The sequence below is a fragment of the Aeromonas sp. 600886 genome, from assembly GCF_049174935.1.
GTDB lineage: Bacteria > Pseudomonadota > Gammaproteobacteria > Enterobacterales > Aeromonadaceae > Aeromonas > Aeromonas veronii_A.
In genome coordinates this window covers 1-56879 of record NZ_JAAKUB010000016.1, presented here as the reverse complement: position 1 = coordinate 56879, position 56879 = coordinate 1, and the positions used below count along the sequence as shown (strand labels likewise).

The 56879-nt window shown below is 59.6% G+C and carries 53 protein-coding genes and 1 riboswitch (1 of these 54 running past the window's edge); of the genes, 27 read left to right on the top strand and 26 right to left on the bottom strand.

Features of this window, described 5'->3' with window-relative positions; all coding sequences use genetic code 11:
* From G5179_RS13385 to arcB, 4 genes are all read right to left on the bottom strand, one after another.
* A protein-coding gene (locus G5179_RS13385; RefSeq protein ID WP_216952919.1) for an ATP-binding protein crosses the window boundary here: on the bottom strand, positions 1 to 3289 show its 5' portion. 962 nt of this gene lie to the left of the window's left edge; the window shows 3289 of its 4251 coding nt (coding positions 1-3289); it begins with the start codon at positions 3287 to 3289; its stop codon lies beyond the left edge, outside the window.
* Positions 3290 to 3510: 221 nt separating this feature from the next.
* Complete coding sequence (locus G5179_RS13380; protein WP_216952918.1) at positions 3511 to 3714, bottom strand: hypothetical protein; 204 nt, start codon at positions 3712 to 3714, stop codon at positions 3511 to 3513.
* Between the two features lie 319 nt (positions 3715 to 4033).
* Positions 4034 to 5398 (bottom strand): dGTPase, encoded by a 1365-nt coding sequence (dgt, locus tag G5179_RS13375; protein ID WP_421258529.1) that lies wholly within the window; start codon positions 5396 to 5398, stop codon positions 4034 to 4036.
* Positions 5399 to 5449: 51 nt separating this feature from the next.
* On the bottom strand, positions 5450 to 7759 hold the full coding sequence (arcB, locus tag G5179_RS13370) for an aerobic respiration two-component sensor histidine kinase ArcB (RefSeq protein WP_421258528.1): 2310 nt from the start codon (positions 7757 to 7759) through the stop codon (positions 5450 to 5452).
* Between the two features lie 204 nt (positions 7760 to 7963).
* Here arcB and G5179_RS13365 point away from each other — a divergent pair, with 204 nt between their 5' ends.
* Entirely contained in the window at positions 7964 to 8959 is a 996-nt protein-coding gene (locus G5179_RS13365; protein WP_216952915.1) for a DUF2860 family protein, read from the top strand.
* 67 nt (positions 8960 to 9026) lie between these two features.
* On the opposite strand, the gene G5179_RS13360 is transcribed toward G5179_RS13365, so the two are convergent.
* The 4 genes from G5179_RS13360 to G5179_RS13345 all read right to left on the bottom strand — a co-directional run bounded on the left by G5179_RS13360 (position 9027) and on the right by G5179_RS13345 (position 11951).
* Positions 9027 to 9728 (bottom strand): DUF3334 family protein, encoded by a 702-nt coding sequence (locus tag G5179_RS13360; protein WP_227341980.1) that lies wholly within the window; start codon positions 9726 to 9728, stop codon positions 9027 to 9029.
* 89 nt (positions 9729 to 9817) lie between these two features.
* A complete protein-coding gene (locus tag G5179_RS13355; RefSeq protein WP_227341979.1) occupies positions 9818 to 10264 on the bottom strand; it encodes an HIT domain-containing protein in 447 nt (148 codons plus the stop codon).
* Between the two features lie 74 nt (positions 10265 to 10338).
* Positions 10339 to 10980 (bottom strand): DUF2057 domain-containing protein, encoded by a 642-nt coding sequence (locus tag G5179_RS13350; RefSeq protein ID WP_421258527.1) that lies wholly within the window; start codon positions 10978 to 10980, stop codon positions 10339 to 10341.
* A 71-nt stretch (positions 10981 to 11051) separates the two neighbouring features.
* Positions 11052 to 11951, bottom strand: coding sequence for a LysR family transcriptional regulator (locus G5179_RS13345; RefSeq protein ID WP_421258546.1), 900 nt, complete (start codon positions 11949 to 11951; stop codon positions 11052 to 11054).
* 97 nt (positions 11952 to 12048) lie between these two features.
* Between G5179_RS13345 and G5179_RS13340 the strand changes: the two genes are divergently transcribed.
* Positions 12049 to 12651, top strand: coding sequence for a short chain dehydrogenase (locus tag G5179_RS13340; RefSeq protein ID WP_064338734.1), 603 nt, complete (start codon positions 12049 to 12051; stop codon positions 12649 to 12651).
* Positions 12652 to 12779: 128 nt separating this feature from the next.
* On the opposite strand, the gene G5179_RS13335 is transcribed toward G5179_RS13340, so the two are convergent.
* From G5179_RS13335 to dapA, 3 genes are all read right to left on the bottom strand, one after another.
* Entirely contained in the window at positions 12780 to 13883 is a 1104-nt protein-coding gene (locus tag G5179_RS13335) for a phosphoribosylaminoimidazolesuccinocarboxamide synthase (RefSeq protein ID WP_216952911.1), read from the bottom strand.
* Between the two features lie 168 nt (positions 13884 to 14051).
* A complete protein-coding gene (gene bamC / locus G5179_RS13330) occupies positions 14052 to 15179 on the bottom strand; it encodes an outer membrane protein assembly factor BamC (RefSeq protein WP_005349235.1) in 1128 nt (375 codons plus the stop codon).
* Positions 15172 to 16059, bottom strand: coding sequence for a 4-hydroxy-tetrahydrodipicolinate synthase (gene dapA / locus G5179_RS13325; RefSeq protein ID WP_227341977.1), 888 nt, complete (start codon positions 16057 to 16059; stop codon positions 15172 to 15174). Before dapA ends, bamC begins: the two co-directional genes overlap by 8 nt.
* Positions 16060 to 16264: 205 nt before the next feature.
* Here dapA and G5179_RS13320 point away from each other — a divergent pair, with 205 nt between their 5' ends.
* From G5179_RS13320 to G5179_RS13310, 3 genes are all read left to right on the top strand, one after another.
* Complete coding sequence (locus G5179_RS13320) at positions 16265 to 16798, top strand: glycine cleavage system protein R (RefSeq protein ID WP_005349229.1); 534 nt, start codon at positions 16265 to 16267, stop codon at positions 16796 to 16798.
* Positions 16799 to 16822: 24 nt separating this feature from the next.
* Positions 16823 to 17287 (top strand): thioredoxin-dependent thiol peroxidase, encoded by a 465-nt coding sequence (gene bcp / locus G5179_RS13315; protein ID WP_421244823.1) that lies wholly within the window; start codon positions 16823 to 16825, stop codon positions 17285 to 17287.
* Positions 17288 to 17451: 164 nt separating this feature from the next.
* Positions 17452 to 17952 carry a YfbU family protein gene (locus G5179_RS13310; RefSeq protein ID WP_019446223.1) on the top strand — a complete coding sequence of 167 codons (501 nt, stop codon included), beginning with the start codon at positions 17452 to 17454 and terminating at the stop codon, positions 17950 to 17952.
* 59 nt (positions 17953 to 18011) lie between these two features.
* Here G5179_RS13310 and yfbV read toward each other — a convergent pair whose 3' ends face one another.
* Positions 18012 to 18452, bottom strand: coding sequence for a terminus macrodomain insulation protein YfbV (gene yfbV / locus G5179_RS13305; protein WP_268843996.1), 441 nt, complete (start codon positions 18450 to 18452; stop codon positions 18012 to 18014).
* 304 nt (positions 18453 to 18756) lie between these two features.
* Here yfbV and G5179_RS13300 point away from each other — a divergent pair, with 304 nt between their 5' ends.
* The 5 genes from G5179_RS13300 to G5179_RS13280 all read left to right on the top strand — a co-directional run bounded on the left by G5179_RS13300 (position 18757) and on the right by G5179_RS13280 (position 25514).
* Positions 18757 to 19959, top strand: a complete 1203-nt coding sequence (locus G5179_RS13300; protein WP_040065015.1) for an acetate kinase — start codon at positions 18757 to 18759, stop codon at positions 19957 to 19959.
* A 54-nt stretch (positions 19960 to 20013) separates the two neighbouring features.
* The gene (pta, locus tag G5179_RS13295) at positions 20014 to 22194 is read left to right on the top strand and encodes a phosphate acetyltransferase (RefSeq protein WP_005339119.1); all 2181 of its coding nucleotides are present in this window, start codon (positions 20014 to 20016) and stop codon (positions 22192 to 22194) included.
* A 380-nt stretch (positions 22195 to 22574) separates the two neighbouring features.
* The gene (locus G5179_RS13290; RefSeq protein ID WP_021231962.1) at positions 22575 to 22895 is read left to right on the top strand and encodes a ComEA family DNA-binding protein; all 321 of its coding nucleotides are present in this window, start codon (positions 22575 to 22577) and stop codon (positions 22893 to 22895) included.
* Positions 22896 to 22991: 96 nt separating this feature from the next.
* Complete coding sequence (gene galU / locus G5179_RS13285) at positions 22992 to 23903, top strand: UTP--glucose-1-phosphate uridylyltransferase GalU (RefSeq protein WP_227341976.1); 912 nt, start codon at positions 22992 to 22994, stop codon at positions 23901 to 23903.
* A gap of 213 nt (positions 23904 to 24116) precedes the next feature.
* Complete coding sequence (locus tag G5179_RS13280; protein WP_227341975.1) at positions 24117 to 25514, top strand: peptide MFS transporter; 1398 nt, start codon at positions 24117 to 24119, stop codon at positions 25512 to 25514.
* A gap of 74 nt (positions 25515 to 25588) precedes the next feature.
* On the opposite strand, the gene G5179_RS13275 is transcribed toward G5179_RS13280, so the two are convergent.
* Complete coding sequence (locus G5179_RS13275) at positions 25589 to 26560, bottom strand: response regulator (protein WP_421206036.1); 972 nt, start codon at positions 26558 to 26560, stop codon at positions 25589 to 25591.
* Positions 26561 to 26849: 289 nt separating this feature from the next.
* Between G5179_RS13275 and G5179_RS13270 the strand changes: the two genes are divergently transcribed.
* The 3 genes from G5179_RS13270 to G5179_RS13260 all read left to right on the top strand — a co-directional run bounded on the left by G5179_RS13270 (position 26850) and on the right by G5179_RS13260 (position 29243).
* A complete protein-coding gene (locus tag G5179_RS13270; RefSeq protein ID WP_139399048.1) occupies positions 26850 to 27548 on the top strand; it encodes a DnaT-like ssDNA-binding domain-containing protein in 699 nt (232 codons plus the stop codon).
* A gap of 71 nt (positions 27549 to 27619) precedes the next feature.
* Positions 27620 to 28474, top strand: coding sequence for a DnaA ATPase domain-containing protein (locus G5179_RS13265; protein WP_019445022.1), 855 nt, complete (start codon positions 27620 to 27622; stop codon positions 28472 to 28474).
* 133 nt (positions 28475 to 28607) lie between these two features.
* Complete coding sequence (locus tag G5179_RS13260; RefSeq protein ID WP_216952908.1) at positions 28608 to 29243, top strand: SDR family oxidoreductase; 636 nt, start codon at positions 28608 to 28610, stop codon at positions 29241 to 29243.
* 110 nt (positions 29244 to 29353) lie between these two features.
* Here G5179_RS13260 and G5179_RS13255 read toward each other — a convergent pair whose 3' ends face one another.
* The 4 genes from G5179_RS13255 to G5179_RS13240 all read right to left on the bottom strand — a co-directional run bounded on the left by G5179_RS13255 (position 29354) and on the right by G5179_RS13240 (position 34179).
* A complete protein-coding gene (locus tag G5179_RS13255) occupies positions 29354 to 30550 on the bottom strand; it encodes an ABC transporter permease (protein WP_216952907.1) in 1197 nt (398 codons plus the stop codon).
* The gene (locus tag G5179_RS13250) at positions 30550 to 31704 is read right to left on the bottom strand and encodes an ABC transporter permease (protein ID WP_421258526.1); all 1155 of its coding nucleotides are present in this window, start codon (positions 31702 to 31704) and stop codon (positions 30550 to 30552) included. The genes G5179_RS13255 and G5179_RS13250 overlap by 1 nt, the downstream gene beginning before the upstream one ends.
* Positions 31704 to 32708 carry an HlyD family secretion protein gene (locus G5179_RS13245; RefSeq protein ID WP_201994583.1) on the bottom strand — a complete coding sequence of 335 codons (1005 nt, stop codon included), beginning with the start codon at positions 32706 to 32708 and terminating at the stop codon, positions 31704 to 31706. The genes G5179_RS13250 and G5179_RS13245 overlap by 1 nt, the downstream gene beginning before the upstream one ends.
* Positions 32709 to 32781: 73 nt before the next feature.
* A complete protein-coding gene (locus G5179_RS13240) occupies positions 32782 to 34179 on the bottom strand; it encodes a TolC family protein (RefSeq protein WP_421258525.1) in 1398 nt (465 codons plus the stop codon).
* Between the two features lie 292 nt (positions 34180 to 34471).
* Between G5179_RS13240 and dusB the strand changes: the two genes are divergently transcribed.
* From dusB to G5179_RS13210, 6 genes are all read left to right on the top strand, one after another.
* Complete coding sequence (dusB, locus tag G5179_RS13235; RefSeq protein WP_019445016.1) at positions 34472 to 35437, top strand: tRNA dihydrouridine synthase DusB; 966 nt, start codon at positions 34472 to 34474, stop codon at positions 35435 to 35437.
* A gap of 26 nt (positions 35438 to 35463) precedes the next feature.
* Positions 35464 to 35760: a DNA-binding transcriptional regulator Fis gene (gene fis / locus G5179_RS13230; RefSeq protein WP_005309538.1), complete on the top strand. Its 297-nt coding sequence runs from the start codon at positions 35464 to 35466 to the stop codon at positions 35758 to 35760.
* Positions 35761 to 35872: 112 nt separating this feature from the next.
* Positions 35873 to 36754 (top strand): DMT family transporter, encoded by an 882-nt coding sequence (locus G5179_RS13225; protein WP_421258524.1) that lies wholly within the window; start codon positions 35873 to 35875, stop codon positions 36752 to 36754.
* A 258-nt stretch (positions 36755 to 37012) separates the two neighbouring features.
* Entirely contained in the window at positions 37013 to 37831 is an 819-nt protein-coding gene (locus tag G5179_RS13220) for a DUF3100 domain-containing protein (RefSeq protein WP_005358215.1), read from the top strand.
* Positions 37828 to 38277, top strand: coding sequence for a hypothetical protein (locus G5179_RS13215; protein ID WP_033114935.1), 450 nt, complete (start codon positions 37828 to 37830; stop codon positions 38275 to 38277). The genes G5179_RS13220 and G5179_RS13215 overlap by 4 nt, the downstream gene beginning before the upstream one ends.
* Positions 38277 to 39458: a M20 metallopeptidase family protein gene (locus G5179_RS13210; RefSeq protein ID WP_005341171.1), complete on the top strand. Its 1182-nt coding sequence runs from the start codon at positions 38277 to 38279 to the stop codon at positions 39456 to 39458. The genes G5179_RS13215 and G5179_RS13210 overlap by 1 nt, the downstream gene beginning before the upstream one ends.
* 90 nt (positions 39459 to 39548) lie before the next feature.
* Here the strand turns inward: G5179_RS13210 and G5179_RS13205 are convergent, their stop codons facing one another.
* From G5179_RS13205 to G5179_RS13170, 8 genes are all read right to left on the bottom strand, one after another.
* Positions 39549 to 40508 (bottom strand): LysR substrate-binding domain-containing protein, encoded by a 960-nt coding sequence (locus G5179_RS13205; protein ID WP_421258523.1) that lies wholly within the window; start codon positions 40506 to 40508, stop codon positions 39549 to 39551.
* 135 nt (positions 40509 to 40643) lie between these two features.
* Positions 40644 to 41270 carry a LysE family translocator gene (locus G5179_RS13200; protein ID WP_421258545.1) on the bottom strand — a complete coding sequence of 209 codons (627 nt, stop codon included), beginning with the start codon at positions 41268 to 41270 and terminating at the stop codon, positions 40644 to 40646.
* 104 nt (positions 41271 to 41374) lie between these two features.
* Entirely contained in the window at positions 41375 to 41869 is a 495-nt protein-coding gene (ilvN, locus tag G5179_RS13195; RefSeq protein WP_005311605.1) for an acetolactate synthase small subunit, read from the bottom strand.
* Positions 41869 to 43587 (bottom strand): acetolactate synthase 3 large subunit, encoded by a 1719-nt coding sequence (locus tag G5179_RS13190; protein ID WP_005339146.1) that lies wholly within the window; start codon positions 43585 to 43587, stop codon positions 41869 to 41871. The genes ilvN and G5179_RS13190 overlap by 1 nt, the downstream gene beginning before the upstream one ends.
* Positions 43588 to 43977: 390 nt before the next feature.
* Positions 43978 to 44130 (bottom strand): hypothetical protein, encoded by a 153-nt coding sequence (locus G5179_RS13185; protein ID WP_005341188.1) that lies wholly within the window; start codon positions 44128 to 44130, stop codon positions 43978 to 43980.
* Positions 44131 to 44167: 37 nt separating this feature from the next.
* The gene (locus G5179_RS13180; protein WP_201906612.1) at positions 44168 to 45277 is read right to left on the bottom strand and encodes an MJ1255/VC2487 family glycosyltransferase; all 1110 of its coding nucleotides are present in this window, start codon (positions 45275 to 45277) and stop codon (positions 44168 to 44170) included.
* Positions 45274 to 45777 carry a phosphatase PAP2 family protein gene (locus tag G5179_RS13175; protein ID WP_005339149.1) on the bottom strand — a complete coding sequence of 168 codons (504 nt, stop codon included), beginning with the start codon at positions 45775 to 45777 and terminating at the stop codon, positions 45274 to 45276. Before G5179_RS13175 ends, G5179_RS13180 begins: the two co-directional genes overlap by 4 nt.
* A gap of 126 nt (positions 45778 to 45903) precedes the next feature.
* A complete protein-coding gene (locus tag G5179_RS13170; RefSeq protein WP_005349170.1) occupies positions 45904 to 46524 on the bottom strand; it encodes a TetR/AcrR family transcriptional regulator in 621 nt (206 codons plus the stop codon).
* Between the two features lie 408 nt (positions 46525 to 46932).
* On the opposite strand from G5179_RS13170, the gene leuA reads away from it, so the two are divergent.
* The 5 genes from leuA (at position 46933) to G5179_RS13145 (ending at position 52802) form a co-directional block, all read left to right on the top strand.
* Positions 46933 to 48495 (top strand): 2-isopropylmalate synthase, encoded by a 1563-nt coding sequence (gene leuA / locus G5179_RS13165; protein ID WP_058057212.1) that lies wholly within the window; start codon positions 46933 to 46935, stop codon positions 48493 to 48495.
* Between the two features lie 132 nt (positions 48496 to 48627).
* Positions 48628 to 49713 (top strand): 3-isopropylmalate dehydrogenase, encoded by a 1086-nt coding sequence (leuB, locus tag G5179_RS13160; protein WP_421258522.1) that lies wholly within the window; start codon positions 48628 to 48630, stop codon positions 49711 to 49713.
* Positions 49714 to 49746: 33 nt separating this feature from the next.
* Positions 49747 to 51144 carry a 3-isopropylmalate dehydratase large subunit gene (gene leuC / locus G5179_RS13155; RefSeq protein WP_128836506.1) on the top strand — a complete coding sequence of 466 codons (1398 nt, stop codon included), beginning with the start codon at positions 49747 to 49749 and terminating at the stop codon, positions 51142 to 51144.
* Between the two features lie 12 nt (positions 51145 to 51156).
* The gene (gene leuD / locus G5179_RS13150) at positions 51157 to 51756 is read left to right on the top strand and encodes a 3-isopropylmalate dehydratase small subunit (protein WP_201989577.1); all 600 of its coding nucleotides are present in this window, start codon (positions 51157 to 51159) and stop codon (positions 51754 to 51756) included.
* A gap of 116 nt (positions 51757 to 51872) precedes the next feature.
* On the top strand, positions 51873 to 52802 hold the full coding sequence (locus tag G5179_RS13145) for a transglutaminase domain-containing protein (protein WP_319919829.1): 930 nt from the start codon (positions 51873 to 51875) through the stop codon (positions 52800 to 52802).
* Positions 52803 to 52832: 30 nt separating this feature from the next.
* Here the strand turns inward: G5179_RS13145 and G5179_RS13140 are convergent, their stop codons facing one another.
* A complete protein-coding gene (locus G5179_RS13140) occupies positions 52833 to 53123 on the bottom strand; it encodes a PilZ domain-containing protein (protein ID WP_005339160.1) in 291 nt (96 codons plus the stop codon).
* 89 nt (positions 53124 to 53212) lie between these two features.
* Positions 53213 to 53303, top strand: a riboswitch (TPP riboswitch).
* A 60-nt stretch (positions 53304 to 53363) separates the two neighbouring features.
* On the opposite strand from G5179_RS13140, the gene thiB reads away from it, so the two are divergent.
* Genes thiB through thiQ form a run of 3 tightly spaced genes read left to right on the top strand, consistent with a single transcriptional unit; the run spans position 53364 to position 56642 of the window.
* A complete protein-coding gene (thiB, locus tag G5179_RS13135; RefSeq protein ID WP_421258521.1) occupies positions 53364 to 54344 on the top strand; it encodes a thiamine ABC transporter substrate binding subunit in 981 nt (326 codons plus the stop codon).
* On the top strand, positions 54341 to 55960 hold the full coding sequence (gene thiP / locus G5179_RS13130) for a thiamine/thiamine pyrophosphate ABC transporter permease (RefSeq protein ID WP_421258544.1): 1620 nt from the start codon (positions 54341 to 54343) through the stop codon (positions 55958 to 55960). Before thiB ends, thiP begins: the two co-directional genes overlap by 4 nt.
* The gene (thiQ, locus tag G5179_RS13125) at positions 55947 to 56642 is read left to right on the top strand and encodes a thiamine ABC transporter ATP-binding protein (RefSeq protein WP_421258520.1); all 696 of its coding nucleotides are present in this window, start codon (positions 55947 to 55949) and stop codon (positions 56640 to 56642) included. The genes thiP and thiQ overlap by 14 nt, the downstream gene beginning before the upstream one ends.
* Positions 56643 to 56879 lie beyond the last annotated feature (237 nt).

Sequence of the window (56879 nt, the reverse complement as noted above, 5' to 3'; positions counted from 1 at the left end):
GCTCCAACCACAGCTGATCAGCCAGCAGCAACCCTTCCAGTGAGCGGTTGAGCTGGCTGGCATCCAGATGCCTTAGCTTGGCGCCCAACCGCCGCATGGCCGCCTCGAGGCTGGCATCGGCGCTGAAAAACCACCATTCGGTGCCAGCCAGCGGGGGCGCATCCCATTGAGGGTTGGTCAGCGGCACGGTAAAGCGGAAACGGGATCCCTCTCCCGCCTTGCTGGTCAGGGTGAGTTCGCCCCCCATTTTGCGCACCAGCTGATCACAGATTGCCAGCCCCAGCCCGGTACCACCAAAGCGGCGATTGATGTCGGACTCCACCTGCTCAAACGGAGTGAACAACAATGCCTGTTTCTCCTCGGCAATCCCGATACCGGTATCGCGGATACTGATAGCAAGCTGATCGCGCAGGTAGCTGACCCGGATGGAGACCTCCCCCTGTTCGGTGAACTTTACCGCATTGTTGAGCAGATTGGAGATCACCTGACCGACCCGTACCCCGTCGATATCGGCCCAATCAGGTACATGCTGGCCCCACTCCAGCGTCACGTTGAGCCCCTTGCTATGGGCCAGGGTAGCGTGGCCACGGATCGCATCGCAGATCACCGTCTGCAACCGGCTGACCTGACAATGCAGTTGCAACTGACCCGCCTCGATCTTGGAGAAATCGAGTATGTCGTTGACCAGATAGAGCAGGTTGTTGGTCGAGGTGACCACATTACGCACCATGTAACGTTGATCGTCGTTGAGCTCGCTCATTTGCAACAACTCGAGCATGCCGTGCATGCCGGAGATGGGGGTGCGTAACTCGTGGCTCATGGTGGCCAGAAAGCGGCTGCGCGCCTGCATCGCCTGCTCGGCATAAGCACGTGCCTCGCGCAGCTCATGCTCCTGCTGCTTGAGGGCCGTGATGTCCTGAATCACCCCGTTGAGGATCAGCGCCTGCTGCTCCTGACGGACAAAATTGCCGCGTACCTGCAGATAGCGATCCCCGTCAGGGCGCTCCACCTTGACCTCCAGATCGAGGGGGGCCAGGGTCTCGGCATGGTTGGCCACCTTGCTGACAAACTCCTGCAGGGCCTGTTCGGTAAAGCCAAATACCTCACCACCCGATTCAGCGTTAAATAAATCCTGATGAGATACCCCCAGGATCTCGTTGGCCCCCTGAGAGGCATAAAGAAAGCGTCCCTTGCCCGGCCCCAGCCACAGATACTGGTAGACTACGCCGGGCATGCTGTCGGTGATCTGGGTCAGGCGAGTTTCAGCCTGACGAGCACGCTCCTCGGCTTCCTTGATACGGCTGACATCGGTCAGCACTGTCAGCACACCCCGCATGTTGCCATCGGGGTCCCGGTAAGGGCGCTTGGCATAGATAACATGAAAAGGGGTGCCATCGGCACGCAAGCTATTGCCGGCCCCCTCCAGCTCCTGGCCGCTTTGCCATATCCTGCGCTCCTCTTCCAGCACGCTCGCACGCAGGGGCTCGGGGATGCTTTGCAGGTCGTCAAGCGCCTCGCCATTGACATCAACGAGAAAGGCATCGCGATAAGCCCGGTTGCAGAGGGTTATACGCTGCTCGCTGTCGCGCAATGCCACCATGGTCGGCAATGAGTTGAGCAGGGTCTGTACAAACAGCAACTGTTCGTTGAGTTTGCTCTCTGCGATTTTCCGCTGCGCAATCTGGCGACGCAGGCTGCGGGCCCAGAACATCACCAGCAGACCGCAGGTCAACAAGGCCACTCCGCCCAGCGCCAGCCACTTGTAGAACTGGCTGTAATCGGATTCGACATTTACCGAAACATTGAGCCAGCGCCGCTCCAGCAGTTGCCACTCCTCATCCGTGATGGTCAGCAACAGCTTGTCCATGATCCGCAGCAGCTCGGGCTGCCTGATATCAACGGCCATGCTGATGGGCACGGAAAACTCGGGGGAGCTCAGCACCACCTGATACTTTTCGTTGAAGCCCTTCATGGCCTGCTGCCCCAGATTGGTCATGGTCAACAGCACATACTCGGCTTTCCCCGTATCAAGCAGGGTAAGCAGCTCGGTATCCTTGCCCACTTCAATGACGTTGCCACCATGGGCGCTGATAAGAGAAGCCTCATAAGAACCGGTCACGCCACCAATCAGGCGCCCTTTCAGCTCCGCCAGCGACTTCAACGGGCGTGCGCCGCGCCGGGATACCACATAGCTGTCGAATTTAAGGTAGGAGGAGCTGAAGGAGGCAAATGCCTCGCGATCCCTGAGCGGTGTCATCAGGGGGATCAGATCCACCTTGTGCTGTTTCAGCAGAGCCAGAGACTCTTGCCAGGTGCTGGTCGGCTCAAGTTCAAAGCGGATCCCCGAGCGCAGACTCAACAACTTCATCAAATCTGCCGCATAGCCGTGCAACACCCCTTCGTCATCAATCTCGCTGATACCGGCAAACGACGGCGCAACGGCAAACCTGACCACCTTGCTCTTCTTCTTTAACCAGGCTACCTCGTCTGGTTCCAGCAACAAACCCGCCTTGAAACGGCTGTCTTCCTGATTCAGCCGCAACCGGGCATCAGCCACCGGGATCCGCTGGTAGGCCTGCCAGATGCGATCCGTCAGCGCCGGGTCATGGGTACTGGTTGCAATGGTCAATGCACTACCGGGGATCCAGTCCGGGATCACAATCCCCATCGACTCAGGCAACCGCTCCATCTCCATGGCAATGATCGGCCCCAGAGCCAGATAAGCATCGGCCGCCCCCAGTTTGACCATATAGGTCGCCTCGTCACGGCTCTCCAGCTCGGTCACATGAGGCATCCCCAGTCGCGCTAGCTCATTGCAACTGCCAAAACCGCGAATACAGACCCAGCGAAGCTTGCGCGCCTGTTCCAGGGTCAAACGTTGATCCGGATGGCGCATCAAGATGGCGCGGGCGTAGGAGCCCAGATAGCCAATATGATTCATCCCCTCCAGCTCGAGCGCATCGAGCTCGACCCCGATCAAGGCATCAACTTGGCGTCTGTTCAGCGCACCACGGGCATCCACATAGGAGTTGTAGGAGACATAGCGCAGGGAGACCCCCATTTCTGCCGCAATACGCGAGGCCAGCTCCTTGAGCGGACCGGCATAGCGCTGATTGGGCAGTTCATAGAGGAACGGAGGATAACCACCACGGGGCACCCCGACCACCAACTCTTCATCAGCCGCACTCTGGTGGTCCGCCACTGCCTTTTCCAACTGGGGAACAGCAACAGCAGGCAGGCCGGAAAACAGCAGCAACAGGGGGAGAAAAAGCTGACGAAAGAGTGACATGAAGTCTTGTCCTGATGAGTAAAACAGATAGGCCACCATATCTAATCTTGCCGATCCTGGCGGAACAAGGCGAGAAAACATACGCATCTGTCACAAACGGGGCAGAGAGGATAGTGCCGGGGCACAGAAAAGTGAATAAAAAATCAACCTGCAAACACAAAAATGGCAGGCATTACGCCTGCCACATCACCACGGGGAGAGCGTTTACCCTCCCCTATGGATCAGGTTATTCGATTCCCGAGCCGAAAGCCGGTTTGATACTCGCTTTCGCGGATATGGGCGATCTGTCCCTCAAACCCTTCCAGACCAATATCTTTCAGCAGGGCAGGTGACAGACTGACCACGGCGAGGCGACGCTCAACCCGGGCGATCCGTTTTTGAACCAAAGACTCGACACCACGCAGTAAAATCAGTTCGATAGACATGACATTCTCCAGTTGAACATGCGGTTCTCCCGGAGAAAGTGGATATCACCCTGCGGGACGAACCGCGGGTGATAAAAAGACAGGGGTTACCTGTTTACGCCACGCGGTAAAAGAGCACGAGATTTCACGCCGCACGCAGTGCCGCGAGAGAATGCAAAATTGAGCATCAGATGTTGCATTTTCATCTCCTTACCGAGTAAAAGTTGAACAGGTTGCAGAAGTCTAAAAAATATCCGAATTTAAAACAAGCCTCTTGCGGCTCCTTTTTAAACGTTTTTACGGCATTTTATGCTGTCCGTCTGGCAACGATGCCAGCACATCAGATCCCCGAGAGTAGCCTGTACTCTTCCAGTACATAGGTATCCGTCATGCCGCTGACATAATCGAGCAGCAACCGCACCCGGTAATACCACTCCTGCTCGTTCTGGCAGGCAAAACGCTGATCCGGGGTGGCGATCGCCAATCGATAGGCCTTGAGATGGCGGGCCGAGAGGCGGTGATAGAGACGGCGCGCAAAGAACAGCGCCTGACTCCCCTCCCCGGCCAGCAGGCGAGCAAACTGTGGCGCTGGCAGCGCCAATAGACAGGCATAACTGGTCAGCACCCCGCGCAGCGCCGCATACCCCTCCAGCTCAAGCGCTTCCACTTCGGGGCGCATAAAGACCAGCTCGCGGGCCACCTGCTTGAGGATATCGAGCACCCGCGCCGCCGGCGCCTGACCATGCAGCAGTGCTTGCGGATAGGAGCCCTGCAAAATGGCATGATGTTCGCTGACATAGCTCTGCGCCGCCAGCGCAACCAGATCCCGGGTAAGTTGCTGGCGAAAATGGGGGAAAAAGCCCCGACCACTGGCAAGCGCGTCATCCAGCAAGGTGCCCATGTAGTCACTCTGGTCAGCAGCTCGCAGTGCCGCCAGCAGTTCACCCAGAGTCAGGATCCTCCGATCTACCGCATCTTCCAGATCGGCGATGCAGTAGGAGATATCATCGGCCGCCTCCATGATGTAGACCAGCGGATGACGGCATCCTGGGGCCAATCCCAGACTCTGGCCGAGGGCACGGTAGAGCGGCTGCTCGCTAAAGAAGATGCCCCGTTTGCTGCTCCAGCCATGATGTTGGCCATAGCTCACCCCGGGTTGAGGCTGCTGCGGGTATTTGCAGAGCGCCGCCAGTTGCCCGAGCGTCAGATTGAGCTCGTGCAGACTGTGCACCAGCCGCAAGCTCTGGGCGTTGCCATCAAACAGTTGCAGATCCTGACGCAGCTCAGCCCACTGGGTCGAGGGGGGCTGCGCCAGCGCCTGCTGATAGAGGGGATCGAGCATCTCGCCGAGCCACTGGCTCATCACCTGCTCGCCAAAGTGGCCAAACGGCGGGTTGCCCACGTCATGAAGCAGGCAGGACATCTCCACCAGATTGATAAAGGCCCCTTCGCAGACCATCCCGGCTGGCAAGGCGGCCAGAATACGGCGGCTGATCTGGCGACCGGTCTCCTGCACCTCCAGCGAGTGGGTGAGGCGACTGCGCACCGAGGCCTTCACATCGAGCGGAAAGACCTGGGTCTTCTGCTGCAACCGGCGCACTGGCGCCGCCTGCACGATACGGGCGCGATCCTGCTCGGTCGCCTCCAGCAAATCCTCGTCCCCCCAAGGGTGGATGCGCGCAGGGGTAATCAAACGGCTATACATCTTGCAGCTCCTTGCCAGCCACTTCCATCAGACTCAAGACAACCTCCAGCCTCAAGACAGCAACCAGCGCCGCAGCCGGGCGATATCGCCCGGATATTCCCGGCGCAGCGTCTCAATCCAGTCTTCCACGTTCTCCCACCAGGCGGGATGATCCGGGCTCTGGATCAGCTGAGCCGTCTGCTGCAAACGACGCAGGCCAATGGAGCCTGCCGCCCCTTTTATCTTGTGCGCCTCCTCCACCACCCCCGCCTGATCCCGGGCGATCATGTTGGAGTCGAGCACCGCCATGTAGTCCGGCATCATCTTCTCGAACAGCTCGACGCTGGAGAGCAGCACCGGCTTGCCCACCGTATCGGCGTAATCAGTGAGGAAGGGAATATCCAGCAGGGCATCCTGATTGCCCGCATCAGCTTGCTCGTCCGCTTCATCCTCGTCCAGACCGGCAAACAGATGGCCAATCACCTCCCGCACAGCCTTCGAGCCAAGCGGTTTGTTGATCACATCCCGCATCCCGCGCTCCAGATAGTACTGGCGATCGCCGGTAGAGTTGGCCGTTAGTGCCACCATGGGCGGCAGGCTGTCGCCATAACGCTCCAGCAGGGTTTTCGCCACATCGAAGCCGGTCATGTCCGGCAGCTGGATATCGAGCAGAATGAGGTCGAAATCATCCGGATTGGCCATCGCCAGCGCCTGGGTGCCATCCCGTGCCACCTGCACCTGATGACCCAACTTGCCCAGCAGGGCGCAGGCCACCGTCACGTTGAGCTCCACATCTTCCACCAGCAGGATATCGAGGGAGGGCATCTCCTCCTGCTCCTGCGGCACTGGCTCGGCGCAAGCTACCTCCAGCTCGGCGGTGAAGCAGGAGCCTTCGCCCGGCTCACTGTCCACATAGAGCAGGCCGCCCATCGCCTGCACCAGCTGACGGGAGACCGCGAGGCCAATACCGGTGCCGGTGGCGTGTTTCTTGCCCTGCACCTGATAGTACATGGCGAAGATCTTCTCCTGCTGGGCGCGCGGGATGCCGATGCCGGTATCCTCCACCTCGAAGTGCAGGGCCAGCTTGCCCGGCTCGTCGGCAGGATGAGAGAGGCAGCGCACGGTGACGCCCCCCTCGTCGGTAAACTTGACCGCATTGCCCACCAGATTCCACAACACCTGACGCAGACGGGTACCGTCGGCTATCACGAATTGCGGCATGTCGCCATCGCGATCGAAATGCAGATATAGCCCCTTCTGCTCCGCCTGAATGCGCGACAGGGTCTCCAGCTCGTCGAGGAAGGCAGGCAGATCGATGCGGGTCGGCGCAATTTCGAGGCGACGCCGATCGAGTTTGTCCAAATCGATGATGTCGTTGAAGATATTGCCAAGGGTCACCGCACTCAGGTGAATGGTCTTGAGCTGCTGGTGCTGCTTGGGATCGAGGGGGGTATCCATCAGCATCCGGCTTAAGCCCACGATGCCGTTGAGCGGGGTGCGCAGCTCGTGGCTGATGGTGGAGATAAAGGTAGTCTTGTCGCGGCTCGCCTTCTCCAGTTTGTCCTGATACTGCTTGCGCTCGGTGATGTCGCGCCCAAAGCCGAGCAGGCCCAGCCGCTTGCCGAAGCGATCGAAGAAGGGCACTTTGCGCAGCTCGAAGTAGGCCTTGCGGCCATCGGGATACTCCAGCCACTGTTCATAGGTGAGGGGCTCATTGCTGGCAAAGACCTGCTTGTCGGTCTCCACCACCTTGTTGGCAATCTCCTGCTTGTAGACATCGAAAGGTGTGAGGCCAATCAGCTCGCTCTCCGCCTTGCCGGTCAGCTCCTCCATGGCGCGGTTGCAACCGGAGAACTGCTCATCCTCATTGCGGTAGTAGACCAGATCCGGGGAACAGTCGATAAAAGAGCGCAGCAGAGCGGTACGCTCCCCCAGATGAAGCTGGGCTTTCTCCCGCTGGAACACCTCGTTCTCGAGATCCTCGATGGCCTGCAGACGCAGTGCCTCGGCCCGGTTGGTCTCGGCAATCTGGGCATTGAGGCGACTGATGTTCTCCTGCAACTGACTGTTGAGCTCCAGATCCCGCTCGCGCATATCCTGCAGCTTGCGCACCATCCGGCTCAATCGCTGACGGGAATCCTCCAGCTGATCCACCACGATGGAGAGAAAATAGACCGCCCAGGGGGTCACCAGCAGGCCAAAGAAGACCGAGCGCACGAAGTCGATCACATCAATATTGCCGCGCAGGAACAGGGTCACCCCCATCTGGATGGCGACAGCCAGCACTATGATGCCAGCCGCCAGAAACATGCTGAAGCGCACCAGTCCCAGCTTGGTCATCAGATCGACGTAATATTGTGCCCAGGATTTAATCTGCTTCATCTTGTTATTTTCTCCCCCATATCCGCGAACAGAATACCAGCACAGAGAATTGAACTCTTCTTATCTCGCACAATTAATTAACGATTCGCCTAGTGAAATGAGTGAGTTAGGATATTTGATGAAATTCTGTCAGTTGCCATTAAGGGTGGCCCCCTATAATCGCCCACCTGGTAATTTAAACGCGTTTAATTTAGGAGTTATCTGATGCGCAACACTACCCTGCTTGGTCTGGGCCTGCTGGTCGCAAATAGTGCATATGCGGATTTGGGAACCATTCCCAACGAATCGGGCTGGTCCGGTTTCCTGCTTGGCGGCGTCAACGTCATCAATTACGAATCCAACTTTTACAGCGGTGACGACGAAAATCGTCGACTGAGCGGACTGGGCAGTGCAGAGAGCAGCTCCGCCGTCGCCCCTCTGCTCAACGCAGATATCCGTTACACCTTTGCCGATACCCGCACCCAGGTCTTCCTCGGTAACCTGATCCAGGATGCCATCCGTTTCGACTTCACCCAGCAACTCGGTATCCGCCAGGAGATGAGCAACAAGGGCACAGTGGCCGGCTCCGTGGTCTTCAATGCCATGCCAACCGAGCAGTGGAGCGATCCCTTCGCCGTAAGCGTCGATCGCCAGTCGACCGATATCAAGTCAAAAGGGGTGCGCTTCGCCTGGGACAATATCTGGGGCAGCAACTTCTTCGGCAGCCTGACCACCCGCAACATCGAAGTCGATGAAGAGCGCAGTGGCAGCCAGTATGGTGCCGACACGGCGGCCAAGCTGGATCGCAACGGCAAGATCCACGCCCTCGACCTCTCCTACAAATGGCAGCTGGCAGCCGGTCAGGTGCTGGAGCCGGCTTTCATCCACCGTCAGGCTGACCTGGACGGCAGCGCCCAGAGCTACAAGAGCAACGGCCTCCAGTTGACCTACGGCAAGCGGGCATCCCAGTGGTCCTTCGTCAGCAACCTCTATCTGGGTCAGACCAAATATGATGAAGCCAACCCAATCCCTGACTTTGGTAACAAAAAAGCCGACTCCGACGAGTTTGCCCTGACCGGTACCTTCTTCTGGCACCGCCTGTTCGGTATTGCACCGCTCTCGGCAACCTTTACCGCTGGCTACGCCAAGTCCGATTCCGACATCAACTTCTACGATTCTGAATCGGTGATGTTCAACACCGGCCTGCTCTACAACTTCTAATAACGGTTGTGCGCACCGATACAACAAGGCCACCCGAAGGTGGCCTTGTTGCTATCCGGCATTTGCCTCAAATACCCAAAGAGTCGAGCAGATCATCGTGATCATTACTGGCTGGCGCAGCGGCTGCCGGGGCCGGCTTGGCGGCATCCTGCTTGGCTTGGGCGATCAGGGCGTCAGGATCCAGCTCCTCGTGCTCCATCCCCTCATTGTGAATGCGGATGAACTCGGTCTTGTCCATCGCCAGCTCCAGATAAAAGATGTTGTTACGGGCGGTGAAGAAAGTGACGCGGCGGGACTCCGGACTGTCAAGATTGGTATCGACGCTCAGCATCACCTGCTTGTTGAGGGCCAGCATCTTCGGCTGGTTCTGGGTAATGTGAGTCTGCAAATCCCGGCCCACCTTGACGGTAAAGCTACCGACGATCTGGTTCATCAGTTCGCCCATCACGTTGCTCACCTCGTCAGAGGTATGGGAGATGGCGAGATCCTCCTTGGAGAGCCCCATGCTCAGCATGTAGCTCTCGTACAACTCCATGGCGGCAGCGGCGGAGAAGTTGATCACCACCAGACCGGAAAAACCGCCATCGAACAGCACGAAGCAGCCGATATCCGGCTTGAGGCAGGTCTTGCTGATCCGCTGCACCATGCCGGAAAACCGCACCTGACTCATGGTCGCGGCACTCAACACATCGGTCACCGAGTTGCACAGGCTGAGCAGTACATCCTCAGTCGTCAACACGACGTCATCATCGGCTCTTGTCACTATCATGGGACCTTCCTGAACATCGAGAATGGGCTTATCTATACCATAACTCTAACAGATGGCGCGGCCCGAAGACTGAAATAGCGACACGCCTCTCAGTTGACGCCGTTATCAGCAGCCGCAGGGGTAAAACCGCTCAGCTTGGCGAGCCGGGCACGCCATCTGTCGGCCTGCTGCGCCAGCACCTGTGGCTCATAAGGCACGATCGGATGAGCTCCCCAGATGGGGCCTGGCCAGGCAGCATCGGTGGCGAAACGTGCGACATGGTGAATGTGCAGCTGTGGCACCAGATTGCCCAGCGCCCCTATGTTGATCTTGTCCGGGCTGAGGGCCTGTTCCATCAGGGCGGCGACGGCGCAGGACTCCTGCATCAGCTGTTGCTGCTGCTCCGGCGCCAGATGGTGAATTTCCCGCAGGTTGGCTACTCGCGGTACCAGGATGAGCCAGGGATACTGGCTGTCTTTTGCCAGCAAGACACGGCAGAGGGGCAGATCCCCGAGCCACCGGGTATCTGCCTGCAGGCGTGAATGCAATTCAAACATGAAAACCTCGTTGAGTACGATGAACAGAGCGCCTGAAAAAAGGAGTGTCCACGTTACTGCAACGGGCAGAAAACTTAAAGCTGTGGCACGGCCCAACCGATAAAGCGCTTGCGCAGGGCTGGGTCTGCCTGGAGGAACAGCTGCTGCAACTGCCCTTCCAGCTCGCTGGCTGCCACAACGGGTTGAGCCCCACCAGCGGCCGTGGCCGTTGGCTGCGTAGCAACGGCGCCAGCCGCCAGCGCCGCCTTGCCGCCGCTGCGGTTGTATTCAGCCAGTTTGCCGTTCCAATCCACCCCAAGCAGCATGCCGCTGGTCACCAGTGCGTCCTGCTGGATGGCAAGCGCGCGGCCATTCTCCTGCAACGTCACCACAGGAGCCTTGGCATAGGCCTGCATCCCCCGCTCGTCTCCCGGTACGCTGGCCGTCAGCTGCAAATGCTGATTGCTGCCCTGATAGCGCACCACCTGCGGCTCGGAGCGTACCTGCCGATCATTCTCGCTGCTGCTGCGGCTGGGGATCACCCCCTCGAAGCGCACCAGCAGTTGCTGCTCACCATCCGCCAGGGTGGCATGCTGCTCATCCAGCAAGGTGCCGTTGCTCACCGCGAGAATGCGGAAATTCTCCGGAACCTTCACGTCCACCATGGCCTGCACACTGCCAGCCCCCAACACTGCACAGAGCAGCACAAAACCGGTCAACCCTCTATTACTCTTCATTCCCGCTGATCTTCCTGATGCCGATGATGGGCGCAGGGTAGCAGCCGAAGATGACAGAAAAATAACGCCGCTCAGAGCAGGTAGTGGGGTCGCTCGGCAAACCACTGGGCAAGCACCTGCTTGAACAGCCGGATCTTGCGTGGCACCCGCCGCTGCTGGGCATGCAGCACATGAAGCTGATGCAGCCCGCTCTGCCACTCATCTAGCACGGTCACCAGCTCCCCTGCCGTCAGCAGCGATTCCACCAGCATCAGCGGGCACTTGGCATAGCCCATACCGGCACGCGCCAGTTGCAACACTGTGCTGTAATGGTTGGCCCGCACCTTGCCCTGCACCAGAATGTGGGCCTCTTCCCCTTCACGGATAAAGTGCCACTGCTCCCAGGCCGGATTGTGCCCCTGCAACAGGCAGCTGCGCCCGCTCAGCTCATAGGGAGTGGCTGGACGCCCCTCTCTCGCTACAAGTGCGGGGCTGGCCACCACTACATCCTTAAGTCGGCCAATAGGAAGTGCGACCAGATTGTCCGGCACCTCGTTCATGGCGCGCAGGGCGATGTCGTTCTCCCCCTGGCTCATGTCGACCATCTGGTTGGTGAAATTGAGCTCCACCTCCACCCCCGGGCAGAGCGCGGCAAAACTGGTCAGCAGCTCACTCACCATGCGATCGCCGGTACTGACCGGGCAGGTAAAACGCAGTCTTCCGCTATCCTCTTCGGTCAGCGCCTGAATATCCTGCTCCGCCTGCCGAACCAGCGCGAAGATCTCCCCCGCCTGCTGGTAGAGGGTCTTGCCCGCCTCGGTCAGACTGAGGCGGCGGGTGGTGCGCTGCAACAGTTGCGCATTGAGGGAGGACTCCAGCGCGCTGACGTGGCGGCTCAGCATCCCCTTGCTGACCCCCAGCGTATCGGCCGCAGCCGAGAAACTGCCGCGCAGCACCACCTCATAAAAGCTGGCCAGATGGGCGATATCCATCATTAGCTCCAATATGGAAACAATGGGTTTATTTTACGCGCTTTTTCACATTTTCTGTTGCGCTAGAATCGATACATTCCAACCAGGAGTGATGCAGATGAAAATTGTGATTGTGGGTGCCTCCGGCACCGTCGGTTCCGCAGTCAGTGAACTGCTTGCCAAAGATCATCAGGTGATCCGGGTCGGCCACAGTCGTGGCGATGCCACGGTCGACATGCGCGATCCCGCCTCCATCAAGGCGCTGTTCGCCAAGCTGGGCCAGTTTGATGCACTGGTTGTCGCCAGCGGCAGCGTGGCCTTCAACGGCCTGACCGAGATGACCGACGAACAGTGGCAGGTGGGACTGGAGAGCAAGCTGATGGGCCAGATCAACCTGACCCGCGCCGCCATTCCCTATCTGACTGACAAGGGCTCCATCACTTTGATCAGCGGTATTCTGAGCGAGGAGCCGATCAACTGGGGCGTGAGCGCCAGCACAGTCAACGGCGCTATCGATCACTTTGTGAAAGCGGCCGCCTGCGAGTTACCCCGCGGCCTGCGCATCAATGTGGTGAGCCCCACCGTGCTGGCGGAGTCGATGGACAAATACGCTGACTTCTTCCCGGGCTTCGTACCGGTACCCGCCGCCAAGGTAGCGCAGGCCTACAAGAAGTCGGTGCTGGGCATCCAGACCGGCCAGGTGTTCAGGGTCAACGGCTAATCGCCGCTCGCTTGCCGCCAGACCAGCAATAAAAATGGGCCCCATAGCGGGGCCCGTCTGTTTATCTGCCTCTCTCCTTCACCATCAGCAAACGTTTGTTTGTTGGCGACAAAAAAAGAGCGCAACCCTTAGTCGATCAGACCGTACTGATCGCGCAGCACCTCGATGATCTCCTGCTTGGGATTGGCAGAACGCGCCAGCTTGTGGCCGATAATCTTCTCGGCGATCCCGACGTAGGTGTTGGAGATATCCATCATCACTTCGGTCGGCAGCTTGTTGTCGCGGGCCAGGGCAAAACGTTCCGGCATGCGGTTCTTGTTGAGCAGGATGTCCGGATCCGGGAAGTGGTTGAGCAGCCACTGACGGAAACCCTCTTTAGACTTCTCGACGATCTGGCCGTCGCGCAGGGCGGCGCCATCCCAGATACGGGAGCTGTCGGGGGTGCCCACTTCGTCCATGTAGATCAGCTTCTCGTTGCCTGCCGCATCGTGGACATAACCAAACTCGAACTTGGTATCGACGAAGATCTGATCCAGCCCGACCAGCGCGTCGCTGATGACGTTGAAGCCCTCTTTGAGCAGCACTTCGTAGCGGTCGATGTCGGCCGGCTTGCTGAAGTTGAAGCCCTTATAATGGCGCTCGATATCGGCACGGGAGACGTTGACGTCATCGGCTTCCGGCACGCCATCCAGCCCTTTCAGCACGCCCTTGGTGGACGGAGTGATGAGGATCTCCGGCAGCTTCTGATCCTTTTTCAGCCCTTCCGGCAAGGTGATGCCGCAGAACTCGCGCTCGCCATCCTTGTAGGCACGCCACATGGAGCCGGTGATGTACTGGCGGGCAATCGCCTCGATCATCACCGGACGGGCTTTTTGCACGATCCAGACGAAAGGGTGCGGAATATCCAGAATGTGGCTGTCGGCCAGTCCCTTCTCCTTGAACAGCTTGAACCAGTGGCTGGAGATGGCGTTGAGCGCCGCCCCTTTGCCCGGTACGCCGTTCAGGCCATCCTCACCTTGCCAAATGCAATCGAAGGCCGAGATGCGATCGCTGATCACCATGAGGGCGAGGGGCGCATCGGCCGGCACATCATAGCCTTTCTCTTTTATGAGCCGGGCACTGTCTTCGGGGGTCAACCAGTAGACGCTGCGCACTTTGCCGGAATGGACAGGTTTATCGGTACGGATCGGCAAATCGTCATTCACCGCCAATACTTGATCTGCAAGACTCATGGCTAATAACACTTCCTGTTTGTGGGGGGGTAAACATCGCGAGTCCCTCACCTGCGCGCTCTGTTTGCAACGGGCTGGCAAGGGGGCTCGCATCATCGAAAACCGCTCGGAATCCCCGCGTTTTCAGGGGGATTTTGATAACAAAACAGGGGCACAAGGCCCCTGAATTTATTCTGCTTTTGCTGCTGCCTGATCGGCCAGCCCCTTGGCGAACGCCTCGGACAGGCTGATATACATCTGGGAAATAACCCCGGACGATACCGGCTTCTTGTCCTTGTCGAACAGGGTGATGGAGGTCTTGCCTCCCGCCATTTCGCCAAGCTGGAAGCGGTATTTCTCCTCCTCCAGTTTGAACGGCTCGCTCCCTTTCGCCTTCCAGAACTCGGCACCCGGCTCTTCGTACTCGACGTCGATCCAGCCCAGTGACTGCTGGGTATCCTTGATGGTGAAACCGTAAGCAGGCAGTACCTGGTTGAGGCGACGCCACACCTGATCAAAGGAGCCTTCGGCAATCCAGGCGCTCAGTTCGTTGTTGTCCAGACCCAGTTGCAGACCCATGCCATCGTTGGACTTGTGCTGCTCGCGGGCTTTCAGCTGGCTGTCGTAATAGAGAGAGAACTGGTTCAGCACTCGCGCGGCATAGCGCTGGGCATCGGCAGGGGTCAGCTTGTTGCTGGTCTCGCCGTCGATGGTCTCTTCGTGATCCAGTACCCGGACCGACATATTGACAGCGTGGCGCTGGGCATCGTTGCGCACGGTGAACTGGTAACGCTGACGGATTTTGAAGTCTTCGTCATCTTCACCCCAGCCATCGAGAGCGACCGTGTTGTCAAACCAGCCGGTCTGCAATACGCCATCCTGCTGATCCAGCTTCTCGGTGGTGACCTTGTATTTGGCCAGGAAGTTCATCAGGAACGACCAGGTATCGCGCTCCACGCTCTGGCTGGTGCTGAGGGCATAGAAAGCAACGGTCGGTTCGGTTGCGCTCTGCACCACCTGACTGCCCGGTACCACGGTCAGCAGCTGAGCGGGTGGGCGCACATCGACCTGGGCGCCGAGGGCACCTTCACGGCTGCTCTCAGGAAGCGGCGGAATATCGTACTGGCTGTTGAAGGTGGGGGCACTCAATCCTGCGGGGATCAAGAACGCGCGGCCCTCGAGGCGGGCATCTTCATAACCGAAGTCGCGGTTGGCCATTTTGCGATCCTGGGGGGTGCTGCAACCGGCCAAGACGGCCACAGTCGCAACGCTCAGCACCAGACGGGCTCTATTTCCCTTTCCATTAGATTTAAACACTCGCCATCAACTCCGCTGTGGTCAGTGCTCGCGCCATCAGCTGTTCGCCCTCGGGAGTGAGGTCAACCAGCGGCAGGCGCAAGGTGGCTGTTGCAATCAACCCCAGTTGGGCACAGGCCCATTTCACCGGGGTGGGGCTCGGTTCGCAGAACAGAGTCTTGTGCAACGGCATCAAGAGATTGTTGATGTCATGCGCCTGTCCGGCATCACCGGCCAGCGCAGCACGACACATGTCGGCCATCTGGGCCGCTGCAATGTTGGTGGTGACCGAAATCACGCCATCGCCACCTTGCAGCATAAAATCACAACCAGTGGCATCGTCGCCACTGTAGAGAGCAAACTCCGGCCCGCACAGCTCGCGCAGCCGCGGGGTGCGGCTCAAATCGCCGGTTGCCTCTTTCAAACCGATAATGCCGGGAACCTTGGCCAGACGGGCCACGGTCTCCGGTTTGAGATCGCAACAGGTGCGACCGGGCACATTATAAAGAATTTGGGGCAGACCACTAGCCTCGGCGATCGCACAATAGTGGCGATAGAGACCTTCCTGAGTGGGCTTGTTGTAGTAAGGAGTCACCGAGAGGCCCGCCACCACGCCGGTTTTGGCCAGTCGCTTGGTCAATTCAATGGCATGGGCAGTATTGTTGGAGCCGCAACCGGCGATGACGGGAATGCGTCCGGCGGCATACTCAACGGTCTTTTCAACGACGGCGATATGCTCCTGCTCGCTCAGGGTCACCGATTCCCCTGTGGTCCCAACCGCAACAATGGCGCAGGTCCCGGCGCTGACATGATAGTCGACCAGTTTGGCCAGACTGGCCCAATCGACTTCACCTGAAGCCAGCATGGGGGTAACGAGCGCAACAATACTACCGCGTAACATGGACTTTTCTCCCGATTTTCAGGGGCGTAATGGTAAAGCTGACCCCTTTGAAAAACAAGGGAGAGAGGGGGCAAGCCGTGATACCATCCGGAACAAAAAGTAATGGACGAAAGTCGGCAGCGTCCCTCAGGGAGTGGTCATCAGGGCCGGAGGGTTGGCTTGCCAGCGCGGCTTTCGCAACGAAATAACGGACGAGAGAAGATTTATGACTCACTACCTGGTCGTAACGGCCATCGGCACGGACAGGCCTGGCATCGTCAATGAAGTGACCCGCCACGTCAGTGGCTGTGGTTGCAACATTGTAGACAGCCGCCTTGGCATCTTCGGCAATGAATTTACCTTTATCATGCTGCTCTCGGGCGACTGGAACAGCATGATGCAACTCGAAATCAGCCTGCCCCTGCGTAGCCAGGAGTGGGATCTCATCACCATGATGAAACGCACCGAGCGCCACCAGTCCCTGCAGTATGACGTCCGCGCCAGCGCCGACCTGTTGATCCGCGACGAGCCCGGCATCGTAAGCCAGTGCACCCAGTTCTTCAGCGAACATGGCTGGAACATTCAGGCGATGCAATCCATGACCCTGGAGCAGCAGCCGTTCAACCTGCTGAAGATCAGTTTTCAGCTCAATCTGGCCAGAGAGGGTGAAGTGGAAGGTTCACAAACCGCCTTCGCCGAATTCTGTCGTCAACTGGGTGCCGAATCGTTCGAGTTTATCGTCAATCGCAAACACGCCTGAGGGCGTTTTACCCGAGGAGACCCCATGCAACCACTACAAGCTGGCAGCCCCGCCCCCGATTTCTCCCTGCCCGACCAGAATGGCAATCAGGTCAGCCTCGCTGGCCTGCGCGGCAGGAAGGTGCTGGTCTATTTCTACCCCAAGGCGATGACCCCCGGCTGCACCACCCAGGCCTGCAGCCTGCGCGATGTGAACGCCGAGTTGGCAGCCCTCAATGTGGTGGTGCTTGGCATCAGCCCGGATCCGGCCAAACGGCTGAAAAAGTTCGAAGAGCGGGACCAGCTCAACTTCACCCTGCTGGCTGATGAAGACCACGCCGTCGCCGATGCCTTTGGCGTCTGGGGCCCGAAGAAGTTCATGGGCAAAGAGTATGACGGCATTCACCGTCAGAGCTTCCTGATCGACGAAGAGGGCAAGATTGCCCACCACTTCGACAAGTTCAAAACCAGCGATCACCATCAGGTGGTACTGGATTTCCTCAAGGGATAATCCTCCCCTGCGTTATTGAAAGGCCTGCCATGCAGGCCTTTTTTTGTCTGGCCAGCCGCCCCTTGCCAGCGGATTTTTCTCACCAACTCCCCCGCCCAGATCAAAAAATTCATTTTATATATGGGTTAACGTGACCCCAGAATCATCTTCCAGCGAGATATCCCATGAACATGAGCAACACTGAGCGTTTGATCCTGAGCAACCAGTACGAAATTCTGGCGAAACTCAACCCGGAGAAAGCGGACGTCTACCAGCGCGCCAGCACCATCATCGAGCGCGGCTATTGCCTGCAGATCCTTGAGCTGGAGAAGAGCTTCGGCCATCTGGATCTGGCGACCTGCCAGGAGGTGATCGACACCCTGGAGCTGCACCACGCACTGGCCATCTCATGGGGCAATCTGGATGCAGCCGATCAGGGCGAGATCAACGCCAGTCGGCTGGAGTTCAACGGCTACAGCCGCAGCCAGGAGCGTGAGCTGGCTGACTACGTCTGCTTCCTGCTGGAGGTGGACAAGCGCTTCCCCGAGCTCAAGTGCCCGTGCGACGAGCTCTCCAGCGACATCGCCATGCGCGACAAGTACCAACGGATGCTGACTGTATGGCGTCAGTGTCCACGTCAGTACAAGCTCTCTATCCAGGAGATCCGCAAGGTGCTGGCGGCCTGATCCGCACACCAACCGCAACAAAAAAGGCGCCACTGGCGCCTTTTTGCATCTGAAACGGGTTATTCGTAGAGAAAGGATTTATCGAGCTGCTGGAAGGCGGCCTTGAGGGTATCGGCCAGCTCTTCATAGCGCGGCTGGGAAACCAACTGGCGGCGGCCACCCTGCTCGTTCATCTTGCCGTTGATCTCCCGATACCAGCTCGCCAGCGAAGGGGGCAAGCGGGTATCGGCACGCTGGCCGAGCCAGTAGTAACCCTGCAGCGGCAAGCTGAGCAGAAACAGCACGGAGGTGATAACGGAAGGCCAGTAGTGCTGCTCGCCAAACTGGAACTGCAGCATCAAGCTCAACACCGCCAACGCGGGGATCACCTTGAGGGCGAACTCGGTCGCCTTGATCACCCGATTTTCAGGAAACATCGAATTGAGCTCGGGACGGCGCGGCCAAAGCGTCATATAATGGCGGCCTTGCTGTAACTTAGTTCCAAAAATGTTCATGCTCATACTACCTCCGAGCGCTTTTTGAACGTACTAACGGCAAAACCTCGACAAAATTTGATGCAAAGTAACAAAGGTTGAGGATGACTTTGTTATTTTTCAACAATCGGGTTATCCTTTGTACGCCCATTTTTGCGTCAAAAGCTTCTTGCTATTGACCTGTCAGGGACGTCTGGATTTCGGGTCTTGTATCACTATACAAGGGGCAAGCAACAGATTGCCAACCCTCATAAGGATAAGTTGAAAGTTTTTGGCCGCACCGCGTCCAACGCATCCGCCTACACAACCCAATCTGCGATAGGATTTATTCATGAGTAAGCTGGTTCTTGTTCTTAACTGTGGCAGCTCTTCCCTGAAGTTTGCCGTCATTGACGCAACCACCGGTGATGACCTGCTGTCCGGCCTGGCCGAGTGCTTCAACCTCGACGACGCCCGCATCAAGTGGAAACTGAATGGCGAGAAGGGCAGTGCCGATCTGGGTGCGGGTGCCGCTCACCAGGAAGCGCTGGACTTCATCGTCAACAAGATCCTGCCGCTCAATCCGGAACTGTCCAAGAACCTGATCGCCATCGGTCACCGTGTTGTTCACGGCGGCGAGCGCTTCACCTCTTCCGTCGTTATCTGTGACGACGTGATCGCCGGCATCGAAGCCGCCGTTCCGTACGCACCGCTGCACAACCCGGCTCACCTGATCGGTATCCGTGAAGCTCGCCGCGTATTCCCGGCGCTGGCTGACAAGAACGTGGCCGTATTCGATACCGCGTTCCACCAGACCATGCCGGAAGAAGCCTTCCTGTACGCCCTGCCGTACAAGCTCTACAAAGAGAACGGCATCCGTCGCTACGGCGCTCACGGCACCAGCCACTACTATATCAGCCTGGAAGCTGCCAAGCAGCTGAACAAGCCGGTTGAAGAGCTGAACATCATCAACTGCCACCTGGGCAACGGCGGTTCCGTCTGCGCCATCAAGAACGGCAAATCCGTTGATACCTCCATGGGTCTGACCCCGCTGGAAGGCCTGGTGATGGGTACCCGCTCCGGCGATCTGGACCCGGCCATCATCTTCTTCCTGCACGACAAGCTGGGCATGAGCGTGGCCGATATCAACACCATGCTGACCAAAGAGTCCGGCCTGCAGGGTCTGACTGAAGTGACCTCCGACTGCCGTTTTGTTGAAGACAACTACGACAGCAAAGAAGAAGCCAAGCGTGCTATGGACGTTTACTGCTATCGCCTGGCCAAGTACATCGGCGCCTACGCTGCCGCCATGGACGGTCGTCTGGACGCCGTTGTTTTCACCGGTGGTATCGGTGAAAACTCCGCCCCGATCCGTGAAATCACCCTGAACAAGCTGGGTCTGCTGGGCTTTGACGTCGATCACGACGCCAACCTGAAGGCTCGTTTCGGCAAGGGTGGCGAGATCACCAAGGCTGGTTCTACCAAGGCCCTGGTTATCCCGACCAACGAAGAGTGGGTTATCGCCCACGACGCGCTGGAACTGGTCGGCGCTTAATTGACGCAGTAACTCGAGGCCGCCCACAGGGCGGCCTTTTCCTGATCCCAAAAAATGAACAAGGGGTATAAAGTGGCACGCACTATTATGCTTATCCCGGTCGGCACTGGTGTCGGCGTAACTTCCGTGAGTCTGGGCGTTGTTCGCGCCATGGAGCGTCACGGTGTCAATGTCAGCTTCTTCAAACCGGTTGCCCAGCCGCGTCCGGGTGAAACCGGTGCCGAGCGCTCAACCGCCGTTATCCGCGCTGCTGCCAACATCAACCCGCCCGAGCCGTTCACCCTCTCCTACGCCGAGAACATGATCAGCTCCAGCAACACCGACATCCTGCTGGAAGAGATCGTTGCCCGCTTCGAAGAGCACGTGAAATCCAGTGGTGCCGAAGTGCTGGTTGTCGAAGGTATGGTGCCGACCGACAAGCAGCCCTTTGCCAACAAGCTGAACTACGACGTGGCCAAGGCGCTGGACGCTGACATGGTATTCGTGACCCACCCGGGCCATGACTCCAGCCAGAAGCTGAAAGAGCGCATCGAACTGGCCTGCTCCAACTTCGGTGGTGTCAACAACCCCCGTATCGTTGGCTGCGTGATCAACAAGGTTGGCGCGCCGGTTGACGAGCATGGTGTAACCCGTCCAGACCTGACCGAGATGTTCGAAGCCCATCACCACGCTTCTGACGCGGCTCACAACCTGGAAGTACTGCAAGTGTTCGGCAAGAGCCCGCTGCGCATTCTGGGTTGCATCCCCTGGAACACCCAGCTGATCGCCCCGCGCGCCAAGGATCTCGCCAAGCATCTGGCCGCCAAGATCCTGCACAAGGGTGAGCTGGACAGCCGTCGCCTGCAGACCGTGACCTTCTGCGCCCGCTCCATCCACAACATGGTCGAGCACTTCCGTCCGGGCAGCCTGCTGGTGACCTCCGGCGACCGCTCCGACGTCATCGTCTCTGCCTGCCTCTCAGCCATGAACGGCGTCAAGCTGGGCGCCCTGCTGCTGACCGGTAACTATCATCCGGAGCCGCAGGTCATGGCGCTGTGCCAACAGGCTATGGCCACCGGCCTGCCGATCATGATGACCGGTACCAACACCTGGCAGACCGCCGTCAGCCTGCAGAACTTCAACGTCGATATTCCGGAAGATGACCGCGAGCGTATCGAGCTGGTACAGGACTACGTCGCTGGCCACATCGACAAGCACTGGATCGAGTCGCTGACCGTCAGCTCTACCCGTTCCCGTCGCCTGAGCCCGCCGGCGTTCCGTTATCAGCTGACCGAGCTGGCCCGTCAGGCCAACAAGCGTGTCGTGCTGCCGGAAGGCGACGAGCCGCGCACCATCAAGGCTGCCGCCATCTGTGCCGAGCGTGGCATTGCCCGTCCGGTACTGCTGGGTAACCCGGAAGAGATCCGTCGCGTTGCCGAACAGCAGGGTGTGGTACTGACCGATCGCGTCGAGATCATCGATCCCGCCGTTGTGCGCGAGCGCTATGTGCCGCGTCTGGTCGAGCTGCGCAAGAACAAGGGCATGACCGAAGTGGTTGCCCGCGAGCAGCTGGAAGACAACGTGGTACTGGGTACCATGATGCTGGAGCGCAATGAAGTTGACGGCCTGGTATCCGGCGCGGTGCACACCACTGCTAACACCATCCGTCCGCCGATGCAGATCATCAAGACAGCTCCGGGCTCTTCCCTGATCTCCTCCATCTTCTTCATGCTGCTGCCTGACCAGGTGCTGGTCTACGGTGACTGCGCGATCAACCCGGATCCGACTGCCGAGCAGCTGGCCGAGATCGCCATCCAGTCCGCCGACTCTGCTGCCGCGTTCGGTATCGAGCCGCGCGTCGCCATGATCTCCTACTCTACCGGTACCTCTGGCGCCGGTGCCGATGTAGAGAAAGTGCGTGAAGCGACCGAGCTGGCCAAGGCCAAGCGCCCCGACCTCATCATCGACGGCCCGCTGCAGTACGACGCGGCCATCATGGAGAACGTGGCCAAGTCCAAGGCACCGAACTCACCGGTTGCTGGTAAAGCTACCGTGTTCGTCTTCCCTGACCTGAACACTGGTAACACCACTTACAAAGCGGTACAGCGTTCCGCTGACCTGGTCTCCATCGGCCCGATGCTGCAAGGCATGCGCAAGCCGGTCAACGACCTCTCCCGTGGCGCCCTGGTTGACGACATCGTCTACACCATCGCCCTGACCGGTATCCAGGCTGCTCAGGCTGACGAACAAGCCTAATCAGCATCCGCCTGAAAAAACCGATCACAAAGGCTGCTCACCCCAGGTGAGCAGCCTTTTTTATTGGTTCTCTCTTTGAAGACCAGTGAAACATGCCATCCGCACTTTGTTGCGCAGAATAATTCCATCCGGCACCTCCACAACGGTTTGAGCAGAGCATCTCGGAGAAGTTTGCTCGTCAAATCAAAGATGCATCTGAAATACATTCCAGATCATAAGGTTGGCTATACGGCGGCATTCATGGCTAAGCGCTTATAGCAAATCCGCCACCATCGGCATGAGAATTTGACCTGTTAGAAATAGCAGTGAAAAAGACCCGTTCGATACGCTATTTCTCAAACTGCCTACTCGGCAAAATCCAACATCATGGAGGAATGGAAATGCTGATGAAGAAGCTCTCTGCAATCATGCTGTTAGCCTGCTTGCCCCTGTTCAGCCAACCTGTGTTGGCCGCTGATAAAGCAGCGCCGAAGCAAACAACCACAGCCGAGGTCGCCAAGGAAGCCGGCAAGCTGAATATCAATACGGCCACCCTTGCCGAACTCACCAGCCTGAAAGGGATTGGCGACAAGAAGGCACAAGCCATCGTCGACTATCGGGAGAAACAGGGAAAGTTCACCTCGGTCGATCAGCTGGCAGATGTCAATGGAATTGGCCCTGCCACGCTGGAAGCCAACCGTGACATGATCATCGTCAAATAACGTCCGAGCTCTGCATATACGAATGGGGTAGCCTGTGGCTGCCCCATTTTTCTTGGAGTATCATGGCCGCACTTTAATCCCGCTGGATAGTTTTCCATGAAAAAGACTCCTCTGACAGTTCGCAAGGCCGTGCTCCCGGTAGCCGGTCTGGGTACCCGTATGCTGCCAGCCACCAAGGCCATCCCGAAAGAGATGCTGCCGGTGGTCGACAAACCGCTGATCCAGTACGTAGTGCGCGAAGCCATCGCCGCCGGTATCAAAGAGATCGTGCTGGTCACCCACTCGAGCAAGAACTCCATCGAAAACCACTTCGACAAGAGTTTCGAACTGGAAGCGACCCTCGAGAAGCGAGTCAAGCGTCAGCTGCTGGAAGAGGTGCAACAGATCTGCCCGAAAGACGTCACCATTATGCACGTCCGCCAAGGGGAGGCCAAAGGGCTGGGCCACGCGGTCCTCTGTGCCCGCCCGCTGATCGGTGACAACCCCTTCGCCGTGCTGCTGCCTGATGTGCTGATTGATGAAGTGGCCAGCGACCCGAAAAAAGACAACCTGGCCGAGATGGTGCATATGTTCGAAGAGAACCAGATCAGCCAGATCATGGTGGAAGCGGTTCCCGAAAGCGAAGTGGACAAGTACGGCATCGCCGACATCAAGGGCGAGGCCCTGAGCGAGGGGATGTCCCTGCCAATGCAGGCCATTGTCGAGAAGCCGCCCCGTGACGAAGCACCCTCCAATCTGGCGGTGGTGGGTCGTTACGTCCTCTCCTCCAATATCTGGCCGCTGCTGGAGAAGACCCCGGCCGGTGCCGGTGACGAGATCCAGCTGACTGACGCCATCGCCATGCTGATGGAGCAGGAGCAGGTCAACGCCTACTTCATGAAGGGCAAGAGCCACGATTGCGGCAGCAAACTCGGCTATATGAAAGCCAATGTGGAATATGCCGTACGCCATCGTGAGCTGAACGGCGAGTTCATCGGTTGGCTGAAGCAGTTCGTCAAACAGTTGTAATCGCTAAAAAATCTGTTTTTTGTAGAGGTATTCGAGGAGCATCAAATGATGCTCCTTTTTCATTTGCGCAACAAAAAATCAATCAAGAGTAAATAAACTCTCAGCAAATCATAATGTTGTAATTTATTCACGCATGTTCTATAAGGGTTGAGGCGTGTTTCTCGCCCTTGCATAAAAAACTCAAAAAAATATAAGACACAGGTGGAAGTTCCAATGAATAACCCGTCAAAAGGGACCTTTTTAGGTCACCCTAAAGGGCTTTTTTTGCTCTTTAGTACCGAACTGTGGGAGAGATTCTCCTATTACGGCATGCGTGCCGTACTGGTGCTCTATCTGACCGACCTGACTGCCAACGGCGGTCTGGGCTGGAGTCAGGCAGATGCCCTCAAACTCTACGGTATCTATACCGGTCTGGTTTATATCACTCCGCTGATCGGCGGCTGGCTGGCTGACACCTTCCTGGGTCAACGTCGCGCCATCCTGATCGGTGCCGTGCTGATGGCCGCAGGTCAGTTCACTCTGGCACTGCCCCACGCCATGTTCCCGGATATGGTCAACACCATGTTCTACACGGGCCTCGCGTTGCTGATCGTGGGTAACGGCCTGTTCAAACCGAACATCTCCACCATGGTGGGTGACCTCTATGAAGAGGGCGATCACCGCCGTGATGGTGCTTTCACCATCTTCTACATGGGCATCAACCTGGGTTCCCTGCTGGCAGGTGTGATCTGTGGTGCTGCCGCCACCGCCTACGGCTGGCAAGCAGCCTTCGTCGGCGCCGGTATCGGCATGCTGCTCTCTCTGGTGATCCAGGCCACCATGGCCCAACGTTTCCTGGGTGACATCGGTCGTGTCACTGCCGCCCAGCGCGCAGCCGCCCTGCGTACTACCGAGCAGAAAGCACCGCTGACCAAGCAGGAAGTGGATCGCATCAAGGTTATTCTGGTACTGGGTCTGTTCACCATCATCTTCTGGGCCGGCTTCGAGCAGGCCGGTGGTCTGATGAACCTCTACACCCAGGAGTATACCGACCGCATGATCGGCAGCTTCGAAGTGCCGACTGCCTGGTTCCAGTCCCTGAACCCCTTCTTCATCATCACTCTGGCACCGGTCGTTGCGGCCATCTGGATCAAGCTCGGCAAGAAAGAACCGAACTCTCCGGTGAAATTCGCCATGGGTCTGCTGTTCCTGGCTATCGGCTTCCTGTTCATGGTGGGTGCCGTGCTACAGCAGGGTGGTGACAACACCGTCAAGACCTCCATGTTCTGGCTGGTTGGCGCATACCTGTTCCACACCCTGGGCGAGCTCTGCCTCTCCCCGATCGGCCTCTCCATGGTGACCAAACTGGCTCCGCTGCGTCTGGCTTCCCTCATGATGGGTGCCTGGATGGGCTTTATCGCCATCGCCAACTATGCTGCGGGCTTTATCGGCTCCATTGTTGGTGAAGCCGGCCCGATCGCCATCTTCGGTGGCATCGCCCTGGCTGCGGTGCTGAGCGCCCTGTTGCTGCTGACCATGGCTAATCGTCTGGTTTACTGGATGCACGGTGCCGAAGGCCCGGCCAAAGAGCCGCAAGCTCAAGAGAAGAAACTACACTCCGCCACCGTCTAAACGGTCAGGATTGTAGACAACAGACAGGGCGCCCATCGGGCGCCTTGTCTGTTTTGGTCTCTAGTCAAGCAGCCTCAGTGATGACGCACCTGCACATTGAGCGCACTACCGCTGTCGCTGCGAAACTGCAGATCGAATGGTTCATGCCAGCTGCGTTTGTGCAGAGCGTAGTGGCTGTTGCGCATCAGACCAAGCGGTAATCCACCCGAGCGCATCAACCAGTGGGGGGAAGTGAGCCCGGCATTGGCAAATACCAGCCCATCGTGCTGATCAAACAGCAGAGCAGCCATGGCAAAAGCGTGGCGCAACCCGGACTCCATCAACTGATGGTTTAGGTAGTCGAGCAACCGGTGCGGTTGGCTCAGCAAACGGCTCTCGTTCTGCTGAAACTGGCGATAGGGCACGTTCATCAGAGAGCGCACCAGCGCCCCGCAAAATCCTGCATCCGTCCCCATGATGGGCATCTCCATCACCAGCACCAGCAGCTTGTCTTCCACCTTGAAGGTATCGGGAATGAAGAGGTGCCCAAGCCCCTTGAACGTGACCTGCCAGGGGCCCCACTCCTGCAATCCCGGTGGCTTCAGCCCGGCGAGCAAACGGCTGGCAGCCCGATCATGCGCACTGAAGTAATCCATATGCGCCATCAATTCGAGCTGCTGAGCTCGCGTGGAACTCCCATTCAGGCACTGGTCGATACTGCGATCGACCAGTGCGAAGTTCTCGAGGGGCTTGAGCAGGTAGTCCCGAGCACCGGCACGCAAGGCACTGGCGACCGCCTCCATGGAGCTCTGGGCCGAAATGACGATAACCGGAATATGGGGATAGCGCGCAGAGAGACAGGCGATTACCTCGCGGCCATCCATATTGGGCATATTGAGATCGCACAGTACCACGTCGGGATGATAAATCGCTGCAGCTGACAACCCTTCAATTCCATCCTCAGCCTGAAACACCGTTGCCCCGTCCCGCGCGAGGTAACTCACTAACGAATGGCGAAAAACTGCTTCGTCTTCCACCACCAGGATCCGCAGTCCGGGTTTTGGCATGTTGACAAAAACCTTATGAGTCAATTGTTTATTTAAGTAATAAGACTAGTCTAAATCAGCAGAAATGCCGCGTGCCTTGCGTCACAAATAGCCGGATTGGCTAATCTGCATACCAAAATAGTGCAAGCTGCTGGATTATCGACACAATCCCGCTCTCCCTGCTCAACGCTCCGCGGTACGCTCAATTTTCACCACCCGACCATGCAGGGCACTCACTTGCAGTGTGACGAATTGTGCAGGAGAGCACCATAGGGGATAATGCCCCCCACTCCAGCTCGTGAAGAAGACCATGACCCCAGCCGAATACAGTGCCCTTGCCCACCCCAGATTGTCCCATCCGGCTCGCAGCCTCTATACCCTGCAGCTGCGCCGACTGGTGCTGGAAAATCAGGCGGCCCGGCTCAACTATCCCGAGCTGGGTCGGGCACTGGCAGTAGCCGATCCGGGAGATCCCTGCGGCTTTTCGTTTCAGGTCAATGCCCGCCAGCTCACCGAGCTGTTCGATGAACTGATGGAGGCGGGCCTGCTGCAGGTCGAGGCTCAGCCCGAGAGTGAGCACTACCATCAGTGCCCGTTCCAGTTGCCACTGCTGACCCAGAAATTGCGCAGCCCGCTGCCGGAGCGCCCCTTCCAGATGCATCTGCAATGGCGACCGGACGAGGAGCTGCCCGCCCTCGCCCGTCTGTGCGGGGTGATCGATGCCAGCTATAGCGAAGAAGATCTGGGGGAGTTTATCGCCTACTGGCTGGGGCGCCCCGAGGTGTTCGACTCCCAGCATCAATGGATGCTCAAGTTCATTCGCGCCCTCAAGACCCGCCGCTATACCCGTCGCAAACCGATGGAGGTGCAGGGCTACCAGCAGGTGACGCCGGCCCCGGCAGAGTCGGGCCCCAGCAAACGGGCCCAACAGATGATTGAAGAGGCCAAGCGACTGGCCCAACAGCAGACGCAAGAACCCGCAGCGCAGCAGGAGCCGGATAATGATTGATAGCGGCCCCCGCCTGCAGGCAGAATCAACCCCTTGTCTACCCATCCCTGATCGAGCAGAAGGAGCATTCCATGACTGACCCGCAAGATCCCCTGCGCCAGGAGCTGGAAGAGATCGAAGCCAAGCGCCAGAAGATCGCCAAGGCCAAGCAGGATCACCGCATTCACGACCCGGAATTGAGCCGCCATGTGGGTGGCCTGCTGGAGCGCATTCGTCGCCTGCAACAAGAGACCGGTGGCGGCCAGTATGACTACGAGACCCTGCGCAAGGAGTACGACGCCAAGGCCAACGCCGAGGTGCGCGAGCTGCAGAAGGCGGCCCGTCAGGAGCGGATCCAGAAGCTGATCGCCCAAGCCGACCTCAACCCCGACTGGGTATTTGACAAGATGGATGCCACAGATCCGGCGCTGCAATACCCCATCGAAACCGCCCGTTACTTTATCAGCGGTTTCGAGCACTGGGAGAAGAGCGGTGGCGGCTGCATGCTGATCTACGGCGACTACGGCACCGGCAAGTCGACCCTGGCGGGAGCGGTAGCGCATGAGCTGATCGCCCGTCACCAGAAATCGGTGATCTTCCAGCAGTGGGCCTCCATCGTCGATCGACTGTTCTTCAACGTGATCCCCGATCAGGACGAGCGCAACCAGTACCGCCGCGCGCTGGAAGAGGTGGACCTGCTGATCATCGATGAGGTATCGGCCAACCGCGCCAAAATGGCGGAGAGCCAGTCCAGCTTCCTCGGCCACCTGCTGCGCCGCCGTCGCAACCTGTCAAAGAGCGTCATCATCATCACCAACCACACACCACAGACCCTGCATCAGGCGATCGGTGATTTCAGCTATGAGGCGATCAAGGCGTTCAATCCGGTGGATATCCACCTGAGCGGCCCCAGCCGTCGCCCCAGCATCGGCAACTACAACGGCTGATGCCTCTCAAAGAGTGCGAGTCGCTGACGGCTCGCACCTTCTCCTCCTTGCTGACTCACAAATAGAAACAACTCTCATTTACAGCAGACGAACAAGCCACTAGGCTAACCCCTTTTGCCAAGGGAACTCAGCTATGCCAACCACACTGATTTTCGGAGCCAGCCGCGGGCTGGGCCGCGCCTTTACTCACCACGCCCTGAGCCAGGGTCACCGGGTCGTTGCGCTGGTACGCAGCCCCGAGATGGCCACCGAACTGAGTGCGCTGGGAGTTGAGGTGATCGAAGGGGATGCGCTGGAGCCGGCTGCGGTGCAGCAGGCATGTGCCCGGGCGGGGTTAGATGCACAGGTCGTATCTACACTGGGCAGCTTCCGTCAGGCCGCGCCGGTGGACTATCAGGGCAACCGTCATGTGATCGATGCCATGGAGCAGGCAGGCCTGAAACGGCTGCTGCTGGTCACCTCCCTCGGCTGTGGCGACAGCTGGCAGTATCTGCCGGAGCGGGCACGCGCCGCCTTCGGTCACGAGGTACGTCTCAAGAGTCTGGCGGAGAGCTGGCTGCAGACCAGCGCCCTCGCATGGATCATTCTGCGCCCGGCGGGCCTTCAGGATGGCGACGCCACCGGCCGTGCCGAGCTGAGTCAGGGCAAGGAGGTACACGGACTGGTACGCCGCGCCGATGTGGCCGCCCAAGGGCTGCGTCTGCTGGCGGATGAGACTGCTGTGGGGCAGATCTACGCCATCGGGGATCCCACGCTCCAGCGTGGCTAAAGCAGCAGTAAAACCGCTTAACCCCACCACATAACAAAACGGTCAGCCCAAGGGCTGACCGTTTTCACTTTACCGCACACGCTATCTCACGCGCGCTTGCCCTATCCCGTTTAACCGGCGGTCGTTTCACCCTGCACGACTGACGGGCGAGCAACCGGCAACGACTGCTGCCGCCAGCGCAGCAACAGGCACGCCAGCACGCCGTAGAGCAGCGCCAGTCCCCACAGCTGCCACCAGTAACGGGAGACCTGCGCGAAGTCGGCCCCCATCTGGTTAAGGCGCAGAAAACCCTCAATGGCTGGGATAGTGGGCACCCACTGAGCCAGCCAGTTGAGGGGGGCCGGGATCAGCTCCAGTGGCCAGATAAAGCCCGCCAGAAAGACCAGCGGCAGGGAGGAGATCAGCACCACCTGAGTAGGCAGATCACGCCGGGTAAAGAGGGCACCCAACACAATCCCGAACCAACATGTGGCCAGCAGGAACGGCAGGGCAAACAGCCAAAGCTGCACCGGATCTGCATGACGAGCGATATTGTAGTGATCGAAGCAGAAGCCGAGGAAGTAGCTCACCGGCAGCAGGAACAACCCCGCCAGCACCAAGGTTCTGGCCAGCAGCAGCGGCAACACCGGCGCGCTTTGCCAGTAACCATGCTCGCCGCGACAACTGCGCTGGTTCTGGGTCGCCCCCAGGATCCCCGCCCCCATCAGCAACACCTGATGGAGGATCAGCACGAACACCGCCGGCACCACGTAGTTCACATAACCCATGGTGGGGTTGAACACCGGCACCACGTTGAGGGCCACCGCATTCCAGCCCATGGCCGCTTGTGGCAGCGCCTCGCCGTGGCTCAGCAGCCGCGCCACCTTCACCTGCGCGGCGAGAGTGCCACCGGCCTGCGCCAGTCCTTCGGCAATGGTGCCGTAGACCAGAAAGTAGGAGGCATCACCGGCATAGCTCAGGGTGACGCTCTTGCCCAGCATCAGGTCCCGATAGAAGTGGTTGGGGATGTGCAGGATCCCGCTCGCCTCCCCGGCCATCATCAGCTGGCGCGCCTCGGCCAGCGAATTGGCCCGCGCAACCAGCTTCACCTGCGGCGTGGCATCGGCCATAAACTCCAGCTGACGCGACAGCTGACTGCCATCGTCGTTGACCACCACTACTGCCTCTTCCCGCGGCAGCTGATGCAGATAGGGCTGGGGATAGAGAAACGAGTAGAAGATCACCCCGCCAAACAGGGTCAGCATGATGGCGCGATCCGCCAGCAGGGTGCGCAGCTCTAGGCGCAACAGATCGACAAATCCCAGCATCACTCAGGCTCCTTTTCGGCGCTCGCCACTGCGGCTGATTGACGGGCCAGCTCGGCCTGCTGCTTGTAACGACGTACCACCAGCAGTAAGGGAAGCAGAAACAGCAGCAGCGCCCCAAGTTGCGGCAACGCCGATGCGAGAGGCAGACCGTAGTTGCTCTGACCAATTTGCAGCTCCACATAGTGAGAGACCGGCAACAGGCTGCGCCAGAAGCGGGCGAAATCCCCCATGGCGCTCACCGGAAAGGTGACCCCCATAAAGGCGAAACCGGGCGCAGTGTAAGCCCCCGCCAGCGACAGGGCGCGCGCCGGATCCCGAATGATGCCGTAGAAAAAGGCCCCCATGGTGACGCAGGCCGCCGAGGCGAGCCCCAGACCCACCACCAGCACCAGCCAGCTGCCGTGCATGGGGTAGGAGAAGCCCTTGAACAGCAGCAGTGTCCAGACAATTCCCCACCCCCAGCCAATCAGCATGTGGGGCAGCAGGGTGCGCCAGAGACCAAACCAGACACCGCGAGTAGTCCAGTCCAGCCCCAGCCGATCGGTACGGGCCAGCGCATTGAGGCCGAACAGCACCACCAGGATCTGCCATACCGCGGGCAGAATGGCGCTCAGCAGAAATTGGGCATAGCTGGAGTTGAGGTTATAGAGCGCAGTCACCTGACTGCTGATGGGCACCGACTGCCCGAGAGCGCCGGGCAGCGCCTTGCCATCGGCCATCGCCTCCAGCACGCCGACCTGACCGTTAAGGGTGCCTACCACCTGCGCCAGCGCCGAGTTGACCAGCTTGGCGATCAGGATGAACTGGCCGTTGTTGAACACCGTCACCTGCGGTTGGATACCCTGGCGGGCATCCCGCTCCAAATGGTTGGGGATCACCACCAGCGCATAGATATCGCCACCGCGCAGGGCTCGGGCACCGGCATCGATGGTGTCAAACTGTTGCGCCACCTTGAGCCCGGCCGAGCCATCCAGCGAGAAAGCGAGCTGGCGCGAGAGCACGCTGTGGTCGAGATCCACCAGCCCTACCTTGAGGTCGCGGGCCAGCCCTGCCGAGAAGATCCAGCAGAGGATCCCCATCAGCAGCAGCGGCACCCAGCTCATCAGGGCACGGCTGAACGGATCCTGCCACAGCAGCCGAAATTCACGTCCCATCAGAGTTCAACCAGCACACTCATGCCAACCCGCAACCCCTCAACCGGTTGCAGCGGGCGAGCCTCCACCTGGAAGCTCTTCATATCGAAGCCCTGACGGGTATCGGTGGCACGCCAGGTGGCGAAATCCCCCATCACGGCCACATGGGTCACCTTGAAGCGCACGGTCTGATCGCCAAGGCCCGGGATGCGGGCATCAAACTCGGTACCGACCGGGAAGCGGGGCAGCAGATCCTCGCGAACGTGGAACTGGGCCCAGGCATCGCTCATGTCGAGCAGGGTCACCACCGGGAAGCCTTGAGGCGCCAGCTCGCCGCTACGCAGCAGTACCTGACTCACTTCACCATTGTGGGGGCTGGTGATGCGGGTGTCGGCCAGATAGGCCTCAACCTCGGCAACAGAACCCGCCGCCATCTTGGCCTTCTCGCGAGCGGCGATCTTGGTCTCTTCCCGCGCCCCTTCCAACGCCATCTGGTACTGTTGCCACGCCATCCCTTCGCTGTAGCGTGCAGCTTGCCACGCGGTCCAGGCCTCATCACGTTTTTGCAGCGGCATTACGCCGTCGCGATGCAGACTGGCCACCCGCTCATAGGTCTTGCCACGCAGCTGGGCGGCAGCCTTGGCTTTTTGCCACTGATCCTTGGCGGCAGCGATCTGTTGGGCTCTGGCCCCTTTCTCTGCCTCTTGCGCCAGCGCCCCCGCAGCAGCTTCACCGGCCTTGGCCTGGCTCAGCTTGGCTTCGATCTCGGGGCTCGCCAGGGTAAAGACCAGTTGATCCTTGGCCAGCTGATCGCCCTTTTTCACCAGCACCTCGTCGATGCGACCCGGCACCTTGGAGGAGACCGAATACTGCTGTGCCTCAATCTGCCCTTGCAGATGCACCGGCTCGGGTTGATAGGCGAGCCAGAAGCGCCAGCCGAGCCAGACCACCAGGATCACCAGCACCAGCGGCAACAACAGCGGTTTACCCTGGCTCATCTTCTTTTTGATGGGGGGATGGCTCATCACTTCACCTCGACAAACGGGCGACCCTTGGCGGTCGAAACAGAGATAGAAAAAGGCACGAATCGGATGGCGATCATGAGTTCACCTCGATCACCTGACCGTGCTGATATTGATTGAAACTGTTCATCTGGCCGGAGAGCGCCAGCAGACGAGCCAGCGACACCACATATTGATAAGCCGCCGCCGCGCGCTGGGTCTTGACCCCTGCCAGCTGGTTTTGGGCATCCACCACATCGAGTGACGTGGAGAGCCCCTGCCCGAAGGCCTTGTCCCGCAGCAGCACGTTCTCCTCGGCCAGCGCCTGGGTTGAAGAGAGGGATTGATACTCCTCCAGCCCCTGCGCCGCTTCGCGCCAGGTCTTCTCTACCAGCAACTCCAGATCCTGGCGGGTCTTGGCTTGCAGCAGATTGACCTGCAGCTCGGCGCTCTTGGCGGCCTGCACCGTCTCGGAGCGGCCATCGCGGCTCACCAGCGGCATGCTGACACCCACCCCCACCAGCCAGTCCGGCGCAGTCTTGGAAGCGAGCGAATCATCTTCATAGAGGTTGTAGTTGCCGAACAGGAACACCTCGGGGGCATATTTGCCCTGCTCGACCCGGATCAGCCCCTTGGCCTGCTCCTTCTTGGCAGTGAGCAGCTTGAGACCGGGGTGCACCTCCAGGGTCTGGCTCACCAACCCCTCGAGGCGCGGCAGCTCCTTGTTGACGAACAGGCCGCTGCCCGGCTGGGCATTTGGCAACTTCAGCATGCGGCCGAGGGCCAGCTCGGCGATCTCGAGGCTGTGGCGCGCCTTCTGGGTATCGATGCGGGCCCGATCATAGGCCGACTGGGCGGAGAGGCGCTCCACCCTGGCGATCTGGCCCTGCGCTTCGAGCTTCTTGGCATGATCCAGATGGTGGGCCAGCCCCTCTTCGATCTCCTGCTTGGTCTGCACCACCTGAGCAGCCAGCACCACGCCGAAATAGGTCTGGGAGAGGCTCTCGAAGGTGGATTGCTGCTTGAGCACCAGCAGCTGCTGCGCCTCGCTCACCTGCGCCTGGCGGATATCCTGCGCCGCATCGATGCGACCACCGGCAAACAGCGGCCAGAGCATCTTGACCGAGCTGGTCACCACATTCTGTTTGGTCAGGGGCGTTACAAATGCGTTGGCCCCGACCCCGAACAGGCTGCCGAGCGCCAGGATCAGATCTTTCTGCTTGGCCAGCGGATTGAGATCGAGGGCATCAAGTTCAATCGGCTGATCAAGATGGGTATAGCTGGCCCCCAGATCCACCTTGGGCAGATACATATCCTTGGCCGCCTCGCGCAGCTGCTTGGCCCGATCGACCCCGGCCTGCTCGGCAGCCAGCCCTTCATCCTGCTGGATGACCCGGGTCCAGGCTTCGCCGAAACTGATGGTTTGCGCCTGCGCCGACCCCAGCACGGCTCCCATCAGACACGGCCAGAGTGATTTAATGAACCTTGACGTCATAGATCCCCAATCCGCTTTTGTTGCATAAATGTTTGGAGCATTTGCTCGACTTAAGCCCGCTATCATAACGCAAAGCGGGCCTGCAAGTGGACTGACAATTATGCAGGCGTCCGACCCGAATGGTACAGCGCTCACTCTCCGGCAATCTGGCCGTTTTTCAATAACTCCAGAATTTGCAAGCCTTGGCGCGACGTTTTTTTCAGAAAAAAATGGCTGACGCTCAAATACTAACCTTTTCTCCTGCCTAAAAAATGCGTAATATACGCCGCCCTAAGCCGATGGTAACCGTGGAATGCAGATAGGTCCCCACACGCTTGAAACTCCCTTGATTGTGGCTCCCATGGCCGGTGTAACTGACCGACCATTCCGTGAACTTTGTTTGCGATTGGGGGCTGGCATGGCCGTTTCCGAGATGCTGCTGGCCAACCCGGATGTCTGGGATACCCAGAAAACCCGGATGAGGATGGATCACTCTGCAGAAGGCGGATTGCGTTCGGTCCAGATTGCCGGAGCCGACCCTGAGATGATGGCGTTTGCTGCCCGCTACAACGTGGAGCAGGGCGCACAGATCGTCGACATCAACATGGGATGTCCGGCAAAAAAAGTGAATAAGAAGTTGGCAGGTTCTGCCCTGCTGCGAGCCCCCGATCAGGTCAAAGCAATTTGCCGGGCCGTGGTTGATGCAGTGGAGGTGCCTGTCACCTTGAAGATCCGCACAGGATGGGATCCGGATAACCGCAATGGCGTGGAGATCGCCCGAATCGCCGAAGATTGCGGTATCGCGGCCCTTGCCGTGCATGGTCGTACCCGTGCCTGCCTCTACAAGGGCGAAGCGGAGTACGACACGATCAGGGCGATTAAGCAGGCCGTATCGATTCCTGTTGTCGCCAATGGTGACATCAACAGCCCGGAAAAAGCCCGGTATGTCCTCGACTATACCGGCGTTGACGCCGTGATGATCGGCCGAGCTGCGCAAGGACGACCCTGGATTTTCCGGGAAATCCGTCATTTTCTTGAGACGGGCACCAAGCTGCCGCCTCCCGAGAGGGAAGAGGTTCGCACCCTGATGAACGAGCATGTAACCAACCTGCACCGGTTTTATGGTGCATATCTGGGAGCGCGCATAGCCCGTAAACACGTGGGCTGGTATCTGGATGAAGAAGAGACGGGCCGAGAATTCCGTAAGCACTTCAATGCCCTGGATTGCGCAGACGCGCAACTTGAGGCACTCGAAGCGTATTTCGATGGATTAGGTTAACAAGATAACTAAAGAGCCGACCGAATATGTTCGAACAAACCCTGACTTCTGATGCATTGGTAACAACTACTCACAATCACGCTGCCGAGCCGACCCAGCGCCCCCTGCGTGACTCTGTGCAACAGGCCCTGCGTAACTACCTGGCCCAGTTGAACGGTCAGGAAGTGATTGATCTGTACGATATGGTTCTCTCCGAAGTCGAAGCGCCGATGCTGGACGTGATCATGCAGTACACCCGTGGTAACCAGACTCGCGCAGCCGTGATGATGGGTATCAACCGTGGCACCCTGCGCAAGAAGCTCAAGCGTTACGGCATGAACTGATTGCTGGCCGCGAGCCGCGACGGCGGTTCAAGGCAGATGCGAAAGGCGCCAGGTAGCAATACCTGGCGCCTTTCCTTTATGCTCTCCCATCCATTTCACCATGGCGACTCCGATGAACCGCACTCCCCTGCTGCTGATGGTACTGGTCACCCTGCTGGCCGCCGCTGGCTGGCTCTTCTCGAAAGAGGCGATCCGCGAACTGCCCCCTGCCGCCTTTATCGGCAGCCGCTTCCTGCTGGCGGCGCTGCTGTTGCTCCCCTTGGCTTGGTTGCGTGAACCGCCGCCGACTCGCGCCCAACTGGTGCGCGCTGCCGGTTGCGGCACATTGCTCGGTGCCAGCCTGCTGCTGTGGGTCACCGCCATCAGCCAGAGCGATGCACTGGGCAGCGGCGCCTTTATCATGAGCGTCGCCACCCTGATGGCCCCGCTGGCCGCCTGGGGAGCCTTTCGAGCCAAGCCCGGCCGCCACTACTGGCTCACCCTGCCCATCGCCATCGCCGGTTTGCTGCTGCTCTCCAGCAGTACCCACTGGGGCGTGTCGCTCTCGCTGTTCTGGTTTCTGGCGGCGGCCACCACCCTCGGTATCCAGCTTGCCGTCCATCGCCACTTCGCTCAATCCATTGCCCCCACCTGGCTCACCTGCATCCAGCTGGCGATGACCGGCCTGCTCGGCACCCTACTCTCCCTGCTGACTGAACAGTGGCCCGAGGCTGGAGTCAGCCACGGCATCTGGGGCTGGTTTGCGGCGAGCGTCTTGATCGCCACCACATTGCGCTACTGGCTGCTCACCCACGCATTGAGCAAGATGACTACCGTCCACGCAGCCCTGATGATGCTGCTGGAACCGGTCTGGACTCTGCTGCTGAGCACCCTCTTCTACAGCGAACCGCTCGGTGGTGCCAAACTGGCCGGTGCCGGACTGGTGCTCGGCGCCCTGGTGCTCTACCAACTGCCCCTGCTGCTGCGCAGTGCACGGCTCAAAACGCCCGTCTGATCCGCGTCACCGCCCTGCGGGGCGGTGTCACCATTTCCCTCCTGTTTGCTTATCTTGTCCTGCCAATGCTGACGTTCTGTTAACGGCCTTTAACCCTTGGTATCCAGAGGGTTAAAGGGCATACCCCATGAAAAAATGCCATATGGCCAGCTTGATGAAGGTCACATACCTGCCCCTCTTAGCTCCCTATGATGCCCCCATCATCGGTCTGGACAACCCTGACGATGGCCACACATGGGAATAACAAGAGAAAAGACTATGCAGCAAACCAGCCCCCTCAAGACGGTCACGGTCAGCATATTGGCAACCGCCATGCTGATCTTTGTGGCCCAGTACCTGATAGGCAAACAGGAGATCAAGATAGGCATCGCCATCATTCCGATCCTGCCGATGCTCTTTGCCGTCATCATCGGCATGATTGTCTCCGCCAAGCCGGTCAAGGATCGCATCCCCGGCTGGAAGAGTCTCTTCACCGAGAAAGAAGAGGGCTTCTGCGGCAAGATGGTGGGCTTCAGCCTGCTGATCCTGGGCACCCAGTACGCGGGGATGATCATCCCCAACCTGAAGATGATCCTGAGCGTTGGCGTGCCGCTGTTCCTGCAGGAGATTGGCAACCTGCTGCCGATCCTGATCGCCATCCCGCTGGCGGTGAAGTTCGGCTTTGGCCGTCGCGCCATCGGGGCCTGCTCCTCCATCAGCCGTGAGCCCTCCGTCGCAGTGATTCAGGGCAAGTTCGGCACCGGCTCTCAGGAGTACATCGGCGTGCTGGCCATCTACCTGTGCGGCTCCGTCATCGGCACCCTCTGGTTCAGCGTGCTGGGCAGTATCGCCCCGCTCACCGGTCTGCACCCGCTGGCGCTGGCTGCAGGCTCCGGTGTGGGCTCAGGCTCCATGCTGAGTGCCGCCTCCGGCGCCCTGATCAACGGTCTCGACGAAGCGCTGGCTCAGCAGGTGCTGAGTATCGCGGCAGCCTCGAACCTGCTCTCGTCTGCCCTCGGCGCGCTCTCTCTCACCTATCTGGGTTTGCCGCTCGCTGAAAAAATCTATGCCCTGACTGCCAAAGGAGAGAAAGCATGAAAAGCATCGTAATGGATATGCGGTTCGTCTTTCTGGCGATCCTGCTGGCCATGTTCACCCAGACCCTGACCACCGGCACCCCGCTCTGGCTGATGGGTGACAGCTTCATCGCCATGTCGCTGGTGGTGTTCGCTTCGCTGATTGCCAAGCGCTATCTGCCCTCCTCCCTGCCGGCGTTTGCCTATGCCACCATCATCGGCATTCTCATCTGCCTGCCGGAGACCCCGGTGCGCGGTCTCTTTATCGACGCAGTTGCCAAGATCTCCTTCCTCTCCTGCTGCGTACCGCTGCTGGCTTTTGCCGGTCTCTCGGTGGGCGGTCAGCTGGAAGAGCTGAAGAAGATGTCCTGGAAAGTGATCCTGATCTTCATGATCGTCTCCACCTGCTGCTTCTTCGGCGCCTCGCTGGTGGCCCAACTCGGCTTCTCCATTCAAGGGATCATCTGATGAACAACATTCACATTGAACCGGCCCTGCTGGCCCTGCGCGACTTCAGTCAGGAAGTGCGCCACCATCTGCACACCATTCCGGAGGCCTCCGGCGTCGAGTTCAAGACCTCGGCCTACTGCCGCGAGCTGATGGCAGGCTTTGGCTACCGCCTCACCGACTACCCGGGCTTCACCGGTTTTCACGGCGATCTGGTGGTTGATCCTGTGCTGCCGACCATCGCCTTCCGGGCCGACATGGATGGCCTCGAGATGCACGACATGAGCGACGTTGCGTTCAAGTCAACCCATGAGGGAATGGCTCACAACTGCGGTCACGACTCCCATATGGCGATCGCTCTGACCGCAGCCAAGTTTCTGGCCGCCAACCGCGATCGCCTGCAGTACAACGTCCGCTTTATCTTCCAGATGGCGGAAGAGGACATGCGGGTACCGGGCGCCGAGAAGATGGTGGAGCTGGGCTGCATGAAGGGGGTGGACGAGGTCTATGCCCTCCATAACGACGGCGCGATGGAGACCGGCACCATCAAGTTCAACCACGGTGTCATGTCCTCCTGGGGCTCTGCCTGGACGCTGGATGTGCACGGTATCTCAGCCCACGGCTCGACCCCCCACAAGGGGCTGGATGCCATCCGCGAAGCGGTGCGGATCATCGAGGATATGGACTACATCGTTGCCAAGCGCACCAGCCCGTTCAGCCCGGCGGTATTCGGCTGCGGCATGATCAACGGCGGCACCATCCCCAACGCCATCGCCGACCATGTGCAGGCGCGCGGCACCATCCGTGCCATGGATGCCGAGACCGACCAGATCCTGAAGAACAGCTTCAAGGAGATCGTGGCCCAGAGCGAACTGCGCGGCTTCAAGACCAAGATGGTCTATGCCGGGTATCCGGCGGTCGAGAACCACGCCGATGCCTGCGCCCGTCTGCTGCAAGCGGCCGCCGATGTATTGCCCTCTGAGGGGATCAACGCTCAGGGGCAGCCGATGACCGGCAGCGAAGATTTCAGCTACATGGTTAACGCCTGCCGTGGCCGCAAGGGGGCCATGTTCTTCCTCGGCAGCGGCTGTCAGGCCAAGGGGATCTGCAACTACCTGCATGCGAATCCCTACTACCTCGATGACGACTGCCTGCTGGTCGGAGCCCAGATCTTTATCAATCTGGCGACCCGCAGCGCTTAATCCCGCATACCGATAAAACCAGAAGAGAGGCCAATGCCTCTCTTTTTTTATCTCTGTATTTTTGCTCTGTACGCGGCAGACACCCCGCGGCTAGAGCCACGGCAACTCCGCCATATTGGCAGCGGGCGGCTGGTTGATAAGGTGCAGCTGCACCGTCTCCCGGCTGATATGGGGGGCGTAGAGGTGGATAAAGTCGTACATGTAGTCACGTAGATGAGCATGCTTGCGCAGGCAGATGTGGGTCGCGCTCGAGGCGATCAGGTGGTCGATATTGAGGCTCACCAGACCCTCCCGATCCCCCTCGTCAAAGGCCACGCTGGCAATCACCCCGACCCCCATGCCGAGCCGGACGTAGTGCTTGATCACGTCGGTATCGGTGGCGGTCAGCACGGTTTTCGGCGAGAGGCCGTGGCGGCTGAAGGCCTTGTCCATCTTGGAGCGACCGGTAAAGCCGAACACATAGGTGATGAGGGGATAGCGGGCCAGATCCGCCATCGAGAGCGGCTGGCAGTCAAGCAGCGGATGACCGTGGGGCACCACCACACTGCGCCCCCAACGATAGCAGGGCACCGCGGCCAGCTCATCGAACAGATACATGGACTCGGTGGCGATCGCCATATCCACATCGCCGCTTTGCACCATCTGGGCCAGCTGGGCGGGCGCCCCCTGATGGAGCTGGATCGCCACCTCGGGATAACGACGGCTGAATTCGGTGATCACCGCGGGCAGCTTGTAGCGAGCCTGGGTGTGGGTGGTGGCGATGCGCAGCACCCCGCTGGTGGCCAGCTGCTCCCCAAGCGAGAGCTGGTTGATCTGCTCCACCTGCGCCACCACCCCCTTGGCCAGCTCCATCACCTTTTCACCCGCGCAGGTCAACCCGACCAGATTCTTCCCCTTGCGGGTAAAGAGGGCGAGCCCGAGCTCATCTTCCAGCATCTTCATCTGCTTGCTGAGGGTGGGCTGGGAGGTATAGAGCTTCTCCGCCGTCGCCGAGATGTTGAAGTTGTTCTTCACAATCTCGGTAAAGTTCTTGAGCCGGGCGATGTTCATCTGGGCAAGGGATCTCGCTGCTGCGGCCAGTGGGGCTGACCTGAAAAAGAGAGAGCGGGGCTGGCCCCGCAGCTGACCGCCGACCATACCACAGCGCGGCGCACGATAATCTGCCCCAGGTCAGAAAGCGGCGAGCTAGTCGCTGGCCAGCTTGATCCCGAGCCCGACAAACAGGGTGCCGATGCCCCGGTTTAGCCAGCGACCGAGACGCTGCGACAACCGAACCTTGTGGCTGGCATAGGCGGTGGTAAAGACCAGCAGGTGACACCAGATGATGCCGCCCAGATTGAAGATGCAACCGAGCAGGATAAAGGCGAGCGCCTTGTCGGGGGCATCCGGTGCGATGAACTGGGGCACGAAGGCGAGGAAAAAGAGTGCTACCTTGGGGTTGAGCACATTGGTCAGCACCCCCTGCCGGTAAATCTGGCCATAGGAGAGGGCTGGCAGGGTGCCCCCTCTCTCCATTGCACCCGTAGCCTGCTGGCGCAGCAGGGAGAACCCCAGATAGATGAGGTAGATGGCGCCAGCCAGCTTGATAAGGGCAAACAACTCGGCCGACGCACTGAGAAGGGCCGACAGACCCAGCGCCGCCGCCAGCACATGCACCATGACACCTGTGCCGATGCCAAGGGCCGCGACTGAACCGGCACGCCACCCTTGCGAGCCGCTGCGCAGCATAACCAGCAGGGAATCCGGCCCCGGCATGATGTTGAGCAGCAGCCCCGAGACCATAAACAGTGCAAGATCATGAATACCGAACATCATCCCTCCCCTCGTAAAGCAAAACCAAACAAAGAGGGCTCCGCAGAGCCCTCTTTTCTTTCACTCTGCGGCAGCTGACGTGTCATCAGCTGTCCCGCCAGCCATCAGGGCCGCAGCGCCTTGTCCGCCCGCGAAATGCCGCAGACGCCGGAGCGCACCACTTCGATGATCTCGTTGGTCTGGGCTGCGGTCTTGATGAAAGCATCCAGCTTCTCGCTGGTGCCCACCAGCTGCACCGTGTACTGCTCGGGGGTGACGTCGACGATCTGGCCACGGAAGATATCCGCCAGCCGTTTCAGCTCGTCACGAGCCCCACCGGCGGCACGCGCCTTGACCAGCGCGATCTCCCGCTCGATATGCTCCCCTTCACTCAGGTCGCACACCTTGAGCACATCCACCAGCTTGTGCAATTGCTTCTGGATCTGCTCCAGCACCCGCTCGTCACCCATGGTGACGATAGTCATGCGCGACAGGGTGGGATCCTCGGTCGGCGCCACCGTCAGGGTCTCGATGTTGTAGCCGCGCTGGGAAAAGAGGCCCACCACGCGGCTCAGGGCGCCGGATTCGTTCTCCAGCAGTACTGAAATGATGTGTCTCATCAGGTCCTCTCCGTCTTGCTCAGCCACATCTCATCCATGGCACCAAACTTGATCTGCATCGGATAGACGTGCTCATCCGGGTCGACCGAGATATCCATGAACACCAGCCGATCCTTCATGGCGAAGGCCTTCTCCATGGCGCTCTCCAGCTCGGCCGGATCGCTCACCGCGATACCGACGTGGCCGTAGGCTTCCGCCAGTTTGACGAAGTCCGGCAGGGACTCCATGTAGGAGTGGCTGTGACGACCGCCGTAGAACATCTTCTGCCACTGCTTGACCATGCCCAGCGCACGGTTGTTGATGGAGATGATCTTGATGGGCACCCCGTACTGCATGCAGGTGGAGAGCTCCTGAATGTTCATCTGCACCGAGCCATCGCCGGTGACGCAGCAGACCACCGCATCCGGGTTGGCAAACTGGGCCCCCATGGCGGCCGGAATGCCGAAGCCCATGGTGCCTAGGCCCCCTGAGTTGATCCACTGGCGCGGTTTGGCAAACGGGTAGTAGAGGGCAGCAAACATCTGGTGCTGACCGACGTCGGAGGCGACGAACGCCTGGCCCTGAGTCACTTTGTAAAGGGTCTCGATAACCTGTTGCGGCTTGATCTGGGTAGCCGACTTTTCGTAGGCCAGACAGTGACGGGAGCGCCACTGGTTGATCTGGCTCCACCAGTCCGCCAGCGCCTCCTTGTCGTTATCGAAGCCACACTCGCGGATCACTTCCAGCATCTGCTCCAGCACGGTTTCCACCGAGCCGACGATAGGCACATGGGCCTGCACCGTCTTGGAGATGGAGGTGGGGTCGATATCGATATGAACCACGGTCGCATTTGGGCAGAACTTGGCCACGTTGTTGGTGACGCGGTCATCGAAGCGGGCACCGACAGCGAAGATGAGATCCGCGTTGTGCATGGTCTTGTTGGCTTCGAAGGTGCCGTGCATCCCCAGCATGCCGATAAATTGCGGATGGACACCGGAGAAAGCCCCCAGCCCCATCAGGGTGGTGGTCACCGGCAGGTTCAGCAGCTCCGCCAGTTTGGTCACCAGATGATCCGCGTTGGCATTGATAGCGCCGCCGCCCACGTACATCACCGGGCGCTGGGCTTCTACCAGCAGCTTGGCTGCCCGCTTGATCTGCCCTTTATGGCCAGACTTGGTCGGGTTGTAGGAGCGCAGGGAGACCGTCTCGGGATACTGGTAGGGGAATTTTTCTTTCGGGTTCTGCACATCTTTGGGCAGATCCACCACCACCGGCCCCGGGCGGCCGCTGGCGGCAATGTAGTAGGCCTTCTTGATAGCCTCGGGAATATCGCTCGCCTTCTTGCACAGGAAACTGTGCTTCACCACCGGGCGGGAGATACCGATCATGTCGGTCTCCTGGAACGCATCCTCACCGATCATGCTGGTCGGCACCTGGCCGGAGAGGATCACCAGCGGAATGGAATCCATATAGGCGGTGGCAATACCGGTAATGCAGTTGGTCGCTCCCGGGCCTGACGTTACCAGCACAGTCCCCACCTTGCCGGTGGAACGGGCGTAACCGTCAGCCATGTGAACCGCGGCTTGCTCGTGCCGCACCAAGACATGCTCCATCTTGCCGTTTTCGAAGAGAGCGTCATAGATGTCGAGCACTGAGCCACCAGGGTAGCCGAAGACGTGCTCAACTCCCTGATCTTCCAGCGCTCTAACCACCATCTGGGCGCCTGATAACATCTCCATGATAAAGCCCTCCAGGCTTTGCTCCGTTTAGCGAATCCCGCCGACGATGCCGTGCTTCCCGGCACGGCCCGATCCGTTTCTTGTTGTTATCTGAATGCAGATCGGTCCAATTCAGCCCCGTCGACAGTAGAAAAAAAGGATTTTTCCGTCATTCACCCGAAAATAGGGTGAAAAACCAACTTAACCCGCTTCATAACGCTTGTCCACGGCTTTATCTGACCAGAACAGTCATACATTTCAACCGGCTATTAACATTCAATGACTTGCCGCAGCGACCATGAGACAAAAGGGAAGGAAGTCGGGGAATGGCCAGCGGATCATTCCGCAGAGGGGGAAAACAGCCACAAAAAAGCCCACCGCTCAGCGGTGGGCTTGATGCCGAATGATGAATCAGTTGTCCTGATCCGGCTCCGCCAGCCAGATCTGCTGATCCGGATCGGTCTCTTCACTGACCGAGATGCTGACACCCATATCGAGCAACTCGTGCAGGGTGAGATTGTCAGCCAGGTTCATGACTTCGCCGTTTTCATTGGTAAAGCGCATTTGCTCCGTCCTCTCCTTGGTGGGATCGCCTTTCAGTCTAGTCAACAACGCTCACTTGCGATAACCAGCAACAGGATAAACAGTCGCCCCCATCCAGCTCGCTCAGGCGATCACTCACCTCCTCCGGAAACAGGGTGCGCGCCCAGAGCCGCCGCGACAGAGAGGCCACGCTCTCGTCAGCGCCCGCCGCCAGCCAGCGGGCCAGCTCCCCTGCTACATCGGGGTAACAGACCGCCCCGGGCGAGGCGCTGTCGAGCCAGGTACGCACCAGATTGGCATCGAGCACATCCATCAGGGTCGCCAGCCCCATCATCTCGAGCGTCTTGCCATTGGTCAGCTGTTCGAACTGGCCGCCGAGGGGTTTGACCAACAGCTTCTTGCCGAGGGTGAGCGCCTCGGAAGCCAGCTCGAAACCCGCGTTGGATATAACGCCGCGACAACCGGCCAACACGGCGATAAATCCGTGCCGTGACGGCGGTTCGAAGCGCAGGTTACGCCATTGGCTCGGGGTGCGAATGGCGGGGTGAAAGCAGACGAAGCGCTGCTGACCAAAGCGCGACAACAGGGCGGCGATCGCCTCGGTCTGCTCGAACGGCAGATAGACCAGGATCTCGCCGTTATCCGGCGCAGCGGCGATAGGGTCGATTACCGGCGGCAGCAAGGGGTGACCGAAGTGAAACCAGTGCAGCCCGAGCGGCTGATCCACAGGAGCAAAGTGGCGCATCAGCTGGCGGCTGACCCCATCCTCCCCCCAACGCGGGATGGGCCAGTTGAAGCTGGCCTGATGACTGACGGTGAGGCTCGGCTTGCCATAGCGGCGGGCAGCGTGGGCGGTGAGTGGCTCAAAATCGCTCACCACCAGATCGTATTCGCTGCAATCGAGAGACCGCAGATCCCGCCAGAAGGTGAGCGGCGAGGCGGCTTGCAGGGTGCGCCACGGAGAAACTCGCCCCTCGTGACTCACAAAAGTGAGGCCGGGAAAGGCACGGTATGCGCCAAACTCCTCCATGTCGAAATAGCGGTCGGCGGGGCGACCGCTAAAGAGATAATCCACCTCGACCCCTGCTGTGCGCAGCGCCCGCGCCAGGGTGCGACTGCGACTGATATGGCCGTTGCCGGTGCCTTGCACCCCAAACAGTATCCTCATGAGTGGCTCCAGCCGAGCGCCAGCACGGCGCAACCGCCACCCAGCAGGGCACCGGCAACCAGATCGCTCAGGTAGTGTACCCCGAGCAGCAACCGGGATGCCCCCACCAGCGCCGCCCAGCCAAACAGCAGGGGCGCCCAGAGCGGAAAGCCGGTGGCCAGTATGGTGGCCATCAGAAAAGCGGCGGCGGTGTGGCCGGAGGGGAGACTGTAACGATCGGAGGGGGTGATAAAGACCGGCAAGCCGACCGGCCGTTGCCGTTTCAGGCTGTTTTTCAGCAGCAGATAGAGGGGCAGTTCGATGGCGAAGGCGAGCAGCGCCAGTCGCACCAGCTCCCGCTCTGCCTCCCCCTGCCACCAGAGCAGGGCGGCCAGCACGGCGTAAAGCGGGCCATCGCCGGTGCGGGAAATGAGACGACTCACCCTCGCCTGCTGCCGGTTGTAGCCGTGAAGCAGGCAGACCCGGCACACCTGCAGGTCCCATTGCTGGATCTTGTTCATATCCCCTCCTTCCCTGAATTCTGCTTGCAGAGTAAGAAAGCGGGATGACGTTACGTTGAACAAGGGATAACAGATTTATGAAAAAAGGGCCGAATGGCCCTTTTTAATCTCGATGTTACGGCAAAATCAGTGGCTGCCGCGCAGGCCGGTCTCCATCAGACGGCAATTGTGGTCCGCCAGACGGGCCATGAAGTGCTCATCCACTTTCAGGCCAAACACCTGCTCGTAGAGATCTTTCATCACGAATGGCTGCCACATCATGCTGAGGAAGGAGATCTTCAGCATGTCGGGATCCAAGTTGTCACCCAGCTCACCGTTGGACTTCATGGTTTCCAGCAGGGCATCGAACTGCGGCAGCTGACGTTCCAGCAGGCGGTTCAGCACAAAATCCCGGCCCGGGCTCTTCTCGGTCGACAATGCGCTGGAGATGGCAGAGGTCAGCTCGCTGTTGGGCGCCATCACCTGATAGTAGGTGTTGAGCAGCTCGTTGAGGCTGTGATTGCTGTGTTCATCTTGCCAGGCATGGTCGAGGGGTTCGGCCACATCGCCCAACACCGCTTTGTAAAGACCCTCTTTACTGCCGAAGTAGTAGTGGATCATTGCCAGATTGGAGCCAGCAAGCTCCGCGATTTCGCGTGTAGTCACCTTGCTATAGGGAGTATTGAGAAAACGCTCACGGGCGGCAGCAAGCAACTTGTCACGAATGTCAGAACGTCCGACCGGACGACCAGGTCTACGTTTTTCCATTTAACACCTCAGATAATTCAGCCAATGCTGATAAGTCGATCTGGTTGTGCAGAGAATAGAGCACAGCAGGAATGACCAGATAATCGGTCATGGGCCGAATATGGGACAAGGAAATTTGCAATCCTTTACAATCCGATTAAATACGTCAGCAGATTGCCCCTGACCTTCCGTGTTGACACAGCATAAAAATCTCGATATTGGTAAAAGCGTTATCGACTGGAAGGAATAACAACGTCATGCGTATTGCCACCCCGCTACTACTAATCTCCCTAATCGCGTTAACTCGCGCGGGATCCTTGTAGCCGGGCTAAGGCATAGCCGGAATTTACAAAAACCCGTGCACCCTGCACGGGTTTTTTTATGCCGCAGCAGGATGCACGTTACCGAACTTAGGAAGAGGGAAGTCACATGTCAGATCGGGTCATCATATTCGACACCACCTTGCGTGATGGTGAGCAGGCCCTGGCGGCCAGTTTGACAGTCAAGGAGAAGCTGCAGATCGCCCAGGCGCTGGAGCGGCTCGGTGTCGACGTCATGGAGGTGGGCTTCCCGGTCTCCTCTCCCGGCGATTTTCAATCGGTGCAGACCATCGCCCGCCACATCAAAAACAGCCGGGTCTGCGCCCTCGCCCGCGCCCTGCCCAAGGATATCGACGCCGCCGGCGAAGCCTTGCGGGTCGCCGAGGCGTTTCGCATCCATACCTTCATCTCCACCTCCTCCATCCACGTGGAGAGCAAGCTGAAAAAGAGCTTCGAAGACGTGCTGGAGATGGGAGTCGGCGCCATCAAGCACGCCTTGCGCTACACCGATGACGTGGAGTTCTCCTGCGAGGATGCGGGCCGCACGCCGATCGATAATCTCTGCCGCATGGTGGAGGCCGCCATCAAGGCGGGGGCCCGCACCATCAATATCCCCGATACCGTGGGCTATACGGTACCGACCGAGTTCTCCGGCATCATCCACACCCTGTTCAACCGGGTGCCCAACATCGACAAGGCCATCATCTCGGTCCACTGCCACGACGATCTGGGGCTCTCGGTGGCCAACTCCATCGGCGCGGTGCAGATGGGGGCACGCCAGATCGAGTGCACCATCAACGGCATCGGCGAACGGGCGGGCAACTGCTCGCTGGAAGAGGTGGCTATGATCCTCAAAACCCGCGCCGACCTGCTCGGGGTACAAACCAATATCCGCCACAGCGAAATTCATCGCACCAGCACGCTGGTCAGCCAGCTCTGCAACATGCCGGTGCAACCCAACAAGGCGATCGTCGGTGCCAACGCCTTCTCCCACAGCTCCGGCATCCATCAGGATGGGGTGCTCAAGGCGAAAAATACCTACGAAATCATCACTCCAGAGAGCATTGGCCTGACCCAGAACAACCTCAACATGACCTCCCGCTCCGGCCGTCACGTCATCAAGCACCGGATGGAGTCTATGGGCTACGCCGAGAGCAGCTACGACCTCGACCACCTCTACGGCAAGTTCCTGACCCTGGCCGACAAGAAGGGGCAGGTGTTCGACTACGACCTCGAAGCACTGGCCTTCTTCAGCCAGATCCACGAAGAGCCGGAGCACTTCAAACTGGAGTACCTCGGGGTGCAGAGCGGCAGCTCGGTACTGGCCACCGCCTCGGTCAAATTGAAGGTGGGACAGGATCTGATCTGCGAAGCGGCCACCGGCAATGGCCCGGTGGATGCGGTCTACCAGTGCATCAACCGCATCACCGGCTATGAGATCCGCATCGACAAATATGCCCTCAAGAGCAAGGGCGAAGGGGAAGATGCCCTCGGTCAGGTCGATATCGTCGCCGAGTACAAAGGGCGCAAATTCCACGGCATGGGACTGGCCACCGACATCATCGAATCCTCGGCCCACGCCCTGCTCCATGTGATCAACAGCATCTGGCGCGCCGATCAGGTCGCCGAACAGATGGAACGCAATAACAGCATCAAATCAGAAACCGTCTGAGCAGGACTCGCTGCCACACAGACGGCATGGAATGACAACATCAAGACGGGGAACGTCTGAACCGGCAACCGCGCGCAGCGTCGGGGAAACCGGACAGAGGGATCTCAAAGACAATATCAGGATGGAGAGTGTATGAGCAGTTATCGGATCGCAGTATTGCCGGGTGACGGCATTGGCCCGGAAGTGATGGCCGAAGCCGTCAAGGTGCTGGAGAAGGTGCAGGCCAGGTTCGGCCTCGCCTTCGAGTATGATAACCATGACGTGGGCGGCATCGCCATCGACAACCACGGTACCCCGCTGCCGCAAAGCACGATCAAAGGCTGCGAAGCGGCCGATGCCGTGCTGTTTGGCTCGGTGGGCGGCCCGAAATGGGAGCATCTGCCGCCCAACGATCAGCCTGAGCGTGGCGCCTTGCTGCCCCTGCGTGCCCACTTCAAACTGTTCTGCAACCTGCGTCCGGCTCGTATCTATACCGGTCTGGAACAGTTCTCCCCGCTGCGCGCCGACATCTCGGATCGCGGTTTTGACATCGCCTGCGTGCGCGAGCTGACCGGCGGCATCTACTTCGGCCAACCCAAGGGGCGCGAGGGAGAAGGGGCGAGCGAGAAGGCGTTCGATACCGAGGTGTATCACCGCTTCGAGATTGAGCGCATCGCCAAGATTGCCTTTGAGTCGGCTCGTGTACGCCGTGGCAAAGTCACCTCCATCGACAAGGCCAACGTGCTCGCCTCCTCTATCCTGTGGCGTGAGGTGGTCAGCGAGGTCGCCAAGTCCTATCCGGACGTGACCCTCAACCATATGTATATCGACAACGCCACCATGCAGCTCATCAAGGACCCGTCCCAGTTCGATGTGCTGCTCTGCTCCAACCTGTTCGGTGACATCCTCTCCGACGAGTGCGCCATGATCACCGGCTCCATGGGGCTGCTCCCCTCCGCCAGCCTCAACGAATCAGGTTTCGGCCTGTTCGAACCGGCCGGTGGTTCGGCCCCGGATATCGCCGGCAAAGGGATTGCCAACCCCATCGCCCAGATCCTCTCCGCCGCCCTGATGCTGCGTTACAGCTTAGGAATGGAGGCTGCCGCCCAAGCCATTGAGCAGGCCGTGGCCCAGACCCTGGCCGAGGGTTACTTCACCGCCGACCTGCATCAGGCCAGCGCCCGCCATCCGGTGCAGAGCACGTCCGAGATGGGTAGCCAGATCGCCGCCCGGATCTGAGCCGCATAACAGAGAACAAGGAAGAGAGAAGCAATGGCCAAGACCCTCTATCAGAAAGTATTCGACGCCCACGTGGTACGGGAAGTGGAAGGGGAGACCCCCCTCATCTACATCGACCGCCATCTGGTGCATGAAGTGACCAGCCCGCAGGCATTCGACGGCCTGCGCGCCATGAATCGCCAGCTGCGCCGCCCGGATCTGACCTGGGCCACCATGGATCACAACGTATCCACCACCACCAAGGACATCGCCGCCTCCGGCGAGATGGCCCGCATCCAGATGGAGACGCTGGCGGACAACTGCAAGGAGTTCGGGGTTCGCCTCTACGATCTCAACCACAAATATCAGGGGATCGTCCATGTGATGGGCCCCGAGCTCGGCATCACCCTGCCCGGCACCACCATCGTCTGCGGCGACTCCCACACTGCCACCCACGGCGCCTTCGGCTCGCTGGCGTTCGGCATCGGCACTTCCGAAGTGGAACATGTGATGGCAACCCAGACCCTGAAACAGGGCCGCGCCAAGACCATGCGCATTTCGGTCAACGGCAAGCTGGCCGAGGGCATCAGTGCCAAGGACGTGGTGCTGGCCATTATTGGCAAGGTCGGCCATGCCGGCGGTACCGGCTATGTGGTGGAATTCGCCGGCGAGGCCATCGAAGGCCTCACCATGGAAGGGCGGATGACGGTGTGCAACATGGCCATCGAGCTGGGCGCCAAAGCGGGGATGATTGCCCCCGACCAGACCACCATCGACTACATCCGTGGCAAGGAGTTTGCCCCCAAGGGCGAGGTACTGGAGCAGGCCATCGCCTACTGGCAGAGCCTCAAGAGCGACGAAGGTGCCCGCTTCGATGCAGAGGTAGTGCTGGACGCTGCCGACATCGCTCCCCAGGTCACCTGGGGCACCAACCCGGGTCAGGTGATTGCCGTCAATGAACCGATTCCGGCGCCGGAATCCTTTAGCGATCTGATGGAGCAGCAGTCCGCCCGCAAGGCTCTGGCCTACATGGACTTACAACCGGGCCAGAAGCTCTCCGATGTCGCCATCGACAAGGTGTTCATCGGCTCGTGCACCAACAGCCGCATCGAGGATCTGCGCGCCGCAGCCGCCATCGCCCGCGGTCGCAAGGTCGCCGCTGGCGTGCAGGCGCTGGTGGTGCCGGGTTCCGAGCAGGTGAAGGCGCAGGCCGAAGCCGAGGGGCTGGACAAGATCTTCATCGAGGCCGGTTTTGAGTGGCGCCTGCCCGGCTGCTCCATGTGTCTGGCCATGAACAACGACCGCCTGCAACCGGGAGAGCGCTGCGCCTCCACCAGCAACCGCAACTTCGAAGGGCGTCAGGGCCGCGCCGGCCGCACCCATCTGGTCAGCCCGGCCATGGCCGCCGCCGCCGCCGTCACCGGCCGCTTCGCCGACATTCGCGCACTGTAAGAGGACATTTCGATGACCGGATTCAAACAGCATAAAGGGATCGTCGCCCCCCTCGACAGCGCCAACGTCGACACCGACGCCATCATTCCCAAACAGTTTTTGCAAAAAGTAAACCGCATCGGTTTTGGCAAGCACCTGTTCCACGACTGGCGCTTTCTGGACGATGCCGGCCAGCAGCCCAACCTCGAGTTCGTGCTCAACCAACCGCAATTCGCCGGTGCCAGCATCCTGCTGGCTCGCGAGAACTTCGGCTGCGGGTCTAGTCGCGAGCACGCCCCCTGGGCGCTGGCGGACTACGGTTTCAAGACCATCATAGCCCCGAGCTTTGCCGATATTTTCTACGGCAACGCTATCAACAACGGCATGGTGCCGGTGCGTCTGAAGGAGGAGGAGGTCGACGCCCTGTTCCAGCTGGTCGCCGCCCAGCCGGGCATCCAGATCGAAGTGGATCTGGAAGCGAATCAGGTACGTGCAGGTAGCCTCAGCTTCGGTTTCGAGATCGACGAATTCCGCCGTTATTGCCTGCTCAACGGCTTGGATGCCATCGGCCTGACCCTGCAGCACGAGGCCGCCATCAGCGCCTTTGAGGCAAAGCAGCCGAGCTGGATTTAATCAGCCAGTTGCAAAAAACGAGTAGAATCAACAGGGAGCTTCGGCTCCCTGTTTTACTGTCCGCGACGCTTCCCACTTTGGACCACCGGAACTGGCCCGTGCCACAGGAAAGGATGATGAAGAGACCGACGGCAATTCCTCTGCTCTGTGCCCTGCTGCTTGCCCTGCCTGCGGGGGCCAGCCAAACCAGCTTCAACAACAGCCTCGGCCAGATCAGCGTCGGCTGGCAGGATAGCGAAGGCAAATCCCAACAGCTCACCTACCGGCTCGAACAGGGCAAGTTACCGCCTCTCATCGCCTATCGCCCGGCCAGAATGCAGGAGGAGGTATTGCAGGTATTGCTGCGGGAGGTGCGCCAGAACTACCCCGAGGTGCAGTTCACCCTCTCCCGCCCCTCGCTGGAGCTGCATCTGAAAAGCCGCAATCAGGACAAGGCGCGCGAGGCGATGGCCTTTCTGCAGTCCAAGCGGAGCAAAGAGGAGCAGGCGTGGCTGACCAAACACTACTTCCAGTACTTCAACACCCCAGACGGGCAGCTGGCGGTGAAGCAAGATCATGTGCGCATCGCGCTGGAGAGTCGCAGCGGGCTGGCTCCACTGGCGGATCAACTCAAACAGCAGGGTAGTACCGAAACAGAAGCGCGCCAGAAAACCGTGGCCCATATGCTCACCTTTATCCAGAGCATCCCCTATCAGCAGCTCGACAGCCTGAACGGCAGGCAGGGCAAGGGATTTCTATCTCCCCGTCAGGTACTGGAGCAGAACCGGGGTGATTGCGACAGCAAGGTAACCCTGATGGCCGCCATGCTGGCCCAGCTCTTTCCGGAGCTGAAACAGGCCATGGTGTTCGTCCCCGGCCATGCCCTGCTGGCCGTTGACCTGCCCGCCAAGCCGGGGGATGTGACCCTCAACTGGCAGGGACAGAACTACCTGCTGCTCGAACCTACCGGTCCCGCCACCTTGCCTGCAGGCCAAATAGCATCGACCAGCAAAACGCTGGTCGATAGCAAGCAGTTGAGTGTGCAGCCGGTTCAGGAAAAAGGCTAATCCCCTCCCTCTGCCGATGGGGAGAGAGGATTAACCTTGAGGCAGAAACTCTACCGCCAGCAGCAACCCGCTCTCCTCCTCCAGCACCCGGATTATACGGGCATGGGCTTCAAAGGGAGGCAACAGGTTGTTGTTGGTGGCAAGACTGATCCGGATGGGCTGATTGATGTCGAGCTGGTGTTCAGAGACCGCAATCCCCATGCCGTTGGCACTGAGATCCCGGCAGATCCCCTCCAGCACCAGCTGCTGCTGATAGACTGTGACCGGAGCATTGATGACCATGCGCGCAAAGGCACGCCTTTCCTTGGTATTGGTAAGCACGCGAACATCCTCTGTTGGGTGGGCGTCATCTCATGGGTATTGCACAATTGTGCTGGTCTACCCAAAAGAACGTTAATACAATGCGGTTCGTTTCTCAAACGGGGTGCGGTTTACCGCTGAGATTATACCCGTGTACCTGATCCAGATAATGCTGGCGGAGGAATTTGAGGCATGGCGCTCATATTTTGCGCCCTCACCCGCTGGCACCTCGTTATTAACAAGTAATAGGGAGTGCCACCCATGAAGACCCTGCTGCTGGTCACCACCGGCCTGCTGTCGGCCAATATGTTCGCCGCCGACACCCTCACCGTCTACACCTACAGCTCTTTCACTGCCGAGTGGGGTCCGGGGCCCAAGATCAAACAGGCCTTCGAGAAAGAGTGCGACTGCACCCTCAATCTGGTTCCCCTCGAAGATGGGGTCGCCATCCTCAACCGGCTGCGGCTGGAGGGCAACCACAGCAAGGCCGATCTGGTGCTGGGGCTCGACGATGCCCTCATCAGCGAAGCCAAGCAGAGCGGTCTGTTCGCCCCCCATCCCGCCAAGCTGGATGGCATCAAGGTGCCGGGTGGCTGGCAGGATGACACCTTCGTCCCCTACGACTACGGCTACTTCGCCTTCGTCTATGACAAGGACAAACTCAAGCAGCCGCCCAAGAGCCTGAAAGAGCTGGTGGAGCGTCCAGACCTCAAAGTGATCTATCAGGATCCCCGCACCTCCACCCCGGGGCAGGGGCTGATGCTGTGGATGAAGTCTGTCTACGGCGACAAGGCGCCTGCCGCCTGGGCCGAGCTTGCCAAAAAAACGGTCACCGTCACCAAGGGGTGGTCAGAGGCTTATGGCATGTTCCTCGATGGCGAAGCGGACATGGTGCTCTCCTACACCACCTCTCCGGCCTATCACCTGATTGCCGAGAACAAGCCCCAGTATCAGGCCGCCGCCTTCGAAGAGGGTCACTACCGTCAGGTAGAAGTGGCTGCCAAGCTGAAGAGCGCCAAACAGGAGAAGCTGGCTGACCAGTTCCTGCAATTTATGGTGAGCCCCGCCTTCCAGCAGGAAATCCCGACCGGCAACTGGATGTATCCGGTTATCGACACGCCGCTGCCCAAGGGCTTCGAGCAGATGATCACCGTAGCCAAGCCGCTGGCCTTCAGCAGCAATGAGGTGGCCGCCAATCGCAAAGGGTGGATCCGCGAGTGGCTGCAAGCCGTCACCCAGTGAGCCGTTATCTGAAACTAGAGGCTCGTCCCCTCTGGTGGTTGCCGGGCAGTGCAGCCACCCTGTTGATCCTGTTGCTGTCCCTCGGGCCGCTCGCGGCCCTGCTGTGGCAGGCCGGTTCGCTGGCCCCCCGCACCCTGCTCGCAGATCCTTATCTGCGCCATGTGCTGGGCTTCAGTCTGGGGCAGGCACTGCTCTCCACCCTGCTCAGTCTCGGGCTGGCCATTCCGGTGGCCCGCGCGCTGGCGCGGCGCCGTTTCATTGGCCGAACCCTGCTGATCAAGCTATTTGGTCTCTCGCTGGTACTACCTGTCATCATCGCCATCTTCGGCATAGTAGCGGTACACGGTAAGCAAGGGTGGCTACCGCAACTGCTGCGCAGCTTGGGACTGGATCCCGGCAACTATCTCTACGGCCTGTTCGGCATTCTGCTGGCCCACGTCTTCTTCAATATGCCGCTGGCGGCACGCCTGATGTTGCAGAGCATAGAGAGCATCCCCGAATCGAGCTGGCGCCTCGCCAGCCAGCTCGGCATGCGCTCATCCCATATCTTCCGGCTGCTGGAGTGGCCGCTTATTCGCGGCATATTGCCGGGGCTGGCCAGTCTCATCTTTATGCTCTGCTTCACCAGCTTCACCACAGTGCTGGCGCTGGGGGGCGGGCCGAAATCCACCACCCTGGAGGTGGCCGTCTATCAGGCCCTGCGCTTTGACTTCGATCTCGCCACCGCGGGCGGACTGGCGCTGGTGCAGCTCATCCTGACCGCCGCCCTGCTCGCCCTGCAGCACAAGCTGCAGAGTACCCCGGCCAGCAGGGTGACACCCCGTCGCCCCTGCCTGCGGCCGGATCGCCATCAACCGGGCACGGCCGTGGTGGATCTGCTCTCGCTCGGTATCGGGCTCGCCATCTTTCTGCCACCGTTGCTTGCCATCGTGGTGGCAGGCCTTCACCCCGGCCTGCTCACCGCGCTCACTTCCAGCAAGCTGTGGCAGGCGAGCGGCCAGTCGCTGTTGATTGCGCTGGCGGCGGGCACCCTTGCCACCCTGCTTGGCAGCGGCCTGTTGCTCACCAGCCGTCACCTCAAGGTGCGCACCCGCCAGCGGCGCGCTGCGGCCCTGTGGGAGGCCAGCGGCTCGGTGATCCTGATGATCCCGGCTGTGGTGCTCTCTACCGGTCTATTTATCCTGTTTATGCCCTTTGCCGACGTGTTCGCCCTCGGCCCCTGGCTGGTGGTGCTGGTCAACGCCCTGATGGCGCTACCCTATGTGCTGCGCACCCTCTCCGCCCCCATGCAGCTGGTGGTGCGCCAGTATGACCGGCTGGCGGACAGCCTGGGGGTACGCGGCCTGCATCGCCTGCGGCTGGTGGAGTGGCCGCTGCTGCGCCGTCCATTGGCACTGGCGATGGCACTGTCGATGATCCTCTCGTTGGGGGATCTTGGCGCCATAGCCATGTTTGGCAGCCAGGAGCTCACCACCCTGCCCTGGCTGCTCTACCAGCAGCTTGGCAGCTATCGATTGACCGAGGCAGCCGCTACCGCTCTGCTGTTGCTGACACTCTGTTTCTCCCTGTTCTGGCTGGTGGAGCGGGGGCTTGGAGGAAAACATGCTGAACATTGATACGCTGGTGACCAGCTACCCCGACTGGCGCGTCAGCTTCAGCGCGACCCTGCCCAAGGGAGAGATCACCGCACTGATCGGCCCAAGCGGCGCAGGTAAATCGACCCTGCTCGGGATGATCGCCGGTTTCGTGCCGGTGGAGTCAGGCTGCCTCAGCTTCGATGGCGAAGATTTGCTGCCGCTGGGCCCGGCCGAGCGACCAGTCACCACCCTGTTTCAGGATCACAACCTGTTCCTGCACCTGTCGGTGTTCGACAACATCGCCATCGGCCTTCACCCGGGTCTGCGCCTGAGTGCCGCCCAGCGGGCACAAGTGATCGATGCCGCCACGCGGGTTGGCCTCGGCGAGATGCTAAGCCGCCTGCCGGAGCAGCTCTCCGGCGGCCAGCAGCAGCGGGTCGGGCTGGCCCGTGCGCTGGTGCGGGGCAAACCGCTGCTGCTGCTGGATGAACCCTTCTCGGCCCTCGATCCCGCCCTGCGTCGGGAGATGCTGGCGGAAGTGGCCCGCCTCGCCTGCGAGCAGGGCATTACCGTACTGATGGTCTCTCACAATCCGGAAGATGCCCAGCTGATTGCCGATCAGGTGCTGTTTGTCGACGAGGGGCGCATCGCCCTGCAGGGAAAGCCGGATATTCTGCAAAACAGCAACCACCCGGGGCTGCTGCGCTACCTTGGACAGTGACCCAAGGACACTGAACTGGTGACGGGATCAAAAAAGGGAAGCCAAGTGGCTTCCCTTTTTCATATGAATGTCCCGTCCTGAATATGGTTTACACCTTTCCCCCCAATACATGGAGAACCCGATGGGACAAGGTGTGAAACGAACACAGCGCGATTACTCACTGACTTTTAAACTGGCACTGGTCGAGCAGATTGAAAAAGGCGAGCTCACCTACAAACAGGCTCAGGTGCGTTATGG

Excerpts from the sequence above, each read along its gene's own strand:
- G5179_RS13350 (WP_421258527.1), bottom strand. The coding sequence starts at position 10,980 with ATGAAGAGTAATAGAGGGTTGACCGGTTTTGTGCTGCTCTGTGCAGTG.
- yfbV (WP_268843996.1), bottom strand. The coding sequence starts at position 18,452 with ATGAGCATGAACATTTTTGGAACTAAGTTACAGCAAGGCCGCCATTAT.
- G5179_RS13290 (WP_021231962.1), top strand. The coding sequence starts at position 22,575 with ATGCTGATGAAGAAGCTCTCTGCAATCATGCTGTTAGCCTGCTTGCCC.
- galU (WP_227341976.1), top strand. The coding sequence starts at position 22,992 with ATGAAAAAGACTCCTCTGACAGTTCGCAAGGCCGTGCTCCCGGTAGCC.
- G5179_RS13240 (WP_421258525.1), bottom strand. The coding sequence starts at position 34,179 with ATGACGTCAAGGTTCATTAAATCACTCTGGCCGTGTCTGATGGGAGCC.
- bcp (WP_421244823.1), top strand. The coding sequence starts at position 16,823 with ATGCAACCACTACAAGCTGGCAGCCCCGCCCCCGATTTCTCCCTGCCC.
- G5179_RS13175 (WP_005339149.1), bottom strand. The coding sequence starts at position 45,777 with ATGAACAAGATCCAGCAATGGGACCTGCAGGTGTGCCGGGTCTGCCTG.
- G5179_RS13335 (WP_216952911.1), bottom strand. The coding sequence starts at position 13,883 with ATGAGTCTTGCAGATCAAGTATTGGCGGTGAATGACGATTTGCCGATC.
- G5179_RS13255 (WP_216952907.1), bottom strand. The coding sequence starts at position 30,550 with ATGCTGGGATTTGTCGATCTGTTGCGCCTAGAGCTGCGCACCCTGCTG.
- G5179_RS13170 (WP_005349170.1), bottom strand. The coding sequence starts at position 46,524 with ATGGAAAAACGTAGACCTGGTCGTCCGGTCGGACGTTCTGACATTCGT.
- G5179_RS13345 (WP_421258546.1), bottom strand. The coding sequence starts at position 11,951 with ATGGATATCGCCCATCTGGCCAGCTTTTATGAGGTGGTGCTGCGCGGC.
- G5179_RS13270 (WP_139399048.1), top strand. The coding sequence starts at position 26,850 with ATGACCCCAGCCGAATACAGTGCCCTTGCCCACCCCAGATTGTCCCAT.
- pta (WP_005339119.1), top strand. The coding sequence starts at position 20,014 with ATGAACAAGGGGTATAAAGTGGCACGCACTATTATGCTTATCCCGGTC.
- G5179_RS13250 (WP_421258526.1), bottom strand. The coding sequence starts at position 31,704 with ATGGGACGTGAATTTCGGCTGCTGTGGCAGGATCCGTTCAGCCGTGCC.
- leuD (WP_201989577.1), top strand. The coding sequence starts at position 51,157 with ATGACCGGATTCAAACAGCATAAAGGGATCGTCGCCCCCCTCGACAGC.
- G5179_RS13215 (WP_033114935.1), top strand. The coding sequence starts at position 37,828 with ATGAAAAGCATCGTAATGGATATGCGGTTCGTCTTTCTGGCGATCCTG.
- G5179_RS13145 (WP_319919829.1), top strand. The coding sequence starts at position 51,873 with ATGAAGAGACCGACGGCAATTCCTCTGCTCTGTGCCCTGCTGCTTGCC.
- G5179_RS13340 (WP_064338734.1), top strand. The coding sequence starts at position 12,049 with ATGAAAATTGTGATTGTGGGTGCCTCCGGCACCGTCGGTTCCGCAGTC.
- fis (WP_005309538.1), top strand. The coding sequence starts at position 35,464 with ATGTTCGAACAAACCCTGACTTCTGATGCATTGGTAACAACTACTCAC.
- G5179_RS13300 (WP_040065015.1), top strand. The coding sequence starts at position 18,757 with ATGAGTAAGCTGGTTCTTGTTCTTAACTGTGGCAGCTCTTCCCTGAAG.
- thiQ (WP_421258520.1), top strand. The coding sequence starts at position 55,947 with ATGCTGAACATTGATACGCTGGTGACCAGCTACCCCGACTGGCGCGTC.
- leuA (WP_058057212.1), top strand. The coding sequence starts at position 46,933 with ATGTCAGATCGGGTCATCATATTCGACACCACCTTGCGTGATGGTGAG.
- G5179_RS13265 (WP_019445022.1), top strand. The coding sequence starts at position 27,620 with ATGACTGACCCGCAAGATCCCCTGCGCCAGGAGCTGGAAGAGATCGAA.
- G5179_RS13360 (WP_227341980.1), bottom strand. The coding sequence starts at position 9,728 with ATGATAGTGACAAGAGCCGATGATGACGTCGTGTTGACGACTGAGGAT.
- dapA (WP_227341977.1), bottom strand. The coding sequence starts at position 16,059 with ATGTTACGCGGTAGTATTGTTGCGCTCGTTACCCCCATGCTGGCTTCA.
- G5179_RS13380 (WP_216952918.1), bottom strand. The coding sequence starts at position 3,714 with ATGTCTATCGAACTGATTTTACTGCGTGGTGTCGAGTCTTTGGTTCAA.
- dgt (WP_421258529.1), bottom strand. The coding sequence starts at position 5,398 with ATGTATAGCCGTTTGATTACCCCTGCGCGCATCCACCCTTGGGGGGAC.
- G5179_RS13320 (WP_005349229.1), top strand. The coding sequence starts at position 16,265 with ATGACTCACTACCTGGTCGTAACGGCCATCGGCACGGACAGGCCTGGC.
- G5179_RS13355 (WP_227341979.1), bottom strand. The coding sequence starts at position 10,264 with ATGTTTGAATTGCATTCACGCCTGCAGGCAGATACCCGGTGGCTCGGG.
- G5179_RS13310 (WP_019446223.1), top strand. The coding sequence starts at position 17,452 with ATGAACATGAGCAACACTGAGCGTTTGATCCTGAGCAACCAGTACGAA.
- G5179_RS13200 (WP_421258545.1), bottom strand. The coding sequence starts at position 41,270 with ATGTTCGGTATTCATGATCTTGCACTGTTTATGGTCTCGGGGCTGCTG.
- G5179_RS13210 (WP_005341171.1), top strand. The coding sequence starts at position 38,277 with ATGAACAACATTCACATTGAACCGGCCCTGCTGGCCCTGCGCGACTTC.
- ilvN (WP_005311605.1), bottom strand. The coding sequence starts at position 41,869 with ATGAGACACATCATTTCAGTACTGCTGGAGAACGAATCCGGCGCCCTG.
- G5179_RS13365 (WP_216952915.1), top strand. The coding sequence starts at position 7,964 with ATGCGCAACACTACCCTGCTTGGTCTGGGCCTGCTGGTCGCAAATAGT.
- G5179_RS13275 (WP_421206036.1), bottom strand. The coding sequence starts at position 26,560 with ATGCCAAAACCCGGACTGCGGATCCTGGTGGTGGAAGACGAAGCAGTT.
- G5179_RS13260 (WP_216952908.1), top strand. The coding sequence starts at position 28,608 with ATGCCAACCACACTGATTTTCGGAGCCAGCCGCGGGCTGGGCCGCGCC.
- G5179_RS13180 (WP_201906612.1), bottom strand. The coding sequence starts at position 45,277 with ATGAGGATACTGTTTGGGGTGCAAGGCACCGGCAACGGCCATATCAGT.
- G5179_RS13190 (WP_005339146.1), bottom strand. The coding sequence starts at position 43,587 with ATGGAGATGTTATCAGGCGCCCAGATGGTGGTTAGAGCGCTGGAAGAT.
- G5179_RS13205 (WP_421258523.1), bottom strand. The coding sequence starts at position 40,508 with ATGAACATCGCCCGGCTCAAGAACTTTACCGAGATTGTGAAGAACAAC.
- G5179_RS13185 (WP_005341188.1), bottom strand. The coding sequence starts at position 44,130 with ATGCGCTTTACCAATGAAAACGGCGAAGTCATGAACCTGGCTGACAAT.
- G5179_RS13280 (WP_227341975.1), top strand. The coding sequence starts at position 24,117 with ATGAATAACCCGTCAAAAGGGACCTTTTTAGGTCACCCTAAAGGGCTT.
- G5179_RS13225 (WP_421258524.1), top strand. The coding sequence starts at position 35,873 with ATGAACCGCACTCCCCTGCTGCTGATGGTACTGGTCACCCTGCTGGCC.
- G5179_RS13220 (WP_005358215.1), top strand. The coding sequence starts at position 37,013 with ATGCAGCAAACCAGCCCCCTCAAGACGGTCACGGTCAGCATATTGGCA.
- thiB (WP_421258521.1), top strand. The coding sequence starts at position 53,364 with ATGAAGACCCTGCTGCTGGTCACCACCGGCCTGCTGTCGGCCAATATG.
- G5179_RS13245 (WP_201994583.1), bottom strand. The coding sequence starts at position 32,708 with ATGAGCCATCCCCCCATCAAAAAGAAGATGAGCCAGGGTAAACCGCTG.
- arcB (WP_421258528.1), bottom strand. The coding sequence starts at position 7,759 with ATGAAGCAGATTAAATCCTGGGCACAATATTACGTCGATCTGATGACC.
- leuB (WP_421258522.1), top strand. The coding sequence starts at position 48,628 with ATGAGCAGTTATCGGATCGCAGTATTGCCGGGTGACGGCATTGGCCCG.
- dusB (WP_019445016.1), top strand. The coding sequence starts at position 34,472 with ATGCAGATAGGTCCCCACACGCTTGAAACTCCCTTGATTGTGGCTCCC.
- leuC (WP_128836506.1), top strand. The coding sequence starts at position 49,747 with ATGGCCAAGACCCTCTATCAGAAAGTATTCGACGCCCACGTGGTACGG.